The sequence below is a fragment of the Leucobacter luti genome (assembly GCF_004217175.1).
Classification (GTDB): Bacteria; Actinomycetota; Actinomycetes; order Actinomycetales; family Microbacteriaceae; genus Leucobacter; species Leucobacter luti.
Genome location: NZ_SHKI01000005.1, coordinates 457,932 through 515,335, shown reverse-complemented (window position 1 = coordinate 515,335; position 57,404 = coordinate 457,932). Strand labels below are relative to the sequence as shown.

The 57,404-nt window shown below is 69.6% G+C and carries 51 protein-coding genes and 1 pseudogene (1 of these 52 only partly in view); 9 read left to right on the top strand and 43 right to left on the bottom strand.

The window, feature by feature from the left end; translation table 11 throughout:
- Nucleotides 1-80, bottom strand: the start of a protein-coding gene (locus EV139_RS11370; protein ID WP_130454433.1) for a sensor histidine kinase. The gene continues 1,342 nt to the left of window position 1, outside the view; the window shows 80 of its 1,422 coding nt (coding positions 1-80); its start codon is at nucleotides 78-80; its stop codon lies beyond the left edge, outside the window.
- A gap of 150 nt (nucleotides 81-230) precedes the next feature.
- Here EV139_RS11370 and EV139_RS11365 point away from each other — a divergent pair, with 150 nt between their 5' ends.
- Both EV139_RS11365 and EV139_RS11360 read left to right on the top strand, forming a co-directional pair.
- Nucleotides 231-1,751 (top strand): ABC transporter permease, encoded by a 1,521-nt coding sequence (locus tag EV139_RS11365; RefSeq protein ID WP_130454432.1) that lies wholly within the window; start codon nucleotides 231-233, stop codon nucleotides 1,749-1,751.
- 23 nt (nucleotides 1,752-1,774) lie between these two features.
- Entirely contained in the window at nucleotides 1,775-2,515 is a 741-nt protein-coding gene (locus EV139_RS11360; protein WP_337248708.1) for an ABC transporter ATP-binding protein, read from the top strand.
- On the opposite strand, the gene EV139_RS11355 is transcribed toward EV139_RS11360, so the two are convergent.
- From EV139_RS11355 to efp, 11 genes and pseudogenes are all read right to left on the bottom strand, one after another.
- Nucleotides 2,496-3,452, bottom strand: a complete 957-nt coding sequence (locus EV139_RS11355; protein WP_130454431.1) for a DMT family transporter — start codon at nucleotides 3,450-3,452, stop codon at nucleotides 2,496-2,498. The two genes, EV139_RS11360 and EV139_RS11355, sit on opposite strands and share 20 nt — an antisense overlap.
- Complete coding sequence (gene gmk / locus EV139_RS11350) at nucleotides 3,449-4,393, bottom strand: guanylate kinase (RefSeq protein ID WP_130454430.1); 945 nt, start codon at nucleotides 4,391-4,393, stop codon at nucleotides 3,449-3,451. Before gmk ends, EV139_RS11355 begins: the two co-directional genes overlap by 4 nt.
- Before the next feature lie 55 nt (nucleotides 4,394-4,448).
- Nucleotides 4,449-5,300 (bottom strand): orotidine-5'-phosphate decarboxylase, encoded by an 852-nt coding sequence (gene pyrF, locus EV139_RS11345; protein ID WP_130454429.1) that lies wholly within the window; start codon nucleotides 5,298-5,300, stop codon nucleotides 4,449-4,451.
- Nucleotides 5,297-8,599 carry a carbamoyl-phosphate synthase large subunit gene (gene carB, locus EV139_RS11340; RefSeq protein WP_130454428.1) on the bottom strand — a complete coding sequence of 1,101 codons (3,303 nt, stop codon included), beginning with the start codon at nucleotides 8,597-8,599 and terminating at the stop codon, nucleotides 5,297-5,299. Before carB ends, pyrF begins: the two co-directional genes overlap by 4 nt.
- A 5-nt stretch (nucleotides 8,600-8,604) precedes the next feature.
- The gene (carA, locus tag EV139_RS11335; RefSeq protein WP_241989035.1) at nucleotides 8,605-9,813 is read right to left on the bottom strand and encodes a glutamine-hydrolyzing carbamoyl-phosphate synthase small subunit; all 1,209 of its coding nucleotides are present in this window, start codon (nucleotides 9,811-9,813) and stop codon (nucleotides 8,605-8,607) included.
- Entirely contained in the window at nucleotides 9,810-10,361 is a 552-nt protein-coding gene (locus EV139_RS11330; protein ID WP_130454427.1) for a PH-like domain-containing protein, read from the bottom strand. The genes carA and EV139_RS11330 overlap by 4 nt, the downstream gene beginning before the upstream one ends.
- A complete protein-coding gene (locus tag EV139_RS11325; RefSeq protein ID WP_130454426.1) occupies nucleotides 10,358-11,785 on the bottom strand; it encodes a dihydroorotase in 1,428 nt (475 codons plus the stop codon). The genes EV139_RS11330 and EV139_RS11325 overlap by 4 nt, the downstream gene beginning before the upstream one ends.
- Nucleotides 11,782-12,777 carry an aspartate carbamoyltransferase catalytic subunit gene (locus EV139_RS11320; protein ID WP_130454425.1) on the bottom strand — a complete coding sequence of 332 codons (996 nt, stop codon included), beginning with the start codon at nucleotides 12,775-12,777 and terminating at the stop codon, nucleotides 11,782-11,784. The genes EV139_RS11325 and EV139_RS11320 overlap by 4 nt, the downstream gene beginning before the upstream one ends.
- Nucleotides 12,774-13,334: pseudogene (gene pyrR / locus EV139_RS11315) on the bottom strand (bifunctional pyr operon transcriptional regulator/uracil phosphoribosyltransferase PyrR); the annotation flags it as partial. The pseudogene pyrR and the gene EV139_RS11320, both read right to left, overlap by 4 nt.
- Nucleotides 13,335-13,446: 112 nt before the next feature.
- The gene (gene nusB / locus EV139_RS11310; protein ID WP_130454423.1) at nucleotides 13,447-13,863 is read right to left on the bottom strand and encodes a transcription antitermination factor NusB; all 417 of its coding nucleotides are present in this window, start codon (nucleotides 13,861-13,863) and stop codon (nucleotides 13,447-13,449) included.
- Between the two features lie 5 nt (nucleotides 13,864-13,868).
- Nucleotides 13,869-14,432, bottom strand: coding sequence for an elongation factor P (gene efp / locus EV139_RS11305; RefSeq protein WP_130454422.1), 564 nt, complete (start codon nucleotides 14,430-14,432; stop codon nucleotides 13,869-13,871).
- Nucleotides 14,433-14,570: 138 nt separating this feature from the next.
- Between efp and EV139_RS11300 the strand changes: the two genes are divergently transcribed.
- On the top strand, nucleotides 14,571-15,137 hold the full coding sequence (locus EV139_RS11300) for a thioesterase family protein (protein ID WP_130454421.1): 567 nt from the start codon (nucleotides 14,571-14,573) through the stop codon (nucleotides 15,135-15,137).
- A 22-nt stretch (nucleotides 15,138-15,159) separates the two neighbouring features.
- Here EV139_RS11300 and EV139_RS11295 read toward each other — a convergent pair whose 3' ends face one another.
- Complete coding sequence (locus EV139_RS11295) at nucleotides 15,160-16,017, bottom strand: hypothetical protein (RefSeq protein ID WP_130454420.1); 858 nt, start codon at nucleotides 16,015-16,017, stop codon at nucleotides 15,160-15,162.
- A 131-nt stretch (nucleotides 16,018-16,148) separates the two neighbouring features.
- Nucleotides 16,149-18,074, bottom strand: coding sequence for a vWA domain-containing protein (locus tag EV139_RS11290; RefSeq protein ID WP_130454419.1), 1,926 nt, complete (start codon nucleotides 18,072-18,074; stop codon nucleotides 16,149-16,151).
- Between the two features lie 52 nt (nucleotides 18,075-18,126).
- Between EV139_RS11290 and EV139_RS11285 the strand changes: the two genes are divergently transcribed.
- Nucleotides 18,127-19,563: an AAA family ATPase gene (locus EV139_RS11285; protein ID WP_237464326.1), complete on the top strand. Its 1,437-nt coding sequence runs from the start codon at nucleotides 18,127-18,129 to the stop codon at nucleotides 19,561-19,563.
- A 91-nt stretch (nucleotides 19,564-19,654) separates the two neighbouring features.
- Here the strand turns inward: EV139_RS11285 and aroB are convergent, their stop codons facing one another.
- The 10 genes from aroB to EV139_RS11235 form a co-directional block, all read right to left on the bottom strand.
- Entirely contained in the window at nucleotides 19,655-20,740 is a 1,086-nt protein-coding gene (gene aroB / locus EV139_RS11280; RefSeq protein ID WP_130454417.1) for a 3-dehydroquinate synthase, read from the bottom strand.
- Nucleotides 20,737-21,309, bottom strand: coding sequence for a shikimate kinase (locus EV139_RS11275; protein ID WP_241989034.1), 573 nt, complete (start codon nucleotides 21,307-21,309; stop codon nucleotides 20,737-20,739). Before EV139_RS11275 ends, aroB begins: the two co-directional genes overlap by 4 nt.
- A gap of 179 nt (nucleotides 21,310-21,488) precedes the next feature.
- Nucleotides 21,489-22,685, bottom strand: a complete 1,197-nt coding sequence (gene aroC, locus EV139_RS11270) for a chorismate synthase (protein ID WP_130454415.1) — start codon at nucleotides 22,683-22,685, stop codon at nucleotides 21,489-21,491.
- Nucleotides 22,686-22,690: 5 nt separating this feature from the next.
- Entirely contained in the window at nucleotides 22,691-23,533 is an 843-nt protein-coding gene (locus EV139_RS11265; RefSeq protein ID WP_130454414.1) for a shikimate dehydrogenase family protein, read from the bottom strand.
- Nucleotides 23,534-24,631, bottom strand: a complete 1,098-nt coding sequence (mltG, locus tag EV139_RS11260) for an endolytic transglycosylase MltG (RefSeq protein ID WP_130454413.1) — start codon at nucleotides 24,629-24,631, stop codon at nucleotides 23,534-23,536.
- Complete coding sequence (ruvX, locus tag EV139_RS11255; protein WP_130454412.1) at nucleotides 24,628-25,125, bottom strand: Holliday junction resolvase RuvX; 498 nt, start codon at nucleotides 25,123-25,125, stop codon at nucleotides 24,628-24,630. The genes mltG and ruvX overlap by 4 nt, the downstream gene beginning before the upstream one ends.
- Before the next feature lie 4 nt (nucleotides 25,126-25,129).
- On the bottom strand, nucleotides 25,130-27,784 hold the full coding sequence (gene alaS, locus EV139_RS11250; RefSeq protein ID WP_130454411.1) for an alanine--tRNA ligase: 2,655 nt from the start codon (nucleotides 27,782-27,784) through the stop codon (nucleotides 25,130-25,132).
- Nucleotides 27,785-27,845: 61 nt separating this feature from the next.
- On the bottom strand, nucleotides 27,846-28,067 hold the full coding sequence (locus EV139_RS11245) for a hypothetical protein (protein ID WP_130454410.1): 222 nt from the start codon (nucleotides 28,065-28,067) through the stop codon (nucleotides 27,846-27,848).
- Nucleotides 28,068-28,453: 386 nt separating this feature from the next.
- A complete protein-coding gene (rpsD, locus tag EV139_RS11240; RefSeq protein ID WP_130454409.1) occupies nucleotides 28,454-29,083 on the bottom strand; it encodes a 30S ribosomal protein S4 in 630 nt (209 codons plus the stop codon).
- Between the two features lie 264 nt (nucleotides 29,084-29,347).
- On the bottom strand, nucleotides 29,348-30,676 hold the full coding sequence (locus tag EV139_RS11235; protein ID WP_237464328.1) for a replication-associated recombination protein A: 1,329 nt from the start codon (nucleotides 30,674-30,676) through the stop codon (nucleotides 29,348-29,350).
- Between the two features lie 219 nt (nucleotides 30,677-30,895).
- On the opposite strand from EV139_RS11235, the gene EV139_RS11230 reads away from it, so the two are divergent.
- Nucleotides 30,896-32,131, top strand: coding sequence for a DUF349 domain-containing protein (locus EV139_RS11230; protein ID WP_130454408.1), 1,236 nt, complete (start codon nucleotides 30,896-30,898; stop codon nucleotides 32,129-32,131).
- A 284-nt stretch (nucleotides 32,132-32,415) separates the two neighbouring features.
- Nucleotides 32,416-32,934 (top strand): type IV toxin-antitoxin system AbiEi family antitoxin, encoded by a 519-nt coding sequence (locus EV139_RS11220; protein ID WP_130454406.1) that lies wholly within the window; start codon nucleotides 32,416-32,418, stop codon nucleotides 32,932-32,934.
- A 25-nt stretch (nucleotides 32,935-32,959) separates the two neighbouring features.
- On the opposite strand, the gene EV139_RS11215 is transcribed toward EV139_RS11220, so the two are convergent.
- From EV139_RS11215 to leuA, 7 genes are all read right to left on the bottom strand, one after another.
- Nucleotides 32,960-35,212 carry a RelA/SpoT family protein gene (locus EV139_RS11215; RefSeq protein ID WP_130454405.1) on the bottom strand — a complete coding sequence of 751 codons (2,253 nt, stop codon included), beginning with the start codon at nucleotides 35,210-35,212 and terminating at the stop codon, nucleotides 32,960-32,962.
- 78 nt (nucleotides 35,213-35,290) lie between these two features.
- On the bottom strand, nucleotides 35,291-36,319 hold the full coding sequence (gene secF / locus EV139_RS11210; RefSeq protein WP_130454404.1) for a protein translocase subunit SecF: 1,029 nt from the start codon (nucleotides 36,317-36,319) through the stop codon (nucleotides 35,291-35,293).
- Nucleotides 36,320-36,321: 2 nt separating this feature from the next.
- On the bottom strand, nucleotides 36,322-38,109 hold the full coding sequence (secD, locus tag EV139_RS11205; protein ID WP_130454403.1) for a protein translocase subunit SecD: 1,788 nt from the start codon (nucleotides 38,107-38,109) through the stop codon (nucleotides 36,322-36,324).
- 60 nt (nucleotides 38,110-38,169) lie between these two features.
- The gene (gene yajC, locus EV139_RS11200) at nucleotides 38,170-38,646 is read right to left on the bottom strand and encodes a preprotein translocase subunit YajC (protein ID WP_130454402.1); all 477 of its coding nucleotides are present in this window, start codon (nucleotides 38,644-38,646) and stop codon (nucleotides 38,170-38,172) included.
- Nucleotides 38,647-38,764: 118 nt separating this feature from the next.
- Nucleotides 38,765-39,784 carry a Holliday junction branch migration DNA helicase RuvB gene (ruvB, locus tag EV139_RS11195; protein ID WP_130454401.1) on the bottom strand — a complete coding sequence of 340 codons (1,020 nt, stop codon included), beginning with the start codon at nucleotides 39,782-39,784 and terminating at the stop codon, nucleotides 38,765-38,767.
- A complete protein-coding gene (gene ruvA, locus EV139_RS11190) occupies nucleotides 39,781-40,425 on the bottom strand; it encodes a Holliday junction branch migration protein RuvA (RefSeq protein ID WP_130454400.1) in 645 nt (214 codons plus the stop codon). The genes ruvB and ruvA overlap by 4 nt, the downstream gene beginning before the upstream one ends.
- Before the next feature lie 134 nt (nucleotides 40,426-40,559).
- Nucleotides 40,560-42,323 carry a 2-isopropylmalate synthase gene (gene leuA / locus EV139_RS11185; protein ID WP_130454399.1) on the bottom strand — a complete coding sequence of 588 codons (1,764 nt, stop codon included), beginning with the start codon at nucleotides 42,321-42,323 and terminating at the stop codon, nucleotides 40,560-40,562.
- A 204-nt stretch (nucleotides 42,324-42,527) separates the two neighbouring features.
- Here leuA and EV139_RS11180 point away from each other — a divergent pair, with 204 nt between their 5' ends.
- Together EV139_RS11180 and EV139_RS11175 are read left to right on the top strand one after the other, a co-directional pair.
- Nucleotides 42,528-44,375 carry a DUF2207 family protein gene (locus EV139_RS11180; RefSeq protein ID WP_130454398.1) on the top strand — a complete coding sequence of 616 codons (1,848 nt, stop codon included), beginning with the start codon at nucleotides 42,528-42,530 and terminating at the stop codon, nucleotides 44,373-44,375.
- A 52-nt stretch (nucleotides 44,376-44,427) separates the two neighbouring features.
- Entirely contained in the window at nucleotides 44,428-44,865 is a 438-nt protein-coding gene (locus tag EV139_RS11175) for a DUF2510 domain-containing protein (RefSeq protein WP_130454397.1), read from the top strand.
- Nucleotides 44,866-45,075: 210 nt separating this feature from the next.
- On the opposite strand, the gene EV139_RS11170 is transcribed toward EV139_RS11175, so the two are convergent.
- The 12 genes from EV139_RS11170 to lepA form a co-directional block, all read right to left on the bottom strand.
- Nucleotides 45,076-45,450 carry a DUF5684 domain-containing protein gene (locus EV139_RS11170; protein WP_241989032.1) on the bottom strand — a complete coding sequence of 125 codons (375 nt, stop codon included), beginning with the start codon at nucleotides 45,448-45,450 and terminating at the stop codon, nucleotides 45,076-45,078.
- A gap of 38 nt (nucleotides 45,451-45,488) precedes the next feature.
- A complete protein-coding gene (gene era, locus EV139_RS11165) occupies nucleotides 45,489-46,418 on the bottom strand; it encodes a GTPase Era (RefSeq protein WP_130454396.1) in 930 nt (309 codons plus the stop codon).
- Nucleotides 46,415-47,707: a hemolysin family protein gene (locus EV139_RS11160; protein WP_130454395.1), complete on the bottom strand. Its 1,293-nt coding sequence runs from the start codon at nucleotides 47,705-47,707 to the stop codon at nucleotides 46,415-46,417. Before EV139_RS11160 ends, era begins: the two co-directional genes overlap by 4 nt.
- Nucleotides 47,704-48,165, bottom strand: a complete 462-nt coding sequence (gene ybeY, locus EV139_RS11155; protein WP_130454394.1) for an rRNA maturation RNase YbeY — start codon at nucleotides 48,163-48,165, stop codon at nucleotides 47,704-47,706. Before ybeY ends, EV139_RS11160 begins: the two co-directional genes overlap by 4 nt.
- Nucleotides 48,162-49,244: a PhoH family protein gene (locus EV139_RS11150; RefSeq protein ID WP_420029107.1), complete on the bottom strand. Its 1,083-nt coding sequence runs from the start codon at nucleotides 49,242-49,244 to the stop codon at nucleotides 48,162-48,164. The genes ybeY and EV139_RS11150 overlap by 4 nt, the downstream gene beginning before the upstream one ends.
- Nucleotides 49,234-49,584, bottom strand: coding sequence for an HIT domain-containing protein (locus EV139_RS11145; protein WP_130454393.1), 351 nt, complete (start codon nucleotides 49,582-49,584; stop codon nucleotides 49,234-49,236). Before EV139_RS11145 ends, EV139_RS11150 begins: the two co-directional genes overlap by 11 nt.
- Before the next feature lie 39 nt (nucleotides 49,585-49,623).
- Complete coding sequence (locus EV139_RS11140; RefSeq protein ID WP_130454392.1) at nucleotides 49,624-50,382, bottom strand: 16S rRNA (uracil(1498)-N(3))-methyltransferase; 759 nt, start codon at nucleotides 50,380-50,382, stop codon at nucleotides 49,624-49,626.
- Between the two features lie 2 nt (nucleotides 50,383-50,384).
- Nucleotides 50,385-51,485: a molecular chaperone DnaJ gene (gene dnaJ / locus EV139_RS11135; RefSeq protein ID WP_130454391.1), complete on the bottom strand. Its 1,101-nt coding sequence runs from the start codon at nucleotides 51,483-51,485 to the stop codon at nucleotides 50,385-50,387.
- A gap of 55 nt (nucleotides 51,486-51,540) precedes the next feature.
- Nucleotides 51,541-52,578 (bottom strand): heat-inducible transcriptional repressor HrcA, encoded by a 1,038-nt coding sequence (gene hrcA / locus EV139_RS11130; RefSeq protein ID WP_130454390.1) that lies wholly within the window; start codon nucleotides 52,576-52,578, stop codon nucleotides 51,541-51,543.
- A gap of 110 nt (nucleotides 52,579-52,688) precedes the next feature.
- Nucleotides 52,689-53,915, bottom strand: a complete 1,227-nt coding sequence (gene hemW, locus EV139_RS11125) for a radical SAM family heme chaperone HemW (protein ID WP_130454389.1) — start codon at nucleotides 53,913-53,915, stop codon at nucleotides 52,689-52,691.
- A 21-nt stretch (nucleotides 53,916-53,936) separates the two neighbouring features.
- A complete protein-coding gene (locus tag EV139_RS11120; RefSeq protein ID WP_130454388.1) occupies nucleotides 53,937-54,965 on the bottom strand; it encodes a DUF1990 family protein in 1,029 nt (342 codons plus the stop codon).
- Complete coding sequence (lepA, locus tag EV139_RS11115) at nucleotides 54,962-56,815, bottom strand: translation elongation factor 4 (protein ID WP_130454387.1); 1,854 nt, start codon at nucleotides 56,813-56,815, stop codon at nucleotides 54,962-54,964. The genes EV139_RS11120 and lepA overlap by 4 nt, the downstream gene beginning before the upstream one ends.
- A gap of 319 nt (nucleotides 56,816-57,134) precedes the next feature.
- Between lepA and rpsT the strand changes: the two genes are divergently transcribed.
- A complete protein-coding gene (gene rpsT, locus EV139_RS11110; protein ID WP_130454491.1) occupies nucleotides 57,135-57,395 on the top strand; it encodes a 30S ribosomal protein S20 in 261 nt (86 codons plus the stop codon).
- Nucleotides 57,396-57,404: the final 9 nt, after the last annotated feature.

The window sequence follows — 57,404 nt, the reverse complement described above, 5'->3', positions numbered from 1 at the left end:
CCCCACCCGTTCCAGTTGAACGCCGCGTGGGTGGGCTCTGGGCCCGCCCGGCCAGCTCTGGGTGGCGTCGATGGATGCATGCTCCCATTCTGCGGGGTTTTCGGACCGGTGGCGTCCCCCGCGCGCAGTAGACCGGGAATACCGCAGCCGCGGTACGGGGTGCCCGCGGCGGGGTGACGCGCGGGGACTCGCGGGGCGAAAGACTCGAAGCACCGACGAAAGGGACCCCCATGTACTTGACACTGCTCCGCAGAGAGCTGAGCGGGCGTAAGCGCCAGACCGCCGTGGTCGCGGCCTGTCTCGCGATCGCGATCGCCCTCGTGATCGTTGTTTCATCGCTCGCAACGGGTGTGCGGCAGGCTCAGGCGACCGCGCTCGAGGGAGTGGCGGGCGTCGGCACCGACCTCACCGTGACCGGCGCACCGAGCGAGCCGGGGGCCGACGGGGGCGGCGGGCCCCGCTTTGAGTTCGGCGCGGACGAGGGCGCCACGAGCGACGGCACCACGAGCATCTCACAATCGCGGCTCGCGACCGACCGCATGCGCGGCACCCTTGAGGCCGAGGCGCTCACGACGGTGCAGGGCGTTGCGGGGGTGTCGGCAGCAACCGGCGTCCTGAGCCTCACGAACACGAGCTTCTCCGGCGAAATGCCGGATCCCGCAGCGCTTGCCGGCGACGGCGCGGGCCAGCCCGGCGCGGCGGGCGGCGCTCCGGGCTCCGGCGCCGGGGGCCCGGGCGGCAGCGGTGGCAGCGCGTTCGACATTGACTCGTTCACCGTGCTCGGGGTCGACCCGGCCGCGACCGCCGTGGGCCCGCTCACGGGGGTCGCGCTCGACGACGGCAGGCTCCTGACCGACGCCGACAATTCCAGCGATGCCGCGACAGTGGCGCTGCTCGACGCCACCTACGCGGCGTCCGCAGACCTCGCGGTGGGCGACACCCTCGACGTGGGCGGCAGCTCCGCCGAGGTGGTCGGTCTGGTCAGTTCCACGACCGACGAGGCGAGCACCGCCGCGAACGTGTACCTGGCGCTCGCCGCGGCGCAGCAGCTCGCCGGCAGCGGCGAGGTCGTCTCGACCATCTACGTGGCCGCCGATTCGGCGAGCGACGCCGATGCGGTGCAAGACCAGATCGCCACGGCCCTCCCCGACGCCACCGTGAGCTCGCAGGCCGAACTCGCGGCGCAGGTGTCGGGCTCCCTCGCGAGCGCCTCGTCGCTGATCTCAAGCCTGGGCACGTGGCTCTCGCTCATCGTGCTCGCCGTGGCGCTCGCCATCGCGGTGCTCCTCACGAACGCGGGCGTGCAGCGCCGCACCCGGGAGTTCGGCACACTGAAGGCGATCGGGTGGTCAAACGGGCGCGTCGTGCGTCAGATCGCTGGTGAGTCACTCGTGCAGTCGGTGCTCGGCGGGATCGTCGGAATCGCGCTCGGGGTCGCCGCCGTCTGGATCGTCAACCTCGTGGGCGTGACGCTCCCCGGCGGTGCCAGCGCGGCGGGATCGGCCGCGGGGGCCGGCGGCGGCGCGGGTATGCCCGACGGGGCCGGCCAGGGTGGTCCCGGCGGCGGATTCGGCGGACCGGGCCAGGCCGTCGCCGAGGTCGCAGACATCGTGCTCCAGGCCCCCATCACCCCGTGGATCGTGGGCGCGGCACTCGCGCTCAGTATCCTCGGCGGCGTGCTCGCGGGCGCGTTCGGCGCCTGGCGCGCTGTACGCCTGAGCCCCGTCGAAGCCCTTCGAACCATCGCATGACCCGGCACACAAAGGACGCAAGCATGAGCACCACAACTCCCCCGGATGCCGCGCAGCGGCGTGACACCACGCCGACCGGCACGGACGAACCGCTGTACCGCCTCGACTGCGTGACCCGCAGCTACCGGAAGGGCGAGACCACCATCACGCCGCTCTCCTGCGTGGACCTCGCCCTGCACCGAGGCGAGTTCGTCACCATTCAGGGGCCGACGGGCGGCGGCAAGTCGACGCTCCTTCAGCTGCTCGGCGCGCTCGACCGCCCGAGCGGCGGCGAGATTCGGTTCGCGGGCCTCGCGCTCTCGGGCCTCGCCGACGCGAAACTCACCGAGCTGCGGGCGCAGCGCATGGGCTTCGTCTTCCAGTCGTTCAACCTGCTCCCCACGCTCTCCGCCCGCGAAAACGTCGACACCGCCCTTGAGCCGCGCGGGCTCCCCCGAGAGGAGCGCGACCGGCGGGTCGCCGAGGCGCTCGCGCGCGTGGGCCTCGCCGATCGCGCCGACCACCGCCCCCAGGAGCTCTCGGGCGGTCAGCAGCAGCGCGTCGCGATCGCGCGGGCGATCGTGGGCAAGCCCCACGTGCTCCTCGCCGACGAGCCCACCGGCAACCTCGATGAGGACATGCGAGACGAGATCCTGAGCCTGCTTGAGGAGCTCAACCGCGAGGGGCTCACGATCATCGCCGTGACCCACGACTCGGCCGTGGCGCGGCGCGCGCACCGGCGGCTGCGCCTCGCCAACGGGTCGGTTACTGAGCTGCGGGACTAGGCGTCGAATCCGGGGTCACCGCGTCCGTCGGGCTCGCGGTGGCCCCGGCCTGCGGGTGGAACTTCGCCAGGCCGATCACGCCGATGATCGCGACGATGCCCGAGAGCACGTAGACAAGCACCGCCCAGCCGGGGGCTCCGGCCGCCTCGCCCAGCACCACGATCCCGATGAGCACGGCGACAATCGGGTCGATGACGGTGAGACCGGCGACCACGAGGTCGGGTGGGCCAGACGAGTAGGCGTTCTGCACGAACACCATGCCCAGCAGCGCGCCCACGACCAGGGCGGCCACGCACGTCCAGGTGAGCCACTCGAACTCACCCTGCTGCAGTCGCCCGATCACGGCCTTCGCGAAGGTCGCCACGAAACCGTAGAGCACTCCCGCGCCCACGATGTAGATGAGCGCGAAGCTGCGGTGCCGGAAGGCCGCAAAGAGCAGGAGCGCGAGGAGCAGCACCACGCCGAAGGCGATGAGGATCACCACGAGCTTCGCGTCGGTCACGGGCCGGTCGCGCGCGGTAAACGCGGCGATCGTCACGAACGCGACGATGCCGAGGACCGCGAGCCCGAGCGACGCCCGCACGCGCTTGCCCAGGCGGAGTCCGCTCACGCGGGCGTTGAGGATCGAGGTGATAATGAGCCCCACCACGCCGATCGGCTGGACGATGATGAGCGGGGAGAGCGACAGCGAACCGATCTGGAACACGACGGCCAGGCCGAGCAGGACGGTGCCGATCACCCAGGACGGGCGTCGGAGCAGGTTGCGAATGTGCCCCCAGGAGAGTCCCGCGCCGGCGCTCTCGCCGACGATGCGTTCGACCTTGTTCAGGCCCCGGGACTGGTACTGGGCGCCGACGGCGAGGAATCCCGCTCCCACGAGGGCGAGCGGGATTCCCCAGAACTGCGTCGGGTCGAGCTCCGACACCTGATCGATCATGCGTGCGGCGGTTCTGCGGGCGCGGTGGCGGGTTCGCCGCGCATGATCTCAACGAGCCGCGCGGCCGCGCGTGGCACCTCGTCGTTGACGATGATCTCGTCGAACTCGTCGGCAGCGGCGAGCTCCACCTTGGCGGTTTCCAACCGCCGCGCGCGCTCCTCCGCGTCCTCGGTGCCGCGACCGACCAGGCGATTCACGAGCTCGTCCCAGCTCGGCGGAGCGAGAAACACGAGGCGCGCCTCGGGCATGCTCGCGCGTACCTGGCGCGCACCCTGGAGATCGATCTCGAGCAGCATCATCTCGCCGCGGGCAGCGGCCTCAAGCACCGGGCCGCGCGGGGTGCCGTACCGGTACTTGTTGTGCACGGTGGCCCACTCGAGCAGCTCGTCCGAGGCAAGCATCCGATCGAATCCCTCGTCAGAGACGAAGAAGTAGTGCGACCCGTCGACCTCGCCGGGGCGCGGGTCACGCGTCGTTGCCGAGACCGAGAGGCGCACCTCCGGGTAGTGCTCCCGAATGTAGTTCGCGACCGTTCCCTTGCCCACCGCGGTGGGGCCCGCGAGTACGGTCAACGGCGGCCGGCCCGGGTTCTCCTCGATCCCGGTCCGCTCGCGCACAAACCGCTCGAGCCGCTCGCGCTGCAGCGTACCGAGGCCGCCGAGCCGCTTGCGCTCGGAGATCTCAAGCTGCGCGCGCACGCGCTCGGCCTTCACCACGCCGATCGCCGGGAAGGAGAGCAGAAAATCGGTGATCCTCAGGGTCGCGGCAGGGCTGCCTGGCACCACCGACTGCTCCAGCACGCGGAGCGGGGACACCTCCCCGCTGCGAAGCCGTCGTTTCAGTTCCGCGCGCGCCTGACGCGCCGCGATCGCGGCGCGGTTCGCTGCAATACGGTCCACCGCGGGCATCGTGCGCGCGGTGCGATTCTCTGAGCTGTTCATCTCATCGTCTCCACTCGTCGTCCTGCCCCCCAAACGTTCCTCACTGTTAAGCGTGTCACACAGTGAGCGCAGTTGCCACGGCTTCTGCCCGATCACGCACGCGAGTCGCGAGCCCGATCGGTCCGCCGGCGAGCACGCTGCGCGACTCGCTGGCGAGCAGCGCCCAGCCAAAACCGCCAAAAATCTCCGCGGCATCCTCAACTCTCGCGCCCTGGAATCCAAACCCGGGTGCGAGGACCGGCAGCGCCGGTCGCGCCGGGGGTGCCGACGCGTCGATGCCGAAGTCTTCGAGGCGGAGGGTTGCGCCGAGCACGACCCCCACTGAATTGACGTGATCGTCGCCCGGGTGGCCACACGCGAGCGCGTCGTCCACCATCGCCTGAGCCACGGTCCTGCCGTCGGCGCGCACCGCCTGCTGCACGTCGCGCGCCTCCGGGTTCGAAGTGGCGGCGAGCACGAAGAGGCCCTTCCCGTCCTCGCGCACGCGGTCGAAGGCACCTCTCAAGCTCCCGAAGCCCTGGTAGGCGGCGACGGTCATCGCGTCGGCCTCCAGCGGGGATCCGGGCCGCAACCAGGCGTCCGCGTACGCGGCGAAACTCGATCCGATGTCGCCACGCTTCACGTCGGCGATCACAAGGAGCCCCGCGGCGCGCGCGTCCGCGAGCACTCGCTCGAGCGCCACGAAGCCGGCCGAGCCAAACCGCTCGAAGAAGGCGACCTGCGGTTTCACGCAGGCCGCGACCCCGGCGGCCGCGGCGACGACCTCGCGCCCCATCCGCTCGGCCCCGGCCGCGTCGTCGGCGAGCCCCCAATCCGACAGCAGCGGTGCGTGGGGGTCGATGCCCACGCACAGGTGCCGCTTCGCAGCGAGCTCAGACGCGAGCCGGGTTCCGAACGAGACGGTCATCGTGCTGCGGCCTCCTGGGCGCGCACTGCGACGCGATCAACCTCGTACTCCTGCAGCGACTTCACGTCGAAGCCCTGCTTCTGCGCCGACACCGCGCCGACCGCCGCCGACAGCTCGGAGATCGTTGTAAAGATCGGCTTGTCCGCGGCGACTGCCGCGGCGCGGATCTCGTACCCGTCGGCGCGCGCTGAGCTGCCGGACGGGGTGTTCACGATCATGTCGACCTCGCCACGGTTGATCAGGTCGACAATCGTGTCGCCCTCGGCCTGCAGGGAGTGCTTGCGCACCACCTCGGACGTGATCCCGTTGCGGGCGAGCACCACCTGGGTGCCCTGCGTTGCGAGAATCCGGTACCCCAGCTCCTGCAAGCGCAGCGCGGGGAGCACCACCGAGCGCTTGTCGCGATCGGCCACAGAGAGGAACACCGTGCCCGAGACGGGAAGCTGGCTGCCCGCGGCCGACTGGCTCTTCGCAAACGCCGTGGGGAAGTCGCGGTCCATGCCCATGACCTCACCGGTCGAGCGCATCTCCGGCCCGAGCAGCGAGTCGACGACGAGCCCCTCGTAGGTGCGGAAGCGCTTGAACGGCAGCACAGCCTCCTTCACCGCGATGGGGGCGTCGATCGGAGCCCGGGAGCCGTCGCGCTCGGGCAGCAGCCCGGCATCGATGAGCTGCTGGATGCTCTCGCCGGCCATCACGCGCGAGGCGGCCTTCGCGAGCGGGATCCCCAGCGCCTTCGACACGAACGGTACCGTGCGCGAGGCGCGAGGGTTTGCCTCGAGCACGTAGAGCACACCCTGGCCGATCGCAAACTGCACGTTGAGGAGGCCGCGTACGCCGAGGCCGGCGGCGATCCCGAGCGTCGCCTCACGGACCTGGGCGATCTGGTCGTGCCCGAGGGTGATGGGCGGCAGGGTGCAGCTCGAGTCGCCCGAGTGCACGCCGGCCTCCTCGATGTGCTCCATGACGCCGCCCACGTACAGCTGCTCGCCGTCGTAGAGGGCATCAACGTCGATCTCGATCGCGTCGTCGAGGAACCGGTCGACGAGCAGTGGGTGGCCGGGGCCCACGAGTGCGTGGCCCTCGATGCGGCCGAAGTAGCCGTGCAGCGACTCGGTGTCGTACACGATCTCCATGCCGCGGCCGCCGAGCACGAACGACGGGCGCACGAGCACCGGGTAGCCGATCTCCTCGGCGATGCGGATCGCACCCTCCTCGTCGATCGCGGTTCCGTTGCGCGGGGCGACGAGCCCGGCGCGCTCGAGGATCCCGGCGAATGCGCCGCGCTCCTCGGCGAGGTCGATCGCCTCGGGCGTGGTGCCGAGGATCGGGATGCCCGCGTCCTTCAGCGGCTGCGCGAGACCGAGCGCGGTCTGCCCACCGAGCTGCACCACCACGCCGAGCAGCGTGCCGGAGGCCTGCTCCGCGTGGATCACCTCGAGCACGTCTTCGAGCGTCAGCGGCTCGAAGTACAGGCGGTCTGAGGTGTCGTAGTCGGTCGAGACCGTCTCCGGGTTGCAGTTGATCATGATCGTCTCGTAGCCGGCCTCGGAGAGCGCAAACGATGCGTGCACGCAGGAGTAGTCGAACTCGACGCCCTGCCCGATGCGGTTGGGGCCCGAGCCCAGAATCACGACCTTGGTGCGCTCCGACGGGGTGACCTCGGTCTCGAGGTCGTACGAGGAGTAGTGGTAGGGCGTGAGCGCTGGGAACTCGCCCGCGCACGTGTCCACGGTCTTGTAGACGGGGCGCAGCCCGAGCCCGTGGCGGAGCCCGCGAATCTCAGACTCGGAGAGGCCGCGGATCGCCGCGATCTGCGCGTCGGAGAAGCCGTGATCCTTTGCCTCGCGGAGCACGTCGAGCGTGAGCTGCGGCGCGGCCTTGACGAGCTCTGCGACCTCGTTGATGAGCACGATCTGGTCAAGGAACCAGGGGTCGATCTTGGTGGACTCGAAGACCTGCTCGAGCGTCGCGCCGAGGCGCAGTGCCTGCTGCACGTCGACGATCCGGCCGTCCGTGGGGCGCTTGATCGTCTCGAGGATGTCGGCGACGGGGCGCGTCTCCTCGCCCCAGTGGAACGAGGTGCCGCGCTTCTCGAGCGAGCGCAGCGACTTCTGCAGCGCGGTCGTGAAGTTGCGGCCGATCGCCATCGCCTCGCCGACCGACTTCATGGTGGTCGTGAGCGTGTCGTCGGCGGCCGGGAACTTCTCGAAGGCGAAGCGGGGGGTCTTCACCACGACGTAGTCGATTGCGGGCTCGAACGAGGCCGGCGTCTTCATCGTGATGTCGTTCGGGATCTCATCGAGCGTGTATCCGATGGCCAGCTTCGCCGCGATCTTGGCGATCGGGAAGCCCGTGGCCTTCGACGCGAGCGCCGAGGAGCGCGAGACGCGCGGGTTCATCTCGATGACGACCACGCGGCCGTCGGCGGGGTCGATCGCGAACTGAATGTTGCAGCCGCCCGTGTCGACGCCCACGCGACGGATGATGTCGATCGAGATGTCGCGCAGGTTCTGGTACTCGCGGTCGGTCAGGGTCAGCGCGGGGGCAACCGTGATCGAGTCGCCCGTGTGCACGCCCACGGCGTCGACGTTCTCGATCGAGCACACCACCACGGCGTTGTCCTTGGTGTCGCGCATGAGCTCAAGCTCGTACTCCTTCCAGCCGAGGATTGACTCCTCAAGGAGCACCTCGGTGGTGGGGCTGTAGTGCAGGCCGTCGGTGACGATCCGCACGAGCTCCTCCTCGGTGTACGCGAAGCCGGACCCGAGGCCGCCCATCGTGTACGAGGGACGCACCACGAGGGGGTACCCGAGATCCTGCGCGTACCCCTTCGCTGCCTCGACCGTGGTCGCGATGTACGACTTGGCCACACCGGCGCCCGCGGCGATCGCGATGTCCTTGAACAGCTGGCGATCCTCGCCCTTCTGGATCGCGTCGACCTTAGCGCCGATCAGCTCGACGTTGTACTTGTCGAGGATGCCCTGCTCGTGGAGCTCCATCGCCGCGTTGAGCGCGGTCTGGCCCCCGAGGGTCGGCAGGATCGCGTCCGGCTTTTCCTTCGCGATGATCGTCTCGATGACGGCAGCGGTGATCGGCTCGACGTAGGTCGCATCCGCGAAGTCCGGGTCGGTCATGATCGTGGCCGGGTTTGAGTTGATCAGGATGACGCGTACGCCCTCCTCGCGGAGCACGCGGCACGCCTGGGTCCCCGAGTAGTCAAACTCGCACGCCTGCCCGATGACGATCGGGCCGGAGCCGATAACGAGGACCGAATTGATGTCTGAACGCTTGGGCATACTTCTTAGGCTCCCTGGGTGGTGGTGTCTGCTGCGGCGGCGCGGTCCTGGACCAGCGTGCGGAAGCGGTCGAAGAGATAGAAGGCGTCGTGCGGGCCGGCCGCGGCCTCCGGGTGGTACTGCACCGAGAATGCGGGGATGTCGAGGCACTCAAGCCCCTCGACCACCTGATCGTTCAGGCTGATGTGGCTCACCTGCACGCGGCCGAAGCCCTCGGGCGAGGCAATCTCGCCCTCGATGGGCGCGTCGACGGCGAAGCCGTGGTTCTGGGCAGTGATCTCCACGCGCCCCGTGCGCTTGTCGAGCACCGGCTGGTTGATGCCGCGGTGGCCGAACGGCAGCTTGTACGTGCCGAAGCCGAGCGCGCGGCCGAGGAGCTGGTTGCCGAAGCAGATCCCGAAGTACGGGATCCCGTCGCGCAGCAGCTCGCGCAGCAGCACCACCTGCGCGTCGCTCGCCGAGGGGTCGCCGGGGCCGTTCGAGTAGAACAGGGCGTCGGGTGCGAGCGCTCGGATCTCCTCGAGCGTGGTGCTCGCGGGGAGCACCACCACGTCGAAGCCGTGCTCCGAGAGGTAGCGCACCGTGGCGCGCTTGATGCCCAGGTCGAGCACGGCAATGGTGCCCACGCGGGCGACGCCCTCAGCCGCGGGAACGTCGTAGCGCTCGGGAGTGGTCACCTCCTGCGAGAGGTTCTTTCCGGCCATGCCGGCCTGCTCACGGACGAGTTCGAGCTGCTCGGCTTCGGAGAGCTCCAGCTCCGCGCCCGAGAACACGCCCGCCCGCATCGCGCCGGCGGAGCGGATCTGGCGGGTGACCGCGCGGGTGTCGATGCCCGAGATTCCCACAACCCCGTCGTTCACGAGGTCCTCGTCGAGCGAGCGCTGCGCCCGGAAGTTCGAGACGCGGCGCGCGGGATCGCGGACGATGAAGCCGGCGACCCAGATCTTGCGGGATTCCATATCGGTGTCGTTCGCGCCGGTGTTGCCGATGTGCGGCGCCGTCATGAGGACGATCTGCCCGGCGTACGACGGGTCGGTGAGGGTCTCCTGGTAGCCGGTCATGCCGGTGGAGAACACGACCTCGCCGAGCGTTCGGCCGGTGGCGCCGTAGGCGCGGCCAACGTAGCGCGAGCCGTCCTCGAGTACGAGCACCGCGGCGCCCTGGGGCACGGCGGTTGCCGGCGGCACCGTTACTTCGGTCGTATTCGTGGTCACGCTTCCTCCTGGATCGTGGGGTGAGTGGTGTTGGTCTGTGCGTTGGTGCCCGTGGTGAGCACCTGCGAGATGGCGGTCGCGAAGCGCTGCTGCTCCGCCGGGTCCGCAAATCTAAAACTTGATTCAACGTCGCGGGCGGGCGCACCGGGTGCCCCCGTGCGCCAGCGCAGGAGCGAGAGCCCGTCGCGCTCGACGGTCTTACCGACTCGGCCGTTCGCCGTGCCGGCCCCCGTGAGCTGCGCGACGCCAATGGTGACGGGAGCCTCGCCGGTCACGGCGATCACCACCCCGTCGCGGCGCACTGCGACGCTCGCGTAGCCCTTGTAGCGAAGTCCCGGGATGGCAACCCGCTCAAGTGGCGCGCCCGCCGGCGTGGTCGAGACGTAGCTTGCCCGCGGGAACTCCGCGATCAGCGCGCCCGCGAGGGGCTCCGCGGACGCCACAACCGCGGCATCGCGGCGCGCACGCGCGCGCCAGGCAAACCACATGCCGCCCAGCGCGAGCGCCGCGATCGCGACCATCACGAGTGTGTAGCCGAGCGTGGTCACTGTGACACCTCCGAGTGTTCTGCGGCCGAGGCAGCGGCCGCGCCGTTCTGGGTGGCTCCGGCAGCCCGCGCCGCCGCCGCAACCGTCGCCTCGGGCACGAGCGCCCCGTCGTCGAGCGTGAGGTAGCCGCGGCGCACCGTGTAGCGCACACTGCCGGGGAGCTCCATGCCCAGGTAGGGCGAGTTGACGCTCATGCCGCGGAGGCGCTCAGTGTCGAAGACGCTGCTGCCGCTCGGGTCCACGAGCACGAGGTCTGCCGGCTGGCCGGCCTCCAGCGCGATCGGCGCGCCCGTGAGGCCGCCGATCTGAGCGGGGCGGTGCGAGAGCAGCACCTCGAGCTCGGCCCAGCTGGTGTGGCCGCCGTTCACAAGCGTGGCGAGCGCGATCGGCAGCGCCGATTCGAGCCCCACCATGCCAAACGCCGCGGCGTCCCACTCGCACTCCTTCGCCTCGAGCGGGTGCGGCGCGTGGTCGGTCGCGATAATGTCGATCACCCCGTCGGCGACGGCCGCCCGCAGGGCGAGCACGTCCTCCTCCCGCCGCAGCGGCGGGTTCACCTTGTACCGCGCGTCGTAGCTGCGCACGAGCTCCTCGGTGAGGATCAGGTGGTGCGGTGTGACCTCCGCCGTCACTGCCACGCCGCGCGCCTTCGCCCAGCGCACCACCTCGACCGATCCGGCCGTGGAGAGGTGACAGATGTGCAGCCGCGCGCCCGTGTGCTCGGCGAGCAGCACGTCGCGGGCGATGATCGACTCCTCCGCAACCGCGGGCCAGCCCTTCAGGCCAAGCTCGCTCGACAGCGCGCCCTCGTTCATTTGCGCACCCTCGGTGAGGCGTGGATCCTGCGCGTGCTGGGCGATCACACCGTCGAACGTCTTCACGTATTCAAGGGCGCGGCGCATCAGCAGCGGGTCGTGCACGCACTTGCCGTCGTCGGAGAACACGCGCACCTGCGCGCGGGACTGCGCCATCGCACCGATCTCGCTGAGCTTCTCCCCCGCCAGGTCCTCGGTGACCGCGCCGATCGGGCGCACGGTGGCGTAGCCCCCCGCGTCGCCGAGCGCCTGCACCTGCTCAACCACACCGGCGGTGTCTTGCACGGGCAGCGTGTTCGCCATCGCGAAAACGCTCGTGAAGCCGCCCGCCGCCGCCGCCCGCGTACCGGTGAGCACCGTCTCAGACTGCTCAAAGCCCGGCTCGCGCAGGTGGGTGTGCAGGTCGACGAGACCGGTGAGCGCTACGAGTCCGTCTGCCTCGATGACTCGCTCTCCGGCCCGGGGTGCGAGGTCGGTGCCGCGCTCCACGATCACGCCGTCGACGATGCGGAGATCGACCGGGGCTGCGGCGGAGAGCTCCGCACCGCGCTCGGTGAGGGCCGCGGCGAGGCGCGCCCCGCGGATCAGGATGCCGGGGTTCGCGGTCATGCGGTCTCTCCTTCACGGGAGCTAGTGGGGTCGGGGTCGGGCTGGGCGCCGCGCTCGCCAGAGAGCAGCAGGTACAGGGCTGCCATGCGCACGGAGACGCCGTTGGTGACCTGTTCGAGCACGGTTGAGCGCGGCGAGTCCGCGGCGCGCGAGGAGATCTCCAGGCCGCGGTTCATCGGCCCGGGGTGCATCACAATGGCGCGCTCGCTGAGCCGCGCGAGGCGCGCATCGTCGAGGCCCCAGTTTCGAGCGTACTCCCGCTCGTTGGGGAAGAACGCCGCGTGCATGCGCTCGCTCTGGATCCGCAGCATCATCACCACGTCCGGGCGCTCCACGCGGAGGGCCTCATCGAGCGAGTGGTGATTCGTCACGGGCCAGGTTCGTGCGCCGTAGGGCAGCAGCGTCTCTGGCGCCACGAAGCTCACGTGTGCGCCGAGCGCGTTCAGCAGCCACAGGTTTGAGCGGGCCACGCGCGAGTGGGCGATGTCGCCGACGATCACCACGGACACGCCGTCGAGGTCGCGCCCGCGGCTGTCCGCGCCGAAGAGGCGGCGGCGCATGGTGAACGCGTCGAGCAGGGCCTGGGTGGGGTGCTCGTGCGTGCCGTCACCGGCGTTGAGCACGCCGGCGTCGATCCACCCGCTCGACGCGAGCCGGGCCGGCGCGCCAGACGCGGGGTGGCGGATCACCACACCGTCGGCGCCGATCGCCTGCAGCGTCTGCGCGGTGTCCTTCAGCGACTCGCCCTTCGACACCGAGGAGCCCTTCGCAGTGAAGTTGATCACGTCGGCGGAGAGCCGCTTCGCGGCGGCCTCGAACGAGATCCGCGTGCGCGTCGAGTCCTCAAAGAACAGGTTCACCACGGTCTTGCCGCGCAGCGTGGGAAGTTTCTTCACCTCGCGCTGCTGCGTGGCCGCCATGTCCTCGGCGGTGTCGAGGATCAGGATCGCGTCGTCCCGGCTCAGCGTGCGTGTGTCGAGCAGGTGCCTCATGCGCGGTCCCCCTCGGCGGCGTCGGACGAGATGGTGACCTCGTCGATGCCGTCGTGCTCGGCGAGCCGCACAGAGATGCGCTCGTGCTTTGCGCTCGGCAGGTTCTTGCCGATGTAGTCCGCGCGGATCGGCAGCTCGCGGTGCCCGCGGTCGATGAGCGCGGCGAGCCGCACCGCCTTCGGCCGGCCGTGGTCGTTCAGCGCGTCGAGCGCGGCGCGCACGGTGCGTCCCGAGTAGAGCACGTCGTCGACGAGCACCACGGTGCAGCCGTCGATCCCGGTCACCGGCATGTCGGTGGGGTGCGGGGCGCGCGTCGGATGGTGCGCGAGGTCGTCACGGTACATGGTGACGTCGAGGCTCGCTACGGGGACGTCTCGTCCCTCGATCCGCGAGATGGTGTCGGCGATCCGGGCGGCCAAGAACGTGCCGCGCGTGGGGATCCCCACCAGTACAAGGCCATCAACGCCCTTGTTTGCCTCGATGATTTCATGCGAGATTCGAGTCAGTGCCCGCGAGATCTCAGCGCTTTCAAGCACTACACGCGTTCCCATATTCGAGCCCCCCTTCTCCGCCTCACTGGACGGGAGTTAAAGAAAAGCTGATGTGACCAGCATAGCCGATCCTGCGACCGTTCCGGTGCGGGCACGATCACTCGCGCCCGCACCGGGCTCAGCCTCGGGCGTGGTCCGCGACGCGGCCCAGCACACCGTTGACGAAGCGACCGGAGTCGTCCGTCGAGTATTCCTTTGCGAGCTCAACCGCTTCGTCGATGGCGACCGGGGTCGGCACCTCCGGGTTGAAAAGGATCTCCCACGACGCCATGCGCAGCAGCGCACGATCGAGGTGCGGCATCCGGTCGAGCGTCCACCCCAGCGCGTAGCTCATAATGAGCTCGTCGATCTCGTCGCGGTGGTCACTGACCCCGTCGACGATCTCGCGGGCGTACAGCCAGGAGGCGGCCCGATCGGGCTCGCCCGCCGCGCGCTTCGCTTCGGCGTTGACAATTGCGGCGATCGATTCTCCACGCAGGTCTGCCTGGTAGAGCATGTCGAGCGCCCGCTTGCGAGCTTTCGTCCGTGCAGACACGGAGACTAGTCGTTGACCCGGCCGAGGTAGTCACCCGTGCGGGTGTCTACCTTGACCTTCGTGCCGGTCTCGAGGAACAGCGGCACCTGGATCTCGGCGCCGGTCTCGAGGGTTGCCGACTTGGTGCCGCCCGTGGAGCGATCGCCCTGCAGGCCCGGCTCGGTGTAGGTGACCTCGAGCACGACGGACGCCGGCATTTCGAGGTAGAGGGGCTCGCCCTCGTGGAGCGCGATCTGCACCTGCTGGCTCTCAAGCATGTACTTTGAGGCGTCGCCCACCACCGTCGGCGAGACCGTCAGCTGGTCGTAGTCAGACTGGTCCATGAAGACGAAGTCGGCGCCGTCCTGGTACAGGTACTGGTAGTCGCGGCGGTCGACGCTCGCGGTCTCGATCTTCGCGCCAGCGTTGTAGGTCTTGTCGATGATCTTGCCCGAGACCACGTTCTTCTGCTTCGTGCGTACGAACGCGCCACCCTTACCCGGCTTGACGTGCTGGAACTCGATCACGCTCCAGAGCTGACCGTTCTCCTTGATGACGGTGCCGTTCTTGATGTCGTTCGAGGTTGCCATGCAGTGGTTCTCCGGGTTCTATAAAGTTCGAGCGCTGAAGCGCGCCGATACAGTCTACACGCCGGATCCGCCCCCTGATTTGCAGCTGACGCACAAATGATGTCGCGAGGACCCCGCGCCGCGCATAGGCTTCGCCGTATGCACATGATCTTCCGCACGCTCTGGCACCAGTGGTTCGTGGGCAGGCGCGGCGCCCGGCTCGGCTTCAGCGACGTGTCGCGATCCAGGTTTCGGGTGTGGCCCACCGACATCGACCTGCTGCGACACATGAACAACGGGAAGTATCTCTCCATCATGGACGTCGCGCGGTTCGATCTGATCCAGCGCAATCGCACCTGGGAGATCTTCCAGCGCGAGGGCTGGTACCCGGTCGTCGTGGGGCAGACGATCTCATATCGGAAGTCGTTGAACCCGTGGAAGCGGTTCTGGATCGAGTCGAAGATCCTGGGCTTCGACGATCAGGCCGTGTACATGGAGCAGCGCTTCGTGCGCCGCGATGCACAGGGCCGCCCAGATCTGTACGCTCGGGCGTTCGTGCGCGCGCGCATCCTGCGCCGCACGGGCGGCGTCGTGCCCGTCTCAGAGATCATCGAGAAGAGCGGCGCGAACCCCGATGAGCTGCGGGTCCCCGAGGAGATCCTCGCCTGGGGCGCGGCAACGAAGCTGCCCTCGACCCGAGTCGACGCGTTTAGCTCCTGGGACTAGGCCCAGGAGCCGCCCACACCGGCTAGGCGACCGGCGGTCGTGCCCCCAGGTGCGGGCCCTGATTACCGATCTCGCGGCAGGTGATGCGGATCACGCGCTCCCCCGCGTCGTACACGTGGCGCGCAGCGAGCTTGCCGTCGGCGACCGAGCCGGCGAGCCAGGTAAACGTGCCGGTGTCGACGGGCGCCTCCCCCGCTGCGATCCGCATGAGCTGCAGCATCAGCAGCTCCGGCAGCGACGCGTGCGGGCCGTGCGCGAAGCCGAGCCCCAGCACGGCGGGTGCCGCCCCGCCGGGAACGAGCCGGAGCGTCCAGCGCACCACCCGCCCGGGCCCCACGCGCTGCACCACGGTCGGCAGGCTCCCCGCAGACTCGGGGATGCGGTCGAGGGCACCAAACCCCCGCACCGCGTCGGTGGCGAGGACGAGCGGCGACCCGCCAGACTCGCCGCCGAGCACCTCGGGGTGCGCCGCGGCGGCGCGCGCGAACGTGGCGCGCCAGTGCTCGATCCCCAGCCCGTACGGCGCGGGGACCGGAACAAGCTCCGGGTCCCGGGCGAGCAGCGCGCCGAGCCGGGACAGGTCGACCCCGGCCGCCGCAAACGCCTCGGGCTCCGGCACGGTGGTCGCAGCGAACCCGGCGGCGACGCTCGCGGCCCGGAACGCTTCGTCAAGCCGCCGCATCGCGTCGGCGTCGCCGATCGCTCCAAACGCCGCCCCCGCGTGAATCGCCCCGGCCTCACGGTCGAGCCAGGCGTCAAACTCCGCGCCCGGCTGCTCGCCCGTGTGCGCCGCCGCGGCGGCGTCGAGTCGCGCGGAGAGCTCGGGGAACAGCGTGCGCACCAGCCGCAGCTGCTCGCTCGCACTCGAGTGGCGTTCCATTGCGCTGTCCTGTTCGTCTGGGGGTCCGGAGTGTCCCGAGGCGGATCCGGGGTCGGGCCCCGGGCGTCCTGAGGCGGATCCGGGGTCGGGCCCCGGGCGTCCTGAGGCGGATCCGGGGTTGGGTTCGTATCTCACGGTAGCTCACTCGCGATGATGTCGTGCAGCGTCTCGGCGAGGAGCGCCGGGCGCTCAACGCGACGCCCGTCCGGCGCGTAGCGATCGGTCATCTCGTCGCTCCCGAAGCCGCAGCCCACCACGAGCACACCGGCCGCACGCAGCGCACGCAGCTCACGGGCCGCGGCGACGGGATCGTTCGAGCCGCCGTCGCTGATCAGAATCACGATGCGTCGGCGCTCCACCCCGTCCGCTGCTGCCAGCGGCGCCTCGCTCGCGTGCCCCGCGACGCCGAGCTGCTCCGCCGCGGCCCGCAGCGCGGCCCCATCGTTCGTCGACCCGCGGGGCGAGCGGATCGCCGCGTCGAGCGCGCGCCGCACCGCGTCGTCGATGCCGCCGGAGAGCGGTTTGACGACCGCCACCTCAGCGTCAAAGACAAGCAGGGCGGTGCGGATGTCGAGCTCAAGCTCGCTGCCGGCGGCCCGCTCGGCGTGCCGCACGTCGCGCTCCACCCCGCTCAGCGCCTCCAGCATAATCAGCATCGCGTCTGACGCCGCCGCGGCGATCGCGCCCTGCATCGAGGCAGACCGATCCACCAGAAACACGTAGTCGGTGCTGCCGGCCCGCCGGGTGCGCCGCGGACGCACCACCCGGCTCCGGTACGCGAGCGGTCGCGCGACGCCCGCGAACGCCTGCGCTACGGCCCCCGGAAGGGCCTCGATGGCGAGCTCGTCCCCCTCCGGCTGCGGCCTGCGGCTCAGCGCCGGCCGCAGCGCCAACCGCTCGGCGATCACGCGCTCCCACAGGGCACGCATCCGCTCGATCGCCGGCGCGAGCTCCGCCGCACGCGCCCGATACTCCGCGAGCGCCGTACTCCCCGAACCCGCGACCGCGGCACCACCCGCGCCACCCGGTTCGCGCGCCCCCGTCGACTCGTCGAGCGCGGGGTCGCGCGCCAGCTCAAGCACCGCGTCGAGCAGCGCGCCGGTCGCCGGCATTGGCGTGGTCAGCATCGTCTCGACGAAGCCGGCGTGCTCCGCCGCAAACAGGTCCGCGCCCTCGGCACCGTCGCGCCCCTCGCCCGCTCGCGCGCGCTCCTGCTCGTCGGCCGCGGCGCTCTGCGGAGCCGCCTCAGAGGTGTCGGTGTCGGTGTCGTCCCCGCCGCCCGCCGCGTCCGCGTCTGCCGCGCCGGAGCCGGTCTCAAGCCCCGCAGCTTCGTCCGCCGCCGCCCCCGAGTTCCCCCCGTCCTGCCCCAGTCCCCGCTCCGCCGCGTCGCGCGCCAGCAGCCGCTCATACGGCGGCAGCAGCAGCGCGAGCGCGCGCTCGAACCGCTGCAGGGCCGAACGGCTCGGATCCGGCGCCAGCACCCGGCGTACGGGGTCAACTCCGGCGCCGCCCAACACCGACAGCCGCGCGAGCTCCTCGGCCACGCCCGCGTCGAGCGTGCCTACCGCGGCCGCAACGCGCTGATCCGCGCGCTCGGCCACACCAAACCACAGCACCAGGGCAACCCACTGCAGGTGCCGCGGCAGCACGCCCAGATCGCCGGGCATGCCGCGGGTCAGCGCCGCGGCGAGCGGGCCGCGCACCCCGGGCATCGCGCGCAACAGCTCCCCCGCCGACTGCACACGCAGCACTGCGTCGAGCAGCGGCGCCACCGCGGGCCGCTGCTCCGCAATCGAGCGGGCACGCCGGGCCCGCGCCGCGGCCACACGCTCCCCGCGCGGCCCCTCCCACAGGTGCAGCATCGCCAGGGCCACCGCCTCGGCCGCCCCGTGGCCGCGACTGAGATACCAGCCCAGTCCCACGCGCAGCGTGCCGTCGACGACTTCCCAGCGCTCGTCCCCGGTCACCACCACCGGCACGCCAAGCACCCCACCGACCGCCGCGAGCCGCGCGCTCAGCTCCCCCACTGGCGCGCTCACGCCGGCATCGGTTTCCATCCACTCACACTATCCCGCCGGACACGGCCGGGGTGGTGGTAGCGTGACGAGCATGCTCACATTCGACGCCAACCCGGTGCTCGCGGAGGCCCAGGAAATCAGCGCGGAACTGCGTCGCGTGCGCCGCGCGCTCGCTGCGGAGGACTCACCGGCCGAGGCCGAGGCCCACCGCGCGGACCTCGCTGAGCTGCAGCGCCGGTTGAGCGAACTGCACGCCGAGCCGAGCCATCGCGCCGCGCTCGATGCGGCGCTCACCGAGCGCGCGCGGACGCTGCGCCTTGCGGTGTCCGAGCGCCGCGCGGAACTCGCTGCCCGGACGCGCTCCGCCGCGGCCGACGCGGTGGTCGCCCGCGCGGTGGCGCAGGGACGCGGGCTCACCGCCGGTGAGCGGGCGCGGGCCGCGGGTCTGCGCGGCGGTGCGCACCGCGACGACGCCCACCCGAGTAGCGCGCACCTCGACGCCGGGCTCACGACGCCCGAGCGCAGGGACGGGGTCCTCGCGGCGCTTGGCACCCTGCGGCTCCGGGAGGCCCGCTCCCAGCTGCGCGACGGGCTCCTCCTCACCGGGCAGATGCGCAGCATCATCGCCGAGGCCGGCCCGGCGATCCTGCGCGGTGATCCGGTGCTGCTGCTCGGAGAGACCGGCGGCGCAAAGACGGCGCTCGCGGAGCACCTCTCCCGCGTCACCGTGGGCCGGGAGCCCGAGCTCGTCTCCGGCTACGGCGACATCACCGCCGCGCAGCTGATCGGCAGCCACGAGCTGCGCGCGGTCGACGGGGCGACCGTGAGCGTGTTCACCCCGGGCCCGCTGCTGCGCGCGATGGCCGAGGGTCGGCCCGTGATCCTTGACGAGGTCAACGCGATGCCCGCCGAGTTCTTGAAGCGCCTGAACCGCATTCTGCAGCTGCGCCCGGGCGACGCGCTCGGCGTGCAGGAGGACGCGGGCCGAGAGGTGCGCATTGCGCCGGGCTTCGCGATCCTCGCGACCGCGAACGAACAGACCCCCCACCGCTACCGCGGGCTCGATCGCCTGAGCGCGGAGCTGGTCAACCGGTTCGGTGCGAACAGCTACCGGGTGCACTACCCCGACGCGGGCACACCGTTCGAGGAGTTTCCGGTCGAGAACGGCCTGCTCGCGGCCGCAGCCATCGTCGATGCGCGCGGGGAGCTTCCGCCCGAGTGGTCCGCGGACGAGCTCGCGCGGGTCGCGCGCGCGGCGTTCATCAGCCAGCAGGTGTTCGCCGGCGCGGTCACCGACGGCTTTAGCGACTACGTGAGCACCGAGCGCGAGATCGACGGCAGGCCGGGCCTCGAGGAGTCGGTGCTCGCCCCGCGCACGCTCGTGGCAATCGTGCAGAAGGTGACCGCCAGCGCCGGATCGGTCAGCCTTGATCGCGCGCTCACGCGCTTCGTGGAGGGCGTGATGCACCGCGAGGACCGCCGGGTCCTCGCCCTCATCCTGGAGGGCCAGGGGTTCCGGCTGGGGTGAGCCCCGGCGCAGGAACGCGCCGGGGTGCCCCGGAGTGCGCCGGAGTGCGCCGGCGCGGGTGCTCTGGCGTGCCGGTGCGGGAGGCCCGCGCCTAGCTCGCGATCTCCTGGTACGCGAACTGCAGCATCGAGTCGTCCACGCCGGCAAGCACGCGCGGCTTGCCGATCTCGTCGAGCACGATAAACCGCAGCATGCCCGCCCGGGCCTTCTTGTCCCGCTGCATGGTGGCGAGCAGGCCGGGCCAGCGCCCCGCGGGGTAGCTCAGCGGCAGGGTGAGCGAGGTGAGGATCCGGCGGTGCCGGTCCACGGCGGCGTCCGAGAGCGCACCGGCCATGCGGCCCAGCTCGGCGGCGTACATCATGCCGATCGAGATGGCCACGCCGTGCCGCCACTGGTAGCGCTCCGCGTGCTCGATCGCGTGTCCGAGCGTGTGCCCGTAGTTGAGGATCTCGCGCAGGCCCCCCTCGCGGAAGTCCTCCGACACCACGCGCGCCTTCACGCCGATGGCGAGCTCAACGAGCCGCTTGAACTCGGGCGTCGTCGGATCAGTGGCACGCGCAACGTCGGCCTCCAACAGGTCGAGGATCCCCGGCTCGGCGATAAAGCCGCACTTTGCGATCTCGGCGAACCCGGCGAGCACCTCGTTCCGCGGCAGGCTCTCGAGCAGTTCGAGGTCGCAGATTACGCCGGCGGGGGCGTAGAACGCGCCCACCAGGTTCTTGCCCTCGGTCGTGTTGATGCCCGTCTTACCGCCGACCGATGCGTCAACCATGCCGAGCACGCTCGTGGGGATCTGCACCAGCCGGACGCCGCGCAGCCAGGTCGCCGCCACGAAGCCGGCGAGGTCGGTGACCGCGCCGCCACCGAGCCCGATGATGGCATCGGTGCGGGTGAAGTCTGCCTGGCCGAGGATCTGCCAGCAGAAGGCGGCCACCTCGACCCGCTTCGCGGACTCGGCATCGGGCACCTCGGCGAGCAGCACCTGCTCGTACTGGCCCTGCAGCGCGTCGCGCAGCTCCGTGGCCACGCGTCCCACGGTCGGCGTGTGCACGATCAGGATCTTCGCGACGCGTTCACCGAGCACCTCGGGCACGCGATCGAGGATCCCGCGCCCCACGAGGACGCCGTAGTCGTTCTCGCCAGTGACCCGGATCTCGGTTACCTGGGACTCCGTCATGATTCACTCCTGTTCGGTGGCGTGGCCGCCTCGGCGCCGGGTTGCGGCGCGCTCTTCTTGCCGAAGCTGCGCGCCCACTGGGCGACGCGGCGGGCGAGCTGTTCTTTCGTGGCGCGGTCGGTGCGGTAGGTGACATCGGCGACCTCGTCGTAGAGCGGTTTGCGCTCCGCAAGGATCCGGCCCCACGCCTCCGGGTCGTCGCGCAGCAGCGGGCGACGAGCAAGGTTCGCCGTGCGCAGCACGGCCTCCTGCGTGGTCATGAGCAGCACCACTGGGTGCCCAGCCAGCAGCTCGCGCGTGCTCTCACGGAGCACTGCCCCACCGCCGAGCGCCACGATGCGTCCGCCCGGAACGGCGAGCTCCGCCGCGATCACCTCGGCCTCGATCCGGCGAAACTCTGCCTCACCGTGCGTGGTGAAGAACTCGGCGATCTGCCCGTGCTGGCGCACGAACACCGCGTCTGTATCAACAAACGGCACGCCGAGCTCCTTCGCAACGCGCTTGCCCAGGCTCGTCTTGCCCGCGGCCATCGGGCCGACGAACACCACGGCGCGATCGGGCAGCCGCACGCCGCCGCGCCGGCGCCGCCGCCGGCGCGGGCGCCCACGTCCGGCGCGGGAGCGCGGCTCAGGCGCGGCGCCCTGCGGCTCCGCGTCGGTGGGGTGCTGGAGTTCGGGCGTCGTCGGCGGGGCCGGCTTCGGTGGTGCCGCTGGCGGCCCAGCCGTCCGCGCGACCCGGCGATGCCCGGTCACGACTCGATGACGGTCGACAGTCGCTCGGGGATCGCGGCGAGATACGACTCAAGATTCCGCTTCGTCTCCGCGACGCTGTCGCCGCCAAACTTCTCGGTGACCGCGTCTGCGAGCACGAGGGCGACCATCGCCTCGGCCACCACGCCGGCCGCCGGAACCGCGGACACGTCGGAGCGCTGGTGGTGCGCCTTCGCCTCCTCGCCGGTTGCGACATCGATCGTGGGGAGCGCGTGCGGCACGGTGGCGATCGGCTTCATCCCCGCGCGCACGCGGAGCACCTGGCCGGTCGTCATGCCGCCCTCGATGCCGCCGGCACGACCGGTCTCGCGCGCGATCTGGCCGGCGGCCACGTGCAGCTCGTCGTGCGCCGCGGAGCCCCGGCGGCGCGTCGTCTCGAAACCGTCGCCCACTTCCACGCCCTTGATCGCCTGGATGCCCATCAGGGCACCAGCGAGGCGCGAGTCGAGGCGGCGGTCCCAGTGCACGTACGATCCGAGCCCCGGCGGGAGCCCGTAGGCGAGCACCTCGACGATGCCGCCGATCGTGTCGCCCGACTTCTTCGTGTCGTCGACCTCGGCCACCATGCGCGCGCTCGTTGCGGCGTCAAAGCAGCGCAGCGGGTCAGCGTCGAGCGCCGCTGTGTCCTCCGGGCGCGGCAGCGCCGAGCCAGCGGGGGCGACAATGTCGCCGAGGGACACGGTGTGGCTCACGAGCCCAATACCGAGCTCGCCGAGGAATGCACGCGCCACGGCGCCGAGGGCCACGCGGGCGGCGGTCTCGCGGGCGCTGGCGCGCTCAAGGACCGGGCGCGCCTCGTCGAAACCGTACTTCTGCATCCCGGTGAGGTCTGCGTGCCCGGGGCGCGGGCGCGTCAGCGGGGCGCCGCGACCGCGCGACTTCTCTGACAGCTCAGTGGGTTCGGCAGACATCACCTCGGCCCACTTGGGCCACTCGGTATTGCCGATCCGGATCGCCACCGGACCACCGATCGATACGCCCTGCACCACGCCGCCCGAGAGGTTGAGCTCGTCCTGCTCAAACTTCATGCGGGAGCCGCGGCCATAGCCGAGCTTGCGCCGGGCAAGGTCTGCCCGGATCTCTTCGAGTGAGATGGGCACGCCAGCAGGCAGCCCCTCCAGGACAGCAATCAGTTCGGGGCCGTGGGATTCTCCAGCGGTAAGCCAACGCAGCATGCCCACTATCCTCCCATATCGGCGGAGGCCGTCGCTCCGCGCATCGCCGCGCGCACCGCCCCTTCATCGGCGAGCGGCGTGTCTGGGTCCCCGGAGCTGAAGATCCGCACCTGGACGATTGCCTGCTCAATGAGCATGGCCGTGCCCGGGTGGGCAACACCGCCCGCGGCGCGCCAGCGCTCCGCGAGGGGCGACGGCCACGGGTCGTAGGCCACGTCGAAGAGCGGCACCGCCGTGAGAGCGGCCGGCACATCGAGTGCGCGCCCCGCGGGGCCGGGCAGGGTCGAAATGATCAGCGTCGACGAGCCATCGCGGAGCGCCTCGTCCGCGAGCCCGTGTGCGGACATCGCTGTCGCCTCGTCCCCGCGGGCCGCGAGGGCCGCGGCCGCTGCTGAGTTGCGCCCCGCAACGCGGATCCGTCCGGCCCCCAGGCGCTGCGCGGCGAGCACCGCCGACACCGCCGTGGCTCCCGTGCCGAGCACGATCGTGTCGGCCGGATCGAGACCGGCCGCGCCAATCGCTGTCGCGAGTCCCGCGACATCGGTGTTGAAGCCGTCCCAGCCGCGCCCGTCGTCGCGCCGCCGCAGCGTGTTCACCACGCCGCTCGCCCGCGCGACCGGGTCGAGATCACGCGCGATCCGGTGCGCCTCCTCCTTGAGCGGCATCGTGACCGAGAAGCCCCGCCACTCGGGGCCGCGCGACGCCACGAACGCGGCGAGCGAGTCCGCCCCGCAGCGCACCGCCGAGTAGCGCCAGGGCAGCCCGAGCGTGCTGTACGCGGCCCGATGGATCGCGGGCGACAGCGAGTGCCCGATCGGCCAGCCGAGCACCGCCAGCTGGTCGACCACCTAGCAGCCCTTGCCCGGGTTCGCCGCGCACCACTCGTTCAGCACGCCAACGGCAGCCTCATGATCCTCCTGCGTCACGCTGAACGCAGACTCGCGCGTGTCGAGGTTGATCGCCACAAAGTACAGCCAGTCCCCCGGCTCCGGGTTGAGCGCCGCATCGATCGCGTCGCGGCCGGGGTTGGCGATCGGCCCGGCTGGGAGCCCCTCGATCACGTAGGTGTTCCACGGGTTCTCGTCCGTGAGCGCCTCGTCGGTCGACCACACGGAGCCGTCCTCGTGCTGGCCCATGCCGTACTGCGCGGTGGAGTCCATCTGCAGTTTCATGCCCTGGTCGAGCCGGTTCTGGATCACGCGCGACACCTTCGCGAAATCCTCGATCCGACCGCCCTCGCGCTGAATCATCGCCGCGATCGTGAGCGTGCGCTCCCAGTCCGCCTCGGCGACGCCAAACTCCGTGAGCACGTTCTTCTGCTCGTCGACGAGCCGCTGGATCGCCTGCGCGCCCGTGGTGTCCTCTTCGAACTCGTAGGTCGCCGGGAACAGCCACCCCTCAAGGCTCGTGACCCCCTCGGGCAGGCCGTAGGGAGCCGGGTCCGCGACGGCGTCCTGCAGCTCCTGCAGCGGGATGTCTGCCCCCGCCGAGATCAGCTCGATCGTCTGGTCCACCGTCTTGCCCTCGGGGATCATCGCGGTGAGCTGCATCTTGTTCGCGGGGTCCTGCAGCGCGTCGAGCGCCCCCTGGGCGCTCATCTGCAGCTTCAAGCGGTACGAGCCCGGCAGGAACTCAACGGCGGGGTCCTGTGCGAGCAGCAGCGAGTAGAACGCCTCGGAGGTCTTCACCACGTCGGCCTCGGCCAGGCTCGCGGCGATATCCTCGCCGATCTCACCCTCGGTGATCACCACGATCGTGTCGCCCTCGCCGGGGCCCTCGTAGTCGTTGGTGGTCCAGCCGAGCGCGAGCGAGATCTGCGCCCCGTACTGCGTCCACAGGTAGCCTCCCGCGGCCGCGAGGCCGCCCAGCAGGAGCACCGCAACAATCAGGGAGATGAGGATCTTCTTCCCGGCCCCCGAAGACTCCTTGCGCGCGCGTGCGTTCATTCGACGTTCTCCTTCGCGTCCGGCGCGGCCACGTCGACCGCGCTCCCGGGCGCCTCACCCTGCGCGCGCTCACTGTCGAGCGCGTGTTGGAGGATCACCACTGCCGCTGCCTGATCAATGATCGAGCGGCTCTGTTTCGTTTTCTTTCCAGCCTGCCGCAGCTGCCCCTGCGCCGACACGGTCGACAAGCGCTCGTCGACGAGCCGCGTGCCGATTCCCGCGGGCGCGAGGCGCGCCGCGAGGCGCGCCGCAAAGCCGGTCGCATCGTCGGTCGACGGGGTGTGCTCTCCGCGCATGTTGAGCGGCAGTCCAACGACCACCTCGAAGGCGTCGAGCTCCGCGGCGATCTCAGCCAGCCGCGCGAGGTCGGTGATGCCCGCCGCGTCACGAGCGACGGTCTCAACCGGGGTCGCGAGCATGCCGTGGAAGTCGCTTCGTGCGACGCCGATGCGGGCCTTGCCCACATCGACGCCGATTCGAACGCCCGTGCGCATCCGGCTATCCCGCGAGGCTGCGGCGAATCTCCGCAAGCGCCGCGTCGATCTTGGCCGGGTCGGTGCCGCCGCCCTGCGCGAGGTCGGGCTTACCCCCGCCACCGCCGCCGAGCACCTTCGCGCCCAGCTTGGCGAGGTCACCGGCGCGGACACCCGCGCTACGTGCACCCTCGGTTGTCGCGGCAATCACGACGGGCTTGCCGTCGCTCTCGCCGGCGAGCACCACCACGGCGGCCTCGCCGGAGAGCCGCTCGCGCACCTGCAGCGCGAGCCCGCGCACGTCGTCCGCCGAGCCCACGCTGCCCAGCGACGCGAGCACCACGCGCAGCGCGCCAACGGTCTCGGCGCCGGAGACGAGCTCCGGGACCCGCTCCGCGAGCTTCGCGGCCTCGAACGCCGCGATCTTCTTCTCGGCGGCCTTGAGCTGCGCTCCCAGGTCCTGGACGCGGCCGATCAGCTCAGCGCGAGGCACCTTCAGTCCGCTCGTCAGCTGCTGCACGATCGCACGCTCCGCGGCGAAGTTGCGGAACGCTTCGATCCCCACGAGCGACTCGACGCGACGGTTGGTCGATCCGACGGAGCTCTCGGAAATGAGGCTGATCATGCCCACCTCCGAGGAACTCGACACGTGGGTGCCCGCGCACAGCTCGCGCGACCACTCCCCGCCGATGTCCACCACGCGCACGCGGTCGCCGTACTTCTCGCCGAACAGCGCCATCGCGCCCATTGCCTTCGCCTCGTCGATTCCCATTTCGCGGGTCACGACCTCGTAGTCTGACCGGATCGCGAGGTTCGAGATCTCCTCGATCTCGCTCTTCGTCTCCTGCGAGAGGGCGTCGGTGTGCGTGAAGTCGAGGCGCAGGTAGCCGGCCTTGTTGTACGAGCCCGCCTGGTGCGCGCTCGACCCGAGCACCTCGCGCAGCGCCGCGTGGACGATGTGCGTCCCGGAGTGCGCCTGCGTGGCGCCCCTGCGGTAATCAGCGTCGACGCGGGTCTCGGCGCGCTGGTCGATCCCGATCGTGCCGATCGTCACGCGGACCGTGTGCACCACGAGGCCCGGTACGGGCTTCTGCACGTCGAGCACCTCGGCCTCGAAGCCGTCGCCCACGATCACGCCCTGATCCGAGTCCTGGCCGCCCGACTCCGCCCACAGCGACGTCTCGGCGAGCACCACCTCCGCGACCTCACCCTCGCGCGCCTCGCGCACCGCGACGCCGTCGACCACGAGGCCGAGGACGCGGCTCTCGTGCGTCAGCTCGTCGTAGCCGGTGAACAGCGTCTCCCCGAGGCCGCGCAGCTCCTTGTACACGGAGAGGTCGGCGCGCTGCCCCTTCTTCGCCTTCGCGTCGGCCTTCGCCCGGTCGCGCTGCTCCTGCATCAGCTCACCGAACACCGTACGGTCGACGGCGACGCCGGCCTCCTCGGCGATCTCAAGCGTGAGCTCGATCGGGAAGCCGTGCGTGTCGTGCAGCAGGAACGCGGTGTCGCCCGGTACCGCAACTGAGCCGCTCTTCGCCGTGTCGACGGCGGTCTCGAGGATCTGGATCCCCGAGGCGAGGGTGCGCAGGAAGGTCTTCTCCTCGGCGTACGCCGCGCGCGAGATGAACTCGAAGTCGCGCTCGACCGCGGGGTACGCACCCTTCATCGCGTCGCGCGACACCGGGAACAGCTCCGCGAAGCTCGAACCGTCAAAGCCGAGCAGGCGCATCGACAGGATCACGCGGCGCAGCAGGCGGCGCAGAATGTAGCCGCGGCCCTCGTTCGACGGGGTCACCCCGTCTGCGATCAGCATGAGGCCGCTGCGCACGTGGTCCGCGATCACGCGGAGCCGCACGTCGTCTGCGTGGTCGGCGCCGTACACCTTGCCGGCGAGCGCCGCGGCGCGATCAAGCACCGGGCGTACCTGATCGATCTCGTACATGTTCTGCACGCCCTGCTTGATGAACGCGACGCGCTCCAGGCCCATGCCGGTGTCAATGTTCTTCTTCGGCAGCTCGCCCAGGATCGTAAAGTCGGTCTTCGACTTCACGTCGGCGACCTGGTACTGCATAAAGACCAGGTTCCAGATCTCCACGTAGCGGTCGTCGTCGGTGATCGGGCCGCCGTCGATCCCGTGCTCGGGCCCGAGATCGTAGAAGATCTCGGAGCAGGGGCCCGCCGGGCCGGGCTGCCCGGTCGACCAGTAGTTGGTGTCTTTCCCGAGCCGCTGAATGCGATCCTCGGGCAACGACGAGTGCTCACGCCACAGGGCGAACGCTTCGTCGTCCTCTTCGTAGATAGTGACCCACAGGTCCTTCGCCTCGAAGCCCAGCCCGCCGCCGTCCTCGGACGTGGTGAGCAGCTCCCACGCGTACTTGATCGCGTCTGACTTGAAATAGTCGCCGAACGAGAAGTTGCCGCACATCTGGAAGAACGTGCCGTGACGCGGGGTCTTGCCCACCTCTTCGATGTCGTTCGTGCGGATGCACTTCTGCACGCTCGTTGCCCGGGGGTACGGCGCCGGCACGAGGCCGGACAGGTACGGCACGAACGGCACCATTCCCGCAACCGTGAACATGAGGCTCGGATCGTCACTCACGAGCGAGGCGGAGGGGACGACGGTGTGCCCGCGCTGCTCGAAGAAGTTGAGCCAGCGGCGATGAATTTCAGCGGTCTGCATCCGGGGAGGTCTTTCTGAGAGGTGTGCGGCACCGGCGCGCGGCGGCGCCAGCCTGATCGAGCTACGGCTTGGTGGGGAGCGCCCGGAGGGCCTCCTCAACCTCGTCTGCGAGTGAGTCGTCGTCAACCTCAGCCTCGTAGCCGGACGCGAACGCGCGCCCGAACTCGTCGACCCCACGGTTGACGCGGTCGAAGAACTGCCGCCCCTCGGGGGTGCGATTAATGAAGTGTGCGGCGATGAAGCCCAACACGACTCCGAAGAGCAGCAACATCAGCTTGCGCATGTCTCATTCCTCCATTCGACGAGCGAGCACGGCGAAGCCGCGTCGGAAAGCATGCTCAAGCTTAGCGGGTGCGGCCTGGCGGGCTCAGGATATGCGAACGCGGGGCGTGGTTCGGGGGTGGTGCGGGTGGTGTCGCTCGGATCCGAACTCAGGCAGGAGATCCGAACTCAGGCAGGAGATCCGAACTCGCGCAGGAGATCCGAACTCAGGCGGGGAGAATCAGGCGATTTCGTCCGCCTGAGTTCGGATCTCCTGCGTGAGCTCGGGCGGGGGCACGCAAAACGCGCCGCGGGAACGCAAAACGCGCCGCGCGCACGCGCCGCGGGCACGCAAAAGGGGCGCCGGATTGCTCCGACGCCCCTTCGAGTCTTGCCGACTCAGATCGCTTAGCGGCCCGAGTAGTACTCGACGACGAGCTGAACTTCGCAGGTCACGGGGATGTCCGCGCGCTTCGGGCGGCTCACGAGACGCGCCTGCAGCTTGTCGAGCTCAACCTCGAGGTAGCCCGGAACGGGGGGCAGCACCTCGGCGTGCCCACCGGCGGCAGCGACCTGGAAGGGCTCGGTGCCCTCGGAGCGCTCCTTGACGTGGATGAGCTGTCCCGGCTTCACGCGGAAGGAGGGACGGTCGACGATCTTGCCGTCAACGAGGATGTGGCGGTGCACAACCATCTGGCGAGCCTGCGCGGTGGTGCGGGCGAAGCCGGCACGCAGCACGAGGGCATCAAGACGCATCTCGAGCAGCTCGACCAGGTTCTCACCGGTCAGGCCGTCCAGGCGACGCGCTTCCTTGAACGCAATGGTGAGCTGCTTCTCGCGGATGCCGTACTGGGCGCGGAGACGCTGCTTCTCGCGCAGGCGCACGGCGTAGTCGCTGTCGCTCTTACGCTTCGTGCGGCCGTGCTGGCCGGGGCCGTAGGGGCGCTTCTCGAGGTAGCGCGCTGCCTTGGGGGTCAGCGCGATCCCGAGCGAGCGGGACAGGCGGGTCTGGGAACGGGTACGCGACGTAGTCGACACGTTGATCCTTTCGGGTTTCTGTATATTCCGCGCAACACACGGGTGTTGCACGTGTTCTCTCGGCCACGCTGCGCCCGCATTCACGAGCTCTTGCTCGCAATGCACGCGACGCAGCACACCGCTGTTTCGGTGAGGGAACGACCAGCGCAGAAACCCGGCTACAGGGCACCTGCCACAAGAACTCGTCAGCAGCCTGCGACGAGCTCAGTGTTGGCCAGCGTTCAGCATATCACGCCTCGGGGCGGCGATGCGCGCGCGCCACGCTCACTCGGGGCGGGTGATCCGGCGGATCTTTTCGAGCCGCTCGGCGACGCCGCGCTCGTTCCCGTGCGTGGTCGGTGCGTAGTAGACCCGGTCGATGAGCTCGTCGGGGAGGTACTGCTGCTTCGACACCCCGCGCGGATCGCTGTGCGGGTAGACGTAGCCCTTGCCGTGCCCCATGCGCTTGGCGCCCGGGTAGTGCGCGTCTCGCAGGTGCAGCGGCACCTGCCCAAACCGCCCGGCCTTCACATCCGAGATCGCCGCATCGATCGCGCTGATGACGGCGTTCGATTTGGGTGCGGTGGCAATGTAGATCGTTGCCTCGGCGAGCGGGATCCGCGCCTCGGGGAGACCGATGAGCTGGGTGGCCTCAGCGGCGGCAACCGCGATCACGAGCGCCTGCGGATCGGCCATCCCCACGTCTTCAGCAGCGTGCACCATGAGCCGCCGCGCGATGAACCGCGGGTCCTCCCCCGCCTCGATCATGCGCGCGAGGTAGTGAATCGCCGCGTCTGGATCTGAGCCGCGCATCGATTTAATGAACGCGCTCGTCACGTCGTAGTGCTGATCGCCGTTGCGGTCGTAGCGCAGCAGTGCGCGGTTCACCGCGGTGGCGACGATCTCGGGGGTGACCCGCTGCGACTCCCCGAGCGCAACCGCCGAGCTGGCGGCAGCCTCGAGCCCGGTGAGGGCGCGCCGCGCGTCCCCGGACGCGAGCTGGATCAGCGCATCGAGCGCATCGGGCTCCACCTCAACCGCGCCGTCGAGCCCCCGCGGGTCCGCGATGGCGCGCTTGAGCAGGTCTGCCAGCTCGTCGTCTTGCAGGGGCTCAAGCGTGAGCAGCAGCGAGCGAGATAGCAGCGGGCTGATCACTGAGAACGAGGGGTTCTCGGTGGTTGCGGCCACGAGGGTGACCCACCCGTTCTCCACGCCGGGGAGCAGCGCGTCCTGCTGCGCCTTGGTGAAGCGGTGGATCTCGTCGAGAAAGAGCACGGTGGCGATGCCGTAGAGGTCGCGATCGTTGAGGGCGCGCTCCATGACCGTGCGCACGTCTTTCACCCCGGCCGTGATCGCGGAGAGCTCAACAAAGCGGCGGCCGCTCGAGTGCGCGATCGCCTGGGCGAGCGTCGTCTTGCCGGTGCCGGGCGGGCCCCAGAGAATCACTGAGACCGCTCCGCCACCGCCCTCGGTGTCGGCGGCGAGCACCTGCAGCGGAGAGCCGGGGTGCAGCAGATGCTGCTGCCCCACGACCTCGTCGAGTGATCGCGGCCGCATTCGCACCGCGAGCGGCGCCGTCGCTGCCGGCATTCCCTGGGTTTCCACGATGCTCATGCTACCGATCGCCACCGACAATGCCCCGCACGCTGCGCCCGCCAGGGCCCGCGCACGCGCAACTTTGGGCCGCGACACCCCGAGATAACACCGATATTGCCCCGTGAACTGAGGTAGCCGCGCGCGTTCGATCCGGCGACGCGCCCGCTGTGGCATAGTGGAGGGGTCTATTCCGTATGGTCGGCGCGGCCGGCCCACACACGACAAGTGAGCAGAACCGTGAGCGAAGCGACCAACGAAACGCCCTGGGGCCGAGTCGACGACGATCGGACCGTTTACGTCCGCGAGGGCGACACTGAACGCGCCGTAGGGTCGTTCCCCGACGGCACCCCCGAGGAGGCACTCGCCTACTTCACCCGCAAGTTTGCGGATCTGGAGGGGCAGGTGACGCTTCTGGAGGCGCGAATCGCGCGCGGCACCGCCGACGCCTCCGCGGCTGATTCGGTGGCGAAGCTCACCGAGCAGCTGGCTGAGCCCGCAGCGGTGGGCGACATCGCTGCGCTGCGCACCCGCGTGGAGAAGCTCGGCACCAAGACTGCCGCCCTCAGCGAGAAGCAGCAGGCCGAGCGCGAGGCAGCCCGCCAGGAGGCGCTCGCGAAGCGCGAGGCGATCGCCGTCGAGGCCGAGCGCCTCGCCGCACAGCCTGAGGCATCGATCCGCTGGAAGGACACGAGTCAGGCCTTCGAGCAGCTCTTTACCGACTGGCAGGCCGCTCAGCGCAGCGGCCCGCAGGTGCCCAAGGGCCAGGCCGACGCACTGTGGAAGCGCTTCCGCTCCGCCCGCCAGACCTTCGACACGGCGCGCCGCGCGCACTTCGCGCAGATGGACGCCACGAACAAGGACGTGAAGCAGCGCAAGGAGCGGATCATCGCTGCCGCGGAGGCGCTCGCACCGAAGGGCATCGAGGGCATTCCCGCCTACCGGTCGCTCCTTGAGGACTGGAAGGTCGCCGGCCGCGCGAGCCGCAAGGTCGATGACCAGCTCTGGGCGCGCTTCAAGGCCGCGGGCGACGTGCTCTACCAGGCGAAAGCCGAAGAAGCCGCGCAGACCAACGAGGAGTACACCGCGAACCTCGTGGCGAAGCAGGCGCTGCTCGACGAGGCCGAGCCGATCCTGCAGGTCACCGACCGGGCCGCGGCGCGCAAGCAGCTCACCGCGATCCAGCTGCAGTGGGACGAGATCGGCCGCGTGCCCCGCGAGGCACTGCGCGATGTCGAGGGGCGCCTGCGCAAGATCGAGGACCACGTCAAGCAGCTTGAGGATGAGCACTGGCGCAAGACGAACCCCGAGACGAAGGCTCGCAGCGAAGGCCTGCGCGGTCAGCTTGAGTCGTCGATCGCGGACCTGACGGCCGAGATCGACGCCGCGAAGGCAGCCGGGAACGCGAAGGCGCAGAAGGAGGCCGAGGAGAAGCTCGCCACGCAGCAGTCGTGGCTTGCGGCGCTCGGCGACTAGTACGCACGCACACGCCCGTCGCTCACCGCGAGCGGGCGCAGGGGCCAGACCCCGAGTTATCCACACTCGGCGTCTGGCCCCTGGTCGTTTCGCGGGGTGCAGCGCACCATTGATGCATGACCTCGCACTCACGCCATCCCCAGCGCTCGCGGCCTCCCCCGCCCTCACCGTGTTCAGCGCCCGCAGTGCCCCCAGTGCCCGCAGTGCCCCCAGTGCCCGCAGTGCCGCCCCCAGCGTCCCCGCGAGCGGAGCGCGCCCGGGGCCGTGCGCGCGGCCACCCGGTAATGCCCCGCGTCGACACCTGGCCGGCGGCAGTGCGGTCCGCGGAGCTGACACGCGGCACGCTCGTGCGCTGCGGCCCCGGCGTGCGCCTGGTCGGCTGGCCCGAAACACCGCGGACCCGCCTCGCCGCGCTCGCGCCCTGGCTTGCCTCCGGCCACGTCGCTGTGCTCCGCACCGCCGCCTGGGTCTGGGGCGCCACGCGCTCCCCTGGCCGCCCGCTCGAGGTCTCTGCGCTTCGCCACCGCGGCGCTCACTCGATGCGGGCGACCGAGGTGCGCGTCCACGAGTACCGGCTCAGCGCGGCGGAGGTGGCGCGATTCGGCCAGTTCGCGACCACGGGGCCACTGCGCACCGTCGCTGACCTGCTGCGGCTCAGCGCGGAGTTCACCCCGGCACACCGGATCGCCTGCCGGCTCCTGCTCGTCGCCCACGGGTTGAGCCGGGCAGCCGTACTGGAGGCCCTAGCGGCCGGGCCGGCGCCGCAGCGCCGCAGGGCACGCGAGCGCCTGCGCACGCTCTAGCTCGGGAACACTGCGGAGCGCGGGACTAGTTCGTGATCCGGTACACGTCGTACACGCCGTCGATGCGGCGCACGGCGTTGAGCACGTGGTCGAGGTGGGTCGCGTTCGCCATCTCGAACACGAACTTACTGATCGCGAGCCGCGAACTCGAGGTATTGACCGAGGCGGAGAGGATGTTCACGTGGTGCTCGGAGAGGGTGCGGGTCACGTCGGAGAGCAGGCCGGAGCGGTCAAGCGCCTCGACCTGGATCTGCACCAGGAACACGCTCTTCGTGGTGGGCGCCCACTCGACCTCCACCACGCGTTCGGGCTGATTGCGCAGGTTGACGAAGTTGTGGCAGTCGACCCTGTGCACGGAGACGCCCTGACCCTTCGTCACGAAGCCGAGGATCTCGTCACCGGGCACTGGCGTGCAGCACTTCGCGAGCTTTGCGAGCACGTCGGACGCGCCCTTCACCACCACACCGCTCGAGTCCGAGGAGCGCGGCGCGCGCGGCGACTCGATGATCGGCATGGTCGCCAGCGCGGGTTCCGTGGAGGTCTGATCGTCAAAGACGAGCGCGGTCACCTTCTCGACCACCGACTGCGCGGAGACGTGGTTTGCGCCCACTGCCGCGTACAGCGCGGTGACGTCCGCGTAGCGCAGCTGCAGTGCGACCTGCTGCAACGCCTCAGAGTTCATCACCCGGTGCAGCGGGAGGCCCTGCTTGCGAAGCGCCTTCGTGATCTCGGTCTTGCCGGTCTCAGCGTCTTCCTCCCGGCGTTCCTTCGTGAACCACTGCCGGATCTTGTTCTGCGCGCGCTTGCTCTGAACGAAGTTGAGCCAGTTCTTGTTGGGGCCGGCGTTCGGGTCCTTGGAGGTGAACACCTCGACCACGTCGCCGTTCTGCAGCTTCGTCTCGAGCGGCACCAGGCGGCCGTTCACCCGGGCGCCCATGGTGCGGTGCCCCACCTCGGTGTGCACCGCGTAGGCGAAGTCGACGGTGGTGCCGCCGTTCGGAAGCCCGATCACGCGGCCCTTCGGCGTGAAGACGTAGACCTCCTTCGCGCCGATCTCAAAGCGCAGCGCGTCAAGGAACTCACTCGGATCCTCGGTCTCTGCTTGCCAGTCGGAGATGTGGGCCAACCATGCCATATCGTTCGAGCTGGGGCCGGAGCGGTCCTGCTGCTGCCGCTGCTTGTACTTCCAGTGGGCGGCCACGCCGTACTCGGCACGCTGGTGCATCTCAACCGTGCGGATCTGGATCTCCACCGCGCGGCCGTCCGGGCCGATCACCGTGGTGTGCAGCGACTGGTAGAGGTTGAACTTGGGCGTCGCGATGTAGTCCTTGAACCGCCCGGGGATCGGGGTCCACCGCGCGTGCACGGCACCCAGCACGGCGTAGCAGTCGCGGATCGACTGCACGAGCACGCGGATTCCCACCAGGTCGTAGATGTCGTCGAAGTCACGGCCGCGCACGATCATCTTCTGGTAGATCGAGTAGAGCTCCTTGGGGCGCCCCGTCACCTCGCCACGGATGCGCGCCTCACGCAGGTCTGCCTCGATCGAGGAGATCACCACGCCAACGAGCTCGTCGCGCTGCGGGTTGCGCTGCGAGATGAGGTTCTCGATCTCGGCGTAGAGCTTGGGCTTGAGCACCGCGAACGAGAGGTCTTCAAGCTCCGACTTCATCGACTGGATGCCGAGCCGGTGCGCGAGCGGCGCGTAGATCTCGATGGTCTCCTGCGCCTTGCGCTTCGCCGACTCGCCGGAGACGAAGCCCCAGGTGCGGGCGTTGTGCAGCCGGTCTGCCAGCTTGATCACGAGCACGCGGATGTCCTTCGACATCGCCACGACCATCTTGCGCACGGTCTCCGCCTGCGCGGAGTCGCCGTACTTGACCTTGTCGAGCTTGGTGACGCCATCGACGAGCATCGCAATCTCTTCGCCAAAGTCGGCCGTGAGCTGCTCAAGCGTGTAGTCGGTGTCCTCGACCGTGTCGTGGAGCAGCGCGGCGGCAATCGCCACCGGGGCCACGCCCAGCTCGGCGAGAATCTGCGCCACCGCGATCGGGTGGGTGATGTACGGCTCGCCACTGCGGCGCTTCTGGCCGCGGTGCGCCCGCTCGGCGGTCGTGTATGCCCGCTCGATCACGGAGAGATCGGCGCGGGGATAATTGGTGCGAACCGTGCGCACCAGCTGGTCCACCGCGCCGGGAGCGCTCCCCCGAGAAAAGATTCGTGGCACGAGGCGACGCAGCGCGGTCGTCCCGCCGTGCGTCACATCATTCGTTACCACCTGCACTCCTCCTCGAATGTTTGAACGCTACACCACGGGCACCTATTCCGACGAACCGGGGTGCCCGCGGTGCGGCAGTCACTCGGAAGCGGCCAGGTCTTCCTCGTCGGCGCTCTCCGCCTGCTGGGCGCGAGCGCGGAGCACCTTCTCGTCGTGGCGCTTCACGTCGGCGTCACCGGCGCGCAGGTGCGCGTAAGCGGGTGCCGCAATGAAGATCGTCGAGTACGCGCCGACCAGGATGCCGATGAACAGCGCGAGCGAGATGTCGCGCAGCGTCCCAGCGCCGAGCACGAACGCGCCGATGAAGAGGATCGAGCCCACGGGCAGCAGCGCCACGATCGAGGTGTTGATCGAGCGCACGAGCGTCTGGTTGACGCCGAGGTTGACCGCCTCGGCGAAGGTGCGCCGCTCGTTGAGCTCACCCGGCAGCGTGTTCTCGCGGATCTTGTCGAACACCACGACGGTGTCGTACAGCGAGTAGCCAAGGATCGTCATGAAGCCGATCATGGCTGCAGGGGTGATCTCGAAGCCGGAGATCCCGTACACCCCGGCGGTGATGATGAGGTCGTGGAACAGCGCGATCATTGCGGCGACCGACATCTTCCAGGTGCGGAAGTAGATCGCCATGACGAGGGCGGCGAACACGATGAACACGATCAGGGCGATAATCGCCTGCTTCGTGATGTCTTGCCCCCACGCGGGTCCGATGTAGGAGTATGTGACGTCGGCCGCGTCGATGTCGTACGCCTTCGCGAGCGCCGCCGTCACCTCCTGGTTCTCGGCTTCCTTCAGCGCCTCCGTCTGCACCCGGACGTCGGTGGGCCCGAGCAGGGACACGCGCGGCGGGCTTGACGGAAGCACCTCGGCCACCGCGGCCTCGGCGATCGCGGGGTCGCGATCCTGGCCGTCGGTGAGGTGCACCTGGAACTGGCTGCCACCCGTGAACTCGATGCCGAAGGTGAAGCCACCGCGCAGCATCGGTCCGACGATCGAGAGAATGATGAGCACGATCGAGATCGCGTACCAGGTCTTGCGGCGACCGATGAAGTCGATCGACTTCTCACCGGTGTAGAGCGCGTTGCCGAACTCGGCGAATGAGCGAGCCATGATTAGCTCTCCTTTCCGGTGGCGGTCCCGGCGGCCTCGGCCGCCTTGCGCTCGGCGATTGTCTGACGGCGTTCAGCTTCCTTCTGGCTGCGGGCCACCTTCTTCCCGGCCCCCTTGCTCGCCACCACGGGCTCGCGGAACTGCGCGCGACCGCGGTACACAGCGCCGAGGCGCTTGGGGTCGAGGCCGGAGAACGGGTGACCGCTCTGGTAGAAGCGGGTTCGGGCGAACAGCGTCATCATCGGGTGCGTGAACAGCGCCACCACGAGCACGTCGACGAGCGTGGTGAGGCCGAGCGTGAACGCGAAGCCCTTCACGTTGCCGACTGCGAGGATGAAGAGAATTACGGCGGCGAGGAAGTTGACGCCGTCCGAGGCAAGCACGGTGCGGAAGGCGCGCTTCCAGCCGTGCTCAACCGCGCTCTCGATCGAGAAGCCGTCGCGCAGCGCGTCACGGATTCGCTCGAAGTAGACGATGAACGAGTCGGCGGTGAAGCCCACCGCCACGATGATGCCCGCCACACCGGCGAGCGAGAGCCGGTAGCCCTGTCGCCAGGAGAAGTAAGTGAGCAGCAGGTAGGTGAGGATACCGGCGATCGCAAGCGACGTGATCGTCAGCGAGCCGAGCGCGCGGTACTGGAAGAGCGAGTAGACCACCACGAGCAGCAGGCCGATGAGGCCGGCGAGGAGGCCCGCGCCGAGCTGGCTCGTGCCGAGCGTCGCGGAGATGTCTTCCTGGCTCTGCACCGTGAAGTCGATGGGGAGCGCGCCGAACTTCAGCTGATCGGCGAGGGCCTGCGCGGTCTCCTGCGTGAAGTCGCCGCTGATCGAGGGCCGGCCGTCGAGAATCTGGCCCTGCATCTCGGGCGCGGAGAGCACCTTGCCGTCGAGCACGAAGGCGAACTGGTTCTGCGGTGACGTTGCGCCGAAGAGGCGGGTGCTGATCTTCCCGAAGGTCTCAGCGCCCTCCTTGTTCATGGTGATCTGCACGTTCCAGCTGCCGGTCGTCGCGCCGGTCTGGGTGGTGCCCATGCCAGCGGTCGCGTCCGTGATCACGTCGCCGTTGAGCTCCACCGGTCCGAGCAGGTACTTGGCGGTGCCCGTGTCGTCGCAGGTGATGAGCGGCTTGTCGGCGGCCGGGTTGGTGCCGTTGAGGTCGGCTTCCATGTCGCAGGTGAACGCGTCAAACTGCGCCTGCAGCGCCGGGGTGAGCCAGGCGGTGTCGCCCGCTTCCTCGGGGAGCGGCGACGGGTACAGGTCGTCGGGCTCGGCCATCACGATCTTTTCGGCCGCGGCGCGGTCCTGCTTCGCCTGCTCGACCGTGGCCTTCTGCTCGTCGGTCTGCTCGCCGTCCTCGCCGGTTGCCCCGGCGATCGCGCTCTGCGTCATGTCGATGCCGATGCCGGTGGCGAGCACCGGGCGGAAGTCGAGCTTCGCCGAGGCCTCAATGCGCTGCAGCGTCGCCTCGTCCGCCTTGCCGGGGATCGAGACGGAGATGTGCTGGCTACCCTGCGTGGTGATCTCCGCCTCGGACACACCGGCCGCGTCAACGCGCTGGCGGATGATCGAGACGGCCTGCTGCAGCTGTTCGCCACCGACGGCCTGGCCGTCGGTTTGCTCGGCAGCGAGCAGGATTTGGGTTCCGCCCTGGAGATCCAGAGCAAGCTTTGGCGTCCACGTCGCATCGCTGCGCAGCACACCGTAGGTGATAAGGCCCGCGAGGCCAACAATGATGACCAGGAGGAACACGAGGGAGCGACGGGCTCGCCTCACGGCTGGAGTGGACGCCAAGACTTACTGCTTTCTCTAGAGCGAGGGGGGGATCCGCGGGCTCCCCCGCGGTGCTGCGTGCTACGCCTTAGGCGTCTGCTCGCCGCCCTGCTGATCTGCGTCGGGGGTTTCGGTTCCTGCGTCATCAGCGGCGCGGTCGACCGGCTGATCGAGCTCGGTGGCTGCGGCCTCGGCGGCCGGCGCGGCGTCGGCGTTGCCGCTCGCGAGGCGCTCGCCGAATGCGGGATCGTCGTCCGGTGCCAGGTCGCTTGCGGCGTCCTCCTCCGGGGCGTCAACCGGGGTCACGATCTGCGAGATCGCGTTGCGGTGCACCACGAGCGTGCTGGTCCCGCTGCGGACGACCACCTTGTTGTCTTCCTCGTCCACCGAGTCGACCGTGCCGAAGATCCCGGACTGCAGCATGACCTCAGCTCCCGGACGCAGCCCGCTCTGCAGTTGCTGCATCGCCGCCTGACGCTTCTTTCCGTTGCGGAACATGAAGAAGATCATCAGCGCGATGAGCGCAAACATCAGGAGTGTGATCGGGTCGATTGCCACGATTGTCCTTTCGGTGGGCGTGCACGTGCGGATGCAGAAGGCACAATTCTCTCGATTCTAGCGTGACGATGCTGCGTCTGAACACAGAATTCAGCGCTGAATCACAGCGATTTCAGCGTCACATCAGCGCAGGGGGCGCCCCGGGCGCCGGCGGCGGCACCGCACCGACGTGCTCCCAGCCGAGCCTGGTCGCCACGCGGCCGCGCGGCGTGCGGGTCAGCAGGCCGGTTCGCACGAGGAACGGCTCCACCACCGCCTCGATGGTTTCGGCTTCCTCCCCCACCGAGACGGCCAGGGTTGAGAGCCCCACCGGCCCCCCGCCAAAGCGCTCTACGACCGCGCGCAGCACCTCGCGGTCGAGCCGATCGAGGCCGTGCTCATCGACGTCATACAGCGCGAGGGCGGCCTGGACCGTCGCGGTGTCACCGGGGGTATCGTGCACCAGGCTGAAGTCGCGCACGCGACGCAGCAGCCGGTTCGCAATGCGCGGCGTGCCACGCGAGCGGCCAGCGATCTCCTCGATGCCCTGCTCGGAGAGCCCAAACCCCAGCAGGCCTGCCGCGCGGCGCACCACGCTGACCAGCTCGTCGGTGCCGTAAAACTCGAGGTGGGCGGTAAAGCCAAATCGGTCGCGGAGTGGGTTTGGCAGCAGCCCCGATCGCGTGGTCGCCCCGACCAGCGTAAACGGGGAGAGTTCAAGCGGCACGGACGTGGCGCCGGCCCCCTTGCCCACCATGATGTCGACCTTGAAGTCCTCCATCGCCAGGTAAAGCATCTCCTCGGCGCTCCGGGCCATCCGGTGGATCTCGTCGATGAACAGCACCTCACCGGGGGTGAGCGCCGACAGCACCGCGGCGAGGTCGCCCGCGTGCTGGATTGCGGGGCCGGAGGTCTGGTGGAGCGGCTTGTCCAGCTCCGTGGCGACGATCATCGAGAGCGTCGTCTTCCCGAGTCCGGGCGGGCCCGCGAGCAGGATGTGGTCGGGCGTGCGCTGCTGCATGGTTGCGGCGTTGAGCAGCAGCGAGAGCTGACTGCGCACCTTCGCCTGGCCCACGAACTCGGCGAGCGTCGCGGGACGCAGCGCCCCCTCGTAGCCCTGCTCGAAGCTGGTCGCCTCCGGGGACAGCTCGTCACTCATCGGCGGCCACCGGCGTTTGCGCCCCGCCCGCCCGGGCGCCCCGCCTGCAGCAGCGCAAGCGCGGCCCGCAACAGTTCGGCGCTCGTGTCGGGTGCGCCGGCGTCGAGCGCGTCGGCCACGGCACCCTGCGCATCAGACGGGCCCCAGCCCAGGCCGACGAGGCCCTCGGCCACGGCGTCAGCGACCGTCGCGGGGGCCCCGCCCCCGGCGCTGCCGGCAGCGGTCGACTCGCCCAGGTCGAGGCCGGCGAGCTTGCCCGTGAGCGAGACCACGATGAGTTTGGCGGTCTTCGGCCCGATCCCGGACACCTTGCGGAACGGCTTCTCGTCGTCCGCAGCGACCGCGGCAGCAATTTCGGCGGGAGCGAGCCCGCTGAGCACGCCGAGCGCGCTGCGCGGCCCCACGCCGGAGACCGCGATGAGGTGCCCGAACACCGCGAGTTCGGCGGGCGTTTCGAATCCGAAGAGCGTGAGCGAGTCCTCGCGCACCACGAGCGAGGTGTGCAGCGCCACCTCGTCTCCGGGTACCGCCTGCGCGACGCGGCCGCTCGGCACTTCAACGCGCATTCCGAGGCCACCGAGGCCCACCACCACCCAGCCGGCGCCCGAATTGAGCACGGGGCCTTGAATCGAAGCAATCACATGCCCACCCTAGGCCGCGCGGGAAACGAGCGCCGCCCGCAACGCCGATCATTCGAACAAAACTACGAACGATCGGCGCGCGGGCGGCGCTGGAGCGGACGTGCGCGGCGCGACAGGCGGGCGCGCGCTACGACCTAGGCGGTGGCGGCTGCGGCCGCCGGAACCGCGGCGCGCACGGCGCGGTTCACGGAGGAGATGATCGCCTTCAGCGTGGCGCGGCTCGTGTCGGGATCGACGCCAACGCCCCACAGACGCTGCCCGTCGACCTCGAGGTCCACGTATGCCGCCGCCTGCGCGTCGCCACCCGAGCTCATCGCGTGCTCCACGTAGTCGAAGAGCGTGACGGCGTGACCGTCCTCGTTGAGCGCGGTGATGAACGCGTCGACCGGTCCGTTGCCGCGAGCCGTGACCTGCTTCTGCTCGTCGCCATCACGGTAGTCGATGACGAGCTCGGTCACCCCGTCGCCGGCGCTCGTGGTGGCCGTGCGGAAGATCTCGTAGCGGCCCCAGCGCTCGGCGTCGTCCGCCTGCGCCGGCAGGTACTCGTCCTGGAAGATCTGCCAGATTGCGTCGCTCGACATCTCGCCGCCCTCGGAGTCAGTGACCCCCTGAACGACGGCGCTGAACTCAATCTGCAGGCGGCGCGGCAGATCCAGGCTGTGGTCGGTCTTGAGCAGGTAGGCCACGCCACCCTTGCCCGACTGGGAGTTGACGCGGATCACAGCCTCGTAGGAGCGACCCAGATCCTTGGGGTCAACGGGCAGGTACGGCACCGCCCACTCGATGTCGTCAACCGAGACTCCGGCGGCCTCGGCGTCCTGCGCCATCCGCTCGAACCCCTTCTTGATCGCGTCCTGGTGCGACCCGGAGAACGCGGTGTAGACGAGGTCGCCCGCCCACGGGCTGCGCTCGGGGACGCGGAGCTGGTTGCAGTACTCGGCGGTGCGGCGCACTTCGTCGAGGCGGGAGAAGTCGATCTGGGGGTCGATCCCCTGCGTGAACATGTTGATGCCCAGCGCAACGAGGTCGACGTTGCCAGTGCGCTCGCCGTTTCCGAACAGGCAGCCCTCGATCCGATCGGCGCCGGCCAGGTAACCGAGCTCCGCAGCCGCGACGCCGGTGCCGCGATCGTTGTGGGGGTGCAGCGAGATGATCACGTTCTCGCGGTGGTTGAGGTTGCGACCCATCCACTCGATCGAGTCGGCGTACACGTTGGGCGTGGCCATCTCGACGGTCGCGGGCAGGTTGATGATCACCTTGCGCTCGGGCGTCGGCTCAAACACCTCGAGCACGGCGTTGCACACCTCGGCCGCGTACTCGAGCTCGGTTCCGGTGTAGGACTCGGGCGAGTACTCGTAGTACACGTCGACATCGGGGCAGATCGACTCAGCGGCCTTGCACATGCGCGCGCCCTCGACGGCGATCTGCTTGATCCCCTCGCGGTCCGAGCGGAACACCACGTCGCGCTGCAGGATCGACGTGGAGTTGTACAGGTGCACGATCGCCTGCTTCGCGCCGATCAGCGACTCGTAGGTGCGCGTGATGAGGTGTTCGCGCGCCTGCGTGAGCACCTGGATGGTGACGTCGTCGGGGATCGCCCCGTCCTCGATGAGGTGGCGCACGAAGTCGAAGTCTGTCTGGCTCGCCGAGGGGAAGCCCACCTCGATCTCCTTGTAACCCATCTTCACGAGCAGATCGAACATGATCCGCTTGCGCTCGGGGCTCATCGGATCGATGAGCGCCTGGTTGCCGTCGCGCAGGTCGACGGCGCACCAGCGCGGCGCCTCCGTGATGCGCTTCGTGGGCCAGGTGCGATCCGGCAGGTCCACGGGAATGATCTCGTGGAACGGGCGATAGCGGTGAATCGGCATCCCGGATGGCTGCTGCGTGTTCTTCATTGGCTCGTCCTTCTCATCAGCTTCTTGTTCACTCAGCCAAACACGAACACCGCGACGAGGGAGGCCTGAGAACTAGGACTCGTCGCGGCAGCTAAGGAGAAGCGAGCCGAACAGCATGCAGCCACCCTATCACGCGGGGCACGGCTCCCAGCGACGCGCGGCCGCATCCGAAGCCGGGGCCGAACTCACTCGTAGGGTAGAACTATGTCCCTCCCCCGCAGGATTCGCTTCGCACTTGTCTCCCTGATCGCCGGCTGCGCGATCGCGCTCACCGCGGTGTGCGCTGCTGCGCCCGCCGCCCTCGCAGACGCCGATCCGAACGTCGAGAACTTCAGCTACTCAAGCTGGGACGTAGCCGTCGACCTCGACGTGACCGCAGAGGGCCGCGCGGTCGCGCACATCACCGAGACCCTCGTCGCAGAGTTCCCCGAGACGAACCAGAACCGCGGCATCGTGCGCTTGGTGCCCCAGGAGTACCTCGGGGCGCGCACCGACCCGCGCGACTTCACCGTCACCGACGCGGCCGGCGCGGCCCTGCCGTTCGAGGTCTCGCGCGACAGCGACGACACCGGTGACTCCGCACTCGTGGGCGTCCTCACCGGCGACGATCGCTTCGTGCACGGCACACAGGAGTACGTGATCAGCTACACCGTCGACGACGTGGTGGTGCACCGCGACGACGCCACGGCCGACGAGTTTTACTGGGACCTCATCCCGCTCAATCGCGCGCAGCCAATCGCGGCGGCCTCGGCGACCGTCACGTTCTCGGCCGCGCTCGCAGATCACCTCACCGGCGCCCAGCGCTGCTACCTCGGCACGTACGAGTCGCGGAACGAGTGCGCCGTTGCTCCGGCAGACGAGGACGGCACGGTGGCGATCGGCCCCGTGCCGCTCGCCGCCGACGAGGGCCTCACCGTGGCCATCGGCCTGCAGCCCGGCACAGTCGTGCAGCCCGAGACGCGGCTGCCTAACTTCGCGCTCGACACGCTGCCGCTCGTGATCGGGGGCGGCGCCCTCGTCACCTCAAGCGTCGGCGCTATCGCGGTGGCGCGCATGTCGCGGAAGCGGCGCGGCACGCGCCCCGTGGTGGCCCAATACGATGTGCCGATCACGCTCCCGCCACTCATCGCCGGCCCGATCGTGGGGGCCGCAAAGCCCACCCCGCCGGCGGAGATCGTGCACCTCGCGCTGCTCGGCGCCACCCGGATCGAGGACGCGGTCCCGGACCCCGATGCCAAGCGGGCGTCGAAGTCGCCCGAGCTCGCGATCCGGCTCCTCGACCCGACAGCGGCGGCAGACCCGCTGGATGCCGCCGCCGTGACGAAGCTGTTCCCCTCGGGAGAGGTGGGGACCGTGTTTGCGGTCCCGAAGGGTGACACGAAGTTTGGCGAGCGAATGGCCAGGCTCGCCTCGGCCGGCTCGAAGGCCGCGGAGGATCGTGGCTACTTCGAGCGTGTGCACAGCCCGCTCGGCAGGATCCTCGGCTGGGTCAGTCTCGCGCTCGTCGTCGTGCTCGCGGTGCTCATCGCGCTCGGGATCACGAACCGGCTCTCGCTCACCCCCGTGTTCGCCATCGTCATCGCTGTGGTCACGCTGATCCTCGGCATCGTTGGGCTCGTGCGCCACCGGGTACTCACGCCGCTCGGCGCTGAGACGCGCAACTACCTGCTCGGCGTGCGCGAGTTCATCCGCGTGGCCGAGGCCGACCGGATCGCCATGCTCCAGTCGACGGCCACCGCGGAGCGCCGCGCCGTGGCCGGCGCCGAGGTGATTGAGCTGTACGAGCGGCTGCTCCCCTACGCGATGCTCTTCGGCCTCGAAAAGGCCTGGGGCACCGCCCTCGCCAGCCACTATCGCGAGGATCCCGCCTACGTTCCACTGTGGTACCCCGGGATCGCCGCGGGTGGTGTTGACCGCCTCGACACGTCGATCGCGCGGTTCTCGAGCTCAATCTCGTCGGCCGCCACGTTCAGCGCGAGCAGTTCGGGCGGCTCGAGCGGCGGCGGATTCGCGGGGGGCGGCGGTGGCGGCGGATTCGCCGGAGGCCGCTAGGCTGGATCTCAAGGGGGGATTATTCGAGGACCCACGCACGAAAGGCCCCCACATGCAGACACCCGCCGGCTGGTACGCAGACCCCGAAGGCAGCACACGGTACTGGGACGGCGCGGAGTGGACCTCGCACGTCGCACCGGCGACGCAGCCTGGACCGGCGCAGCAGCACACAGCGCAGCAGCACGCCGTGCAGCAGTACCCCGTGCAGCAATATGCAGTGCCGCAGTACCCGGTGCAGCAGGTGTTTACCGCCCCGTCGCCCCAGCATCACTACACGGTCGCCCCCGCGAGCAACGGCGCGGGCGTCGCCGGATTCGTGGTGGGGCTCGTCTCAGTGTTCTTGCCGCTGTTCTTTGGGCTCGCGGTCGGGATCACCGGGCTCGTGCTCTCGATCGTGGGGATCGCGCGCGGCACCGCCACGGGACGCGCGCGCGGCCTGAGCATCGCGGGCCTCGTGCTCAGCTGCGTGGGCATCATCTTCATCCTCTAGCGGCAGCACGGAGGCCGCAGCCGCTTATGGCGGCCGCTTATGGCAGCCGCTCAGCGCAGCAGTTAGCGCAGCTGCAGCCGCTCAGCGCAGCAGTTGGCTACAGCCGCTCGGCGCACTGCGCCCGGGGCCCGGAGCGGAGCGGGGCCCGGGCCGCACCGCGTGCGTTCCGGGCCCCGCCGCGCCGCTCCGAGCCCCGCCACTCAGCTCAGCTCAGCTGCGCGGCGTGTAGCGCGAGGCGCCGAACCCGAGGATGAGGTAGCCGATCGGCGAGAGCAGCCACAGCAGGAAGAACGAGAACGCCCCGCCCTTGCCGAAGCGGTCGCCGAGCCTGAACGCGACGAAGAAGCTGAAGATGAACCCGACGATCGGGATCACATAGAGCAGGGTCATCCACGCGGAGTACCCGGCAACCTTCACGAGGATGAAGATGTTGACGATCGGGATGATCGCGAGAATCCCGGCGTAGCCGGCCTTCGAGAACACCCGCCACAGGGCGATCGCCACGAGGATGTACCAGACGATCGCAACGGGACCGTAGTCCTGCATGATGCTGGTGAAGTTTGCCTGTTCAGTAATCGTTTCCACGGTATCCCTTCCCCTGCGACCGCGGAATCGCGACCGACCTAGAAGCCGAGCCTACCGAGTGCCTTTGGATCGCGCTGCCATTCTTTCAAGACCTTGACGCGCAGCGAGAGGTAGACGCGGCGCCCGAGCAGCGCTTCGATCTCGTGCCGAGCACGCTCGCCGACGTCGCGCAGCCGGGAGCCGCCCTTGCCGATCACAATGCCTTTCTGGCTGTCGCGCTCAACGTAGAGCGACGCGTAGAGCTCAAGCAGGCCCGGCTCGCCGTTCTCGTCCGCCTCGCGCTCCACCCGGTCGTCGACGGTGGCGGCGAGCGAGTGCGGCAGCTCGTCGCGCACACCGTCGAGAGCCGCCTCACGGATCAGCTCCGCGATCCGGTCGTCTTCACCCTCGTCGGTCGTGTCCTCGCTGTCGTAGAGCGGGGGCGAGAGCGGCATGAGGCCGAGCAGCACGTCAGAGAGCACGTCGAGCTGCTCGTTGGTGAGCGCCGAGACGGGCACCACGGCGTCCCACTCGCGCAGCTCCCCCAGCCGGGTGAGCTGATCGATGATCTCCGTCTGCGACGCCTCGTCCACCTTCGTGAGGATGGCAACCTTCTTCGCGCGCGGGAAGTCTTCGAGGCGGTCGTTGATGAAGCGGTCGCCCGGGCCGAGCTTCTCCGTGGCGGGCACGCAGAACCCGATCACGTCGACGTCGCCGAGCGTCGACTCGACGAGCGCATTCAGGCGCTCGCCCAGCAGAGTGCGCGGGCGGTGGATTCCGGGTGTGTCAACGATGATGAGCTGACCGTCGGGCCGGTGCGCGATCCCGCGGATCGCCCGCCGCGTAGTCTGCGGCTTCGGGCTCGTGATCGCGATCTTCTCGCCGACGAGCGCGTTCGTGAGCGTCGATTTCCCCACGTTCGGACGCCCCACGAACGAGACGAAGCCCGCGCGAAACTCTCCCTCGGGCTGTACCGCGAGATCCGTCATGCTGTTTCCTCCGAGTCTTGGATGCCCGTCCAGCGGGCGGCGACGGTCAGCAGGCGCTGCCGTCGGCGTTCAATGGTTGCCACGGTGAGTTCGATGCCCGCGACGGTGATCGCCTCGCCCTCGGCGGGGAGCCGGCCCAGGTGCTTTGCGACGAGCCCGCCAACGGTGTCGACCTCGTCGTCGTCGAGCTCGATCCCGAACAGATCGCCGAGCTCCTCGACCGATAGCCGCGCGCTCACCACGAACGATCCGTCTGGCTGCTCGGCGGCCTCCGGGACGTCGCGGTCGTGTTCGTCGCTGATCTCGCCGAGCAGCTCCTCGATCAGATCTTCAAGCGTCACGAGCCCCGAGATGCCGCCGTACTCGTCGACCACGAGCGCGAGGTGGTTCGACTCCTGCTGCATGCGGCGCAGCAGCTTATCGGCGCGCTGCGTCTCCGGCACGAACATCGCCGGCTTCATCACGCGCGTGATCAGCGAGGTCTCTGCCTCCTCCGGGCGCCGCAGCACGAAGCCGCTGAGGTCGCGCAGGTATGCGACGCCGTCGATGTGGTCCACCTCGCCGGTGACCACCGGGACGCGTGAGTGCCGCGACGCGAGCACCTGCTCCAGCGCCTCGTGCACCGTCGTGTCGCTGTCGACGGTGACCATGTCGATGCGCGGCACCATCACTTCACGAACGAGCGTCTCGCCGAACTCCACGAGCGAGTGAATGTATTCGCGGTCGTCGGCCTCCAAGAGCGACTGCTCCGCGGCCTGATCGACCATCGACAGGAGCTGCTGCTCGTCACGGATCCGGGCGCCGCCGCCGCCGCGGCCCGGGGTCACCCGGTCGCCGAAGCGCATCAGCGCGGTCGCGACCGGGCCGAGCACCACGCGGATCCCGCGGATCGTCGGCGCCGCGAAGCGGATCACCTGATCCGGGTGGTGCGTGCCGACCGTGCGGGGGCTCGAACCGACCAGCACGAAGGTGAGCAGGGTCATCACGAGCGTGGCGATCACGAGCTCCAGCCAGAGCTCGTCGAGCGAATAGGCGAGCACGAGCGTGATCAACACCGCCGCGAGCGTCTCCGCGAACACGCGCGCGAAGCTCAGCGCGTTCGCGTGCCGGGCCTCGTCTTCCGCGATCGCGCGAATCGCGGCGCCCGTGCGCGGGGACGCCTCGGCGAGGGCGAGCAGCTCAGCACGCGAGCGCACCCCGAGGGCCGCGTCTGCCGCGGCGAGCAGGCCGCCGATCGCGAGCAGCAGCACCGCGACCCCGAGCAGCAGTGCGACAAGCCCGACGCTCATCGGGAGCGCTCACGCATCGCGAAGGACAGCAGCAGGTCGCGCTGCAGGCCGAACATCTCGGCCTCCTCCTCCGGTGTTGCGTGGTCGAAGCCGAGCAGGTGCAGCATGCCGTGCGTCAGCAGCACCGACATCTCCTGCCCCAGGTCGTGGCCGGCCGCTTCCGCCTGCACCTCAGCGACCTGCGGGCAGATCACGATGTCCCCGAGCAGCCCCGCGGGCGTCTGCGCGTCCACGCGGCCCGGGCGCAGCTCGTCCATCGGGAAGCTGAGCACGTCGGTGGGGCCGGGCTCGTTCATCCACTGCACGTGCAGCTGCTCGATCGCCGCCTCATCTGCCATCACCACACCGAGCTCGGTGTCTGGGTGGACGTGCATCGATTCGAGCACGAACGCCGCGAGCCGCTGCAGGCGTTCCTCCTCAACGGGGATGCCCGACTCGTTGTTGATCTCGACGGTCATGCTTCTGACTCCTCAGCCTTCGCGTATTCGGGTTCGGCGCGCGCGGCGCCGGCAAGTTCGGTTGCGGCACGCGACACGGCACGCGCCTCGTCGTGCGCCGCGTACGCGTCCACGATGCGCCCGACGAGGCTGTGACGCACGATGTCGTCGGCGCCGAGCTCAGCGAAGTGGATGTCCTCGACACCGCGCAGGATCCGGTTCACGGCGCGCAGGCCGCTCGCGGCGATCGGGAGGTCGATCTGGGTGATGTCGCCCGTCACCACCATCTTCGAGCCGTAGCCGAGGCGCGTGAGAAACATCTTCATCTGCTCGGGCGTGGTGTTCTGCGCCTCGTCGAGGATCACGAACGACTCGTTGAGCGTGCGCCCGCGCATGTACGCGAGCGGGGCAACCTCGATCGTGCCGTTCGCGAGCAGCTTGGGCACCACGTCGGCGTCCATCATCGAGCCGATCGCGTCAAACAGGGGACGCAGGTACGGGTCGATCTTGTCCTCGAGGCTGCCGGGCAGGTAGCCCAGCCGCTCGCCCGCCTCGACCGCGGGGCGGGTGAGAATGATCTTCGCGACCTCGCGGCGCTGCAGCGCCTGCACGGCCTTCGCCATTGCGAGGTAGGTCTTGCCGGTGCCCGCAGGGCCAATGCCGAACACGATCGTGTTCGCGTCGATCGCGTCAACGTACGCGCGCTGGCCGCGCGTCTGCGGCCGGATCGAGTTGCCGCGCACGGAGAGGATGGGGGCGCTCAGGACCTGGGCGGCCGTGGGGCCGTTCCCCTCGTGCACCATGCGCGTCACCTCGCGCACATCGGCGCTCGACACTGGCCCGCTGCGGCGCGCGAGTTCAAGGACCTCGCGCACCACGCTCTCGGCGGTGCGCACGTCCGGGGCCGGGCCGCGCAGGGCGAGCACCTCGTCGCGCGAGTGGAACGTCACGCTCGGGTGCTGCGCCTCAAGATCGCGGATCAGCTGATCCCGGTGCCCCAGGAACGAGGCGAGATCAACCCCCGCGAGGAGGACGGTGCGCTGCAGTTCCGGCGCGGTGGCCGGCACGACGGGGTGGGTGGGCGTTGGTTCAGGATCCAACGAGTGAACGCTCCTCAAGGTTTCCGGCGAGCACGTGCGCGTGCACGTGGAACACGGTCTGTCCGACCGATGCGCCGTTATTAAAGATCAGGCGGAATTCGCCGTTCGCGTGCTCAGCTGCGAGCTGCTGCGCGACGGTGACCATGTCCGCGAGGGTCTCGGGATCTCCGGCGGCGAGCTCGGTCACATTTGCGTACGCCGTCGACTTGGGGATCACAAGGAGGTGCACCGGCGCCTGCGGATTCATGTCCGCGAACGCGATCACGCGATCCGTCTCCGCGAGAATCTCGACCGGGATCTCACCGGAGACGATCTTGCCGAACACCGTGTCAGTAGCCATGCGTACAGTCTACGGCAGGGACCGCGCGCCGACCCAGCGCTACCACCGGCCGAGCGCCGCGTTGAGCACGGCGATTCCGGCGGGGCCCGCACTCGACGTGCGCAGCACGGTTGCTCCGAGCACCAGCACCTCGGCGCCCGCCGCGCGCAACGCATCGAGCTCGGCGTCATCGATCCCGCCCTCCGGGCCGATCACGATCACCAGCTCGCGCAGGCCGGGGCTGAGCCCGGTGGCCGCCCAGGCGCTCAGCGTCGCTGCCCCCCGGGGGTGCAGCACGAGCACGGCGGCGTCGTCCCGTGCCGCCAGCGCGGCGAGCTCGGAGAGCACCACCGGCTGCCGCACCTCGGGCACGCGCGACCGCAGCGACTGCTTGGCCGCCTCACGGGCGATCCGCTGCCACTTCGCCACGCCGCGGTCGGACTTTTCGCCCGCGCTCCAGCGCGACACCGAGCGCGCGGCGCCCCACGGTACGATCGCGTCGACCCCGAACTCGGTCGCCTGTTCCACAGCGCGTTCGTCGCGATCCCCCTTGGCGAGCGCCTGCACGAGCACGATCCGGGGCTCCGGAAGCGGCTCCGCGCGCGCTTCGATGAGTCGCACGGCAAAGCGCTGTTTCTCGGCGAGAGTCACCTCGCCGAGGCCGACCGACCCCGACCCGTTGCCGAGCAGGATCTGCTCGCCCACGCGGAGCCGGCTCACGCGCACCGCGTGGTGCGCCTCGTCGCCGCCCACCTCAAGCACCGCGCCGACGGCGAAGTCGGACGCGGCGAGATCCTCGCGATAGTAGAGGTTTGCCAAGGCTAGCCCTGGCGGAAGAAGCGGTCGCGGAGCTTCCCGAAGAAGCCCTGCTGGAACTCGCCGAGGTGCGGCGGATCGTCCTTGCGCAGCGCGGCGAGCTGCCGGACCAGATCCTTCTCGCGTCCCGAGAGCTTGCTCGGCGTTGCGACCTGCACGGCGATCTTCAGATCACCGCGCGAGGTGCTCCGCAGCCCCTGGATCCCGCGGCCGCGCACCGTGAGCACGTCGCCCGACTGCACGCCGGCCTCGACCTCCACCTCGACCTCGCCGTCGAGCGCGTCGAGCTTTGCCTCGGCGCCGAGGATCGCGTCGGTCATCGACACCTGCATGGTGCAGAGCAGGTCGTTGCCGTCGCGGCTGAAGATGTCGTGGTGCATGACCCTGAACTCGATGAAGAGATCACCGTTGGGTCCGCCGCCGGGGCCCACCTCACCACCGCCGCGCATCTGCAGCCGGGTGCCGGTGTCGATGCCCGAGGGCACGTCGACCGTGAGGGTGCGACGCTCGCGGACGCGCCCCTTCCCCGCGCACTCGACGCACGGGTGCTCAATGATGGTGCCGTAGCCCTGGCAGCTCCCGCACGGGTGCATGGTGACCACGTTGCCAAACAGGGAGCGCACCTGGCGCTGCACCTGCCCCTGGCCGCCGCACACGTCGCAGGTGACCGGGTGGGTGCCGGGCTGCGTGCAGCTGCCCTGGCACACTGAGCAGAGCACCGCGGTGTTGAGGGTCACGTCGCGCTGCACCCCGAAGATGACGTCTTCAAGCGACACGTCGACGCGGATCATCGCGTCGTCGCCGCGCTCGGCGCGCGAGCGCGGACCGCGCTGCTGCCCGCCGAAGCCACCACCGCCGAAGAAGGTCTCAAAGATGTCGCCGAAGCCGTTGGCTCCGCCCTGGCCGCCGCCCATGTCGTAGCGCTGCCGCTGCTCGGGATCGCTCAGCACGTCGTAGGCGTGCGTGACGCCCTTGAAGCGCTCGGAAGCTTCCTCGCTCGGGTTCACATCGGGGTGCAGCTCGCGCGCCAGCCGACGGTAGGCCTTTTTGATCTCCTCCGGCGTCGCTTCACGCGATACGCCCAGGGTCTCGTAGTGATCGGCCACGGGTAGTTCTCCTCAGGATTGTTCGTGTGTCGGGCAGAGCGGGCGGCGCGTGAGGCTACCGCTCCTCGCCCAGAAATCGGTTCAGGTAGCGGGCGACCGCGCGCACCGCCGAGATATTGCCCGCGTAGTCCATGCGCAGTGGGCCGAGGACGCCGAGCTTCGAGACGGAGGCGCCCTCCTCCTCGTAGTTCGTCGCAATGACGGAGGCGGCGGACAGCCCGTACGCGTGGTTTTCACGGCCGATCGACGCGGTCACGTCACGGCCGTCTTGCACGAGCTCGTCGAAGAGCCTGAGCAGCGTCACCTGCTCCTCGATCGCCTCGAGCACGACGGGCAACGCCCCGGCGAACTCGCCCGGGCGCGACAGGTTGGCGGCGCCGGCGACGGCGATCCGCTCCGTGCGATTGCTGCGCAGCTGCGACCCCACCACGTCGAGCACGCGCCGCACGAGGTCGGCCTCCTCGGGCCCGGCCCACTCGGCGATGCGCACCTCAAGCTCCGCGACCGCGGCCGCGGCAGCCTCGACGTCGGCGCCCACCGCGGCACTCGCGATCCGCTCGCGCAGACCGTGCACCCAGGCCTCCGTGACCTGCGAGGCCGGCAGCCACGCCACCTGCTGCTCAACCACCCCGCTCCCGAGGATGAGCACGCAGAGCACGCGGTCTTCCCCGATCGCAACGAGATCGATGTGCCGCACCACGGTGCGACGCAGCGACGGGTATTGCGCCACGGCCACCTGATTCGTGAGCTGCGAGAGCAGGCGAACGGTGCGCGCCATGACGTCATGGAGGTCCGTTGACTCCCCCAGGAACCGCTCGATCGCGGTGCGCTGGGCCGCCGTGAGCGGCCGCACCCGCGCCAACGTATCGACGTACAGCCGATATCCCTTATCGGTGGGCACCCGCCCGGAGGACGTGTGCGGCTGGGCAATCAGCTCGTCGTCTTCGAGCAGCGCCATGTCGTTGCGGATCGTGGCCGCCGAGACGCCGAACTGGTGCCGATCCACGATCGCTTTCGAGCCGACCGGTTCGTTCGACGACACGTAGTCGCCCACGATAGCGTGCAGCACAGCCAGACTTCGTTCTGAAATCATGGCTCCTCCTCGCCCCGGTGTGCCGCACCGACCTGGCACTCAGCAACACTGAGTGCTAATCCTAGCGCAGCTCTCTGCGCGGTTCCCGAACCCGTGCGCAGAAGTTTCGGTCAGCTGCCGAGCAGCTGGTGCACGACAGTGTCTGCAAGCAGCCGTCCGCGCAGCGTGGGCACCACGGTCCCGCCGATCGCGGCGCGGCCGTCGATCAGGCCGTCGGCGATCAGCTGCGGAATCACGCGCCGCTCCTCCGCGCCCAGCACGCTCGCGGGCAGACCGTCGGCGATCCGGGTCTCAAGCAGGACGCGCTCCTCGCGGCGCGCCTCCGCAGTGAGGGTCTCCCTCGCCTGCGCCGGGGACTCGCCCGCGTTCACTCGGCTCGCGTACGCGCCGGGGTGCTTCACGTTCCACCAGCGCACTCCGCCGATGTGGCTGTGAGCCCCGGGACCCGCGGCCCACCAGTCCTCCCCCGTCCAGTACGAGAGGTTGTGACGGGAGCGGGTCTCCGGCGAGCGCGACCAGTTGCTGATCTCGTACCAGCCGAGCCCCGCCGCGGTGAAGCGCGCGTCGGCCAGCTCGTACATCTCAGCGTGCAGATCCTCGTCGGGCTCCGCCACCTCGCCGCGCTTGATCTGCGCCGCGAGCTTGGTGCCCGCCTCGATGATCAGCGCGTACGCGGAGATGTGGTCGGGCTCGCACGCGAGCGCTGCGTCGATCGAGCGCTCCCAGTCGGCCAGCGACTCCCCCGGCGTGCCGTAGATCAGGTCGACGCTTACCTGCAGTCCAGCGGCACGCGCCCATGCAACCACCTGCGGTACGCGCTCGGGCTCGTGCGTGCGATCAAGCGTGCGCAGCACGTGCGGCACCGCCGACTGCATGCCAAAGCTCACGCGGGTGAACCCGGCCGCGGCCAGCTCGCGCAGGTACGCTTCGTCGACCGAGTCTGGGTTTGCCTCGGTGGTCACCTCGGCGCCGGGAGCCAGGCCCCACTCGGTGCGGATCCGAGCCAGCATTGCCGTGAGGTCGCTCGCCGGCAGCAGCGTGGGTGTGCCGCCGCCAAAGAACACCGTGGAGACCGGCCGCTCGGGCAAGCCCGCCGCGCGCATCACCCCTGCGCCGAACGTCAGCTCCCACTCCACCTGGTCCGCGTACTCGTCGCGGCGCGTGCCGCCGAGCTCGCTCGCCGTGTAGGTGTTGAAGTCGCAGTAGCCGCAGCGCACGCGGCAGTATGGCACGTGGACGTAGACCCCAAAGTTGCGGGCCTCAGCACCCTCGCGCACGCTCGCCGGGAGCGCACCGTCGAGCGGCGCGGCGTCGCCCTCAGGCAGTGCGCTGGGCACCGCGCACCTCCGCGAACCGCATCACGCGCGCGCCGATCCGGGGCGGCGCTGATGGGTGACGCGCGCGGCGGCACCGGGCGCGTGATCCGTCTCGGGATCCTGCTCAGGCACGTCGGCGACTGGCTCGATGTCAGCGAGTGGGTCTTCAGCTGGCGCTTCCTCAGCAACCATGGCTGCGTCCGCAACGGGCGCGTCCTCGGCGCCTGTGGCTACGTCTTCCACGGGCACGTCCGCCGCGGGCGCTTCCTCAGCGAGGGGGTCTGAGGGCTCAGCTGCGCCGGTCGCGGCGGAGGTCTCGGAGGTGTCGGACGCGTCGGCATCATCGGCCGGTACCGGGTCCGCGAGTTCGATCTCAACCACGGGAACGTCCGCCTGCACCGGCTCGTCGACTTGCGTGGCCGCGGGCTGTGCGCCCGGGGCGAGCGCCGCGAGCTGCTTGCGCACCGCGTCGATCGCGGCGCGCACCTCGGCGCGCGCCCGCAGGCCGAGCAGCCCACTCTTGGGCGCCGCGAGGAAACCGCGCGAGACCGCCCAGACGGTGTCGTCGTCGCGCAGCTCGACCGCAAACAGCTGCTCCCCGACCGGACCGAGCTCGTCGCCCGTCCCCCAGGCAAAGCCAACGCTGCGCGCCTCCGAAATCGTGTAGACCACCAGCACCTCGCGCTCCGGCTGACCCGGCGCGCCGAGGGCCACGGTGGTGCCGGCGACCACGAACGGGTCACCGTCGGGGCCAAAGTGCTCCTCGGGTTCTCCGGCGGCCTGCGGCCGCCCGTCGCCGTCAAAGTTGGGGCCCACGTAGGCGGCGCCCGTGCCGCGCTCGATCTCGCGCACGGCGAAGCCGCCGCCGCGCTGGGCACCCCAGGTCATCAGCAGGCTTGACGCGAGCAGGAATCGATCCTGGCCGCTGCCCAGGCGCAGCTCCTCCTCGTAGGGGGTGCTGCCGTTGGGCGGAAAACGCATGAGGTCGGGGGCACGAGACGCGCCGACCGCCGCGTACGCGACCGGCATGTCGACGTGGCTCTGCCGCCGAGTGGGCTGGCCATCGCTCATCGCTTGGCCGCGTCCTTGCCCTCCACGTCGCCCGACAGGGCGGCGATGAACGCCTCCTGCGGCACCTCGACGCGGCCGACCATCTTCATGCGCTTCTTGCCTTCCTTCTGCTTTTCAAGCAGTTTGCGCTTACGGCTAATATCGCCACCGTAACACTTGGCAAGCACGTCCTTGCGAATGGCGCGGATCGTCTCACGCGCAATGACCCGGGCGCCAATCGCGGCCTGGATCGGGACTTCGAACTGCTGGCGCGGGATCAGCTTGCGCAGGCGCTCGGTCATCATCGTGCCGTAGTGGTAGGCGTTGTCGCGGTGCACGATCGCGCTAAAGGCGTCGACCTGGTCGCCCTGCAGCAGGATGTCCACCTTGACCAGGTCGGCCTCCTGCTCGCCCATCGGCTCGTAGTCGAGGCTGGCGTAGCCCTGGGTGCGGCTCTTGAGGTGGTCGAAGAAGTCGAAGACGATCTCGCCGAGCGGCATGCTGTAGCGCAGCTCCACGCGCTCACCCAGGTACTCCATGCCGAGCAGGCTGCCACGTCGGCTCTGGCAGAGCTCCATGATCGCGCCAACGTAGTCCTTGGGCGCGAGGATCGCGGTCTTGACGACCGGCTCGCGCACGCTCTTGATCTTGCCGTCGGGGTACTCGGACGGGTTGGTCACCGTCACCTCGCTGCCGTCCTCGGTGGTGACCTGGTAGATCACGCTCGGGGCGGTGGCGATCAGATCAAGGTCGAACTCGCGGCGCAGGCGCTCGGAAATGATCTCGAGGTGCAGCAGGCCGAGGAAGCCACAGCGGAAGCCGAAGCCGAGCGCCACGGACGTCTCGGGCTCGTACTGCAGCGCCGCGTCTTCAAGCTTCAGCTTGTCGAGCGCCTCGCGCAGCACCGGGTAGTCGCTGCCGTCGAGCGGGTACAGGCCGGAGAACACCATCGGCTTCGGATCCGTGTAGCCGGGCAGTGCCTCGGTCGCCGGGTGACGCTTCGACGTGACCGTGTCGCCAACCTTCGATTGGCGCACATCCTTCACGCCCGTGATCAGGTAGCCCACTTCGCCGACCGCGAGCCCCTTCGTGGGGGTTGGCTCGGGCGAGGAGACGCCGATCTCGAGGGCCTCGTGATCGGAGCCGGTCGACATCATCATGACTTTCTCGCGCGGCGAGAAGCTGCCGTCGATCATGCGCACGTAGGTGACCACGCCCCTGTAGGAGTCGTAGACCGAGTCGAAGATCATTGCGCGCGCGGGGGCGTCCGCGTCGCCGACCGGCGCGGGGATCCGCTCAATCACGCGATCGAGGAGCTCTTCGACCCCCATGCCGGTCTTGCCCGACACCTTGAGGATGTCCTCGGGCGAGCCGCCGATGAGATCGGCAATTTCGCGGGAGACGCGCTCGGGGTCCGCCGCCGGCAGGTCGATCTTGTTGAGCACCGGGATGATCTCAAGGTCATTTTCCATGGCGAGGTACAGGTTCGCGAGGGTCTGTGCCTCGATCCCCTGCGCCGCGTCCACGAGCAGGATCGCGCCCTCGCACGCTGCGAGCGAGCGCGAGACCTCGTAGCTGAAGTCGACGTGGCCCGGCGTGTCGATCATGTTCAGCGCGTACGCGGCGCCGTCCACGTCCCAGTGCATGCGCACCGCCTGCGACTTGATCGTGATGCCGCGCTCGCGCTCGATATCCATGCGATCGAGATACTGCGCCCGCATTTCGCGGTCGGGCACCGTGCCGGTGACCTGCAACATGCGGTCGGCAAGCGTCGACTTGCCGTGATCGATGTGCGCGATGATGCAGAAGTTGCGAATGCGCGCGGGGTCGGTCGACGCCGGGACAGGGGGGTTCACGCTGCGTGGAGACATTGTGAGCCATTATCGCACGCAGCGGGCCCCCGGCGCTCATCCGCGTGCGCGCGCACCCAAACCCGCCTGCGCCCGCGCGGGGACCCGCCGCCCAGGTCCCACCGTGATTTCGCTCGCGCCGGGCCGCCGCGGGCCGGCTCGGGCCACACCGGGCCACGCCGGGCCACGCCACAGCGACATGGTCGGGGCGTTGTGCGCTTCGTCTGCTAGAGTTGGTTCTTGGCTTGCGTGTGGCTCACACCACACACCCCGCAAGGTGCCCTCTCTCGCCGCGCGGATTCACCTGTTTAAACAAGTACCTGTGAAGGACACTCCCAACGTGGCAAACATTAAGTCGCAGATCAAGCGCATCAAGACCAACCTGAAGGCTACCGAGCGTAACCGGGCATACAAGAGCGAGCTCCGCACCGCGGTCCGCGCGACCCGCCTGGCAATCACCGCCGGTGACAAGACTGTCGCCGAGGAGAAGCTGCAGGTTGCGAGCCGCAAGCTCGACAAGGCAGTTTCGAAGGGCGTCATCCACAAGAACCAGGCTGCGAACCGCAAGTCGGCTCTCGCAACCCAGGTTGCTGCGCTCTAAGCACTAGGC

Bases quoted from the DNA above. Each gene is read 5' to 3' on its own strand.
- EV139_RS11175 (WP_130454397.1), top strand. From the start codon at position 44,428: ATGCAGACACCCGCCGGCTGGTACGCAGACCCCGAAGGCAGCACACGG.
- EV139_RS11245 (WP_130454410.1), bottom strand. From the start codon at position 28,067: ATGCGCAAGCTGATGTTGCTGCTCTTCGGAGTCGTGTTGGGCTTCATC.
- leuA (WP_130454399.1), bottom strand. From the start codon at position 42,323: ATGAAGAACACGCAGCAGCCATCCGGGATGCCGATTCACCGCTATCGC.
- alaS (WP_130454411.1), bottom strand. From the start codon at position 27,784: ATGCAGACCGCTGAAATTCATCGCCGCTGGCTCAACTTCTTCGAGCAG.
- EV139_RS11160 (WP_130454395.1), bottom strand. From the start codon at position 47,707: ATGAGCGTCGGGCTTGTCGCACTGCTGCTCGGGGTCGCGGTGCTGCTG.
- lepA (WP_130454387.1), bottom strand. From the start codon at position 56,815: ATGTCTCCACGCAGCGTGAACCCCCCTGTCCCGGCGTCGACCGACCCC.
- EV139_RS11320 (WP_130454425.1), bottom strand. From the start codon at position 12,777: ATGAGGCACCTGCTCGACACACGCACGCTGAGCCGGGACGACGCGATC.
- era (WP_130454396.1), bottom strand. From the start codon at position 46,418: ATGACGGATCTCGCGGTACAGCCCGAGGGAGAGTTTCGCGCGGGCTTC.
- EV139_RS11285 (WP_237464326.1), top strand. From the start codon at position 18,127: ATGCTCACATTCGACGCCAACCCGGTGCTCGCGGAGGCCCAGGAAATC.
- ybeY (WP_130454394.1), bottom strand. From the start codon at position 48,165: ATGACCGTCGAGATCAACAACGAGTCGGGCATCCCCGTTGAGGAGGAA.
- carB (WP_130454428.1), bottom strand. From the start codon at position 8,599: ATGCCCAAGCGTTCAGACATCAATTCGGTCCTCGTTATCGGCTCCGGC.
- aroB (WP_130454417.1), bottom strand. From the start codon at position 20,740: ATGACGGAGTCCCAGGTAACCGAGATCCGGGTCACTGGCGAGAACGAC.
- EV139_RS11220 (WP_130454406.1), top strand. From the start codon at position 32,416: ATGCCCCGCGTCGACACCTGGCCGGCGGCAGTGCGGTCCGCGGAGCTG.
- ruvX (WP_130454412.1), bottom strand. From the start codon at position 25,125: ATGCGCACGGGCGTTCGAATCGGCGTCGATGTGGGCAAGGCCCGCATC.
- EV139_RS11120 (WP_130454388.1), bottom strand. From the start codon at position 54,965: ATGAGCGATGGCCAGCCCACTCGGCGGCAGAGCCACGTCGACATGCCG.
- EV139_RS11145 (WP_130454393.1), bottom strand. From the start codon at position 49,584: ATGGCTACTGACACGGTGTTCGGCAAGATCGTCTCCGGTGAGATCCCG.
- EV139_RS11365 (WP_130454432.1), top strand. From the start codon at position 231: ATGTACTTGACACTGCTCCGCAGAGAGCTGAGCGGGCGTAAGCGCCAG.
- EV139_RS11295 (WP_130454420.1), bottom strand. From the start codon at position 16,017: ATGGAACGCCACTCGAGTGCGAGCGAGCAGCTGCGGCTGGTGCGCACG.
- EV139_RS11180 (WP_130454398.1), top strand. From the start codon at position 42,528: ATGTCCCTCCCCCGCAGGATTCGCTTCGCACTTGTCTCCCTGATCGCC.
- EV139_RS11355 (WP_130454431.1), bottom strand. From the start codon at position 3,452: ATGATCGATCAGGTGTCGGAGCTCGACCCGACGCAGTTCTGGGGAATC.
- EV139_RS11290 (WP_130454419.1), bottom strand. From the start codon at position 18,074: ATGGAAACCGATGCCGGCGTGAGCGCGCCAGTGGGGGAGCTGAGCGCG.
- EV139_RS11300 (WP_130454421.1), top strand. From the start codon at position 14,571: ATGCACATGATCTTCCGCACGCTCTGGCACCAGTGGTTCGTGGGCAGG.
- EV139_RS11325 (WP_130454426.1), bottom strand. From the start codon at position 11,785: ATGACCGCGAACCCCGGCATCCTGATCCGCGGGGCGCGCCTCGCCGCG.
- hrcA (WP_130454390.1), bottom strand. From the start codon at position 52,578: ATGATTTCAGAACGAAGTCTGGCTGTGCTGCACGCTATCGTGGGCGAC.
- mltG (WP_130454413.1), bottom strand. From the start codon at position 24,631: ATGAACGCACGCGCGCGCAAGGAGTCTTCGGGGGCCGGGAAGAAGATC.
- pyrF (WP_130454429.1), bottom strand. From the start codon at position 5,300: ATGACCGTCTCGTTCGGAACCCGGCTCGCGTCTGAGCTCGCTGCGAAG.
- aroC (WP_130454415.1), bottom strand. From the start codon at position 22,685: ATGCTGCGTTGGCTTACCGCTGGAGAATCCCACGGCCCCGAACTGATT.
- EV139_RS11360 (WP_337248708.1), top strand. From the start codon at position 1,775: ATGAGCACCACAACTCCCCCGGATGCCGCGCAGCGGCGTGACACCACG.
- secF (WP_130454404.1), bottom strand. From the start codon at position 36,319: ATGGCTCGCTCATTCGCCGAGTTCGGCAACGCGCTCTACACCGGTGAG.
- EV139_RS11235 (WP_237464328.1), bottom strand. From the start codon at position 30,676: ATGAGCATCGTGGAAACCCAGGGAATGCCGGCAGCGACGGCGCCGCTC.
- gmk (WP_130454430.1), bottom strand. From the start codon at position 4,393: ATGAACAGCTCAGAGAATCGCACCGCGCGCACGATGCCCGCGGTGGAC.
- efp (WP_130454422.1), bottom strand. From the start codon at position 14,432: ATGGCAACCTCGAACGACATCAAGAACGGCACCGTCATCAAGGAGAAC.
- ruvB (WP_130454401.1), bottom strand. From the start codon at position 39,784: ATGAGTGACGAGCTGTCCCCGGAGGCGACCAGCTTCGAGCAGGGCTAC.